The organism is Sphingomonas sp. 3P27F8, assembly GCF_005502745.1.
In the GTDB taxonomy this organism is placed as follows: Bacteria; Pseudomonadota; Alphaproteobacteria; order Sphingomonadales; family Sphingomonadaceae; genus Sphingomonas.
The window spans coordinates 1-57,671 of the sequence record NZ_SCNL01000004.1 but is presented as its reverse complement, the minus strand read 5'-3'; the positions used below and the strand labels follow the sequence as shown (position 1 = coordinate 57,671).

Genomic DNA, 57,671 nt, shown 5'->3' with positions numbered 1-57,671 from the left:
ATCAGGTCCGCGGGGGCACAATCCGATCTCGCCGCGGCGGATCGTCGCCGCTACGCTGCGCTTGTCGCCACCGGCGCGGTCGCGCGGCGCGAGGCGGACTCCTACGGCGCCGCAGCGGTGACCGCAGAGCAGGATGCGGCGCGGGCGGGAGCGTTGCTGGCGGTATCGCGCGAGACGGCTGGCGTCACCGCCGCGAAGCGACCCGGCCTCCTCGCTGCGCTTGCCACCGCACGCGCGAAGGTGGGACAGGCGAAGGCCGTGCTCGATCTTGCGCGACAGGACCGTCGCCACGCGACCATCCTCGCGCCGATCGACGGCGTGGTCGGCAATCGTCAGGTCCGCGTCGGCGAATATGTCCAGCCGGGCAGCCGTCTTCTCATGATCGTGCCGCTCCACGCGCTCTACGTCACCGCGAACTTCAAGGAGACGCAGACCGCCCGAATGCTGCCTGGCCAGCCTGCCACGATCGAGGCGGATGCGCTGCCGGGTACCAAGTTGCGCGGTACGGTCGACAGCGTTGCGCCGGGATCCGGATCCAGCTTCTCGCTGCTGCCGTTCGAGCCGGGCACCGGCAATTTCACCAAGATCGTCCAGCGTGTCGGCGTGCGCATCCGCTTCGACACCGGCCAGCCGGGCATCGATCGGCTCCGGCCCGGGCTCTCGGTCACGGCGCGGGTGCAGCTTGCAAGCAATGAGGATCGCAATCCATGACCACTGCGATCCCGCCACGCTCGACGGCCTCGGCCAGATCGCCGCAATGGTGACGACCAGCCAAAGACCGCCGATCGGCGAGACGATGCGCTTCTCGCTCGTCGCGTTCGACCGCGGCCATGCGGTGTTCGAGGGTGCGCCCGATCGCAGCGTCTAAAATCCGATGGCTCGGTGCATGGCGGTTATGCCGCGACCCTTGCTCGACAGTGCGTGCGAGATCGCTGTGCACACGCAACTCGCGGCCGGCCTGGGGAAGCCAGGGGAGCATGATGTGGTCGATCGGGATTGCCTGATCCGGCTCGCCCCCGCTGTCGGTCATGGCGTGGAACAACGCATAGCTCCACGCGGGCAGCCCGTGCGCGAGTCCGCGAGCGTGAAGCAGATCGATTGCGGCCGCGTGTTGTTGAGCGTCATGTAGCCCGATCGCTCGCCTAGTAACGCTGCATGCGCGCCCGCGTCACGATCGCTTCGCCCCAGTCGCCGCCCGGCGCGAACCAGCGCTCCCCATATGTCGCGGCGATCGACGGTCCGGGCGCTCGTGATCCGGGCACCGAGGCCGAGGTTGTTCGCAGCGTGCAGCGTGCAGCGTGAGGCGCCCGGACGACGCTGCCGCCATCTCGCGAAAGAGCGGCTGGCACAACGTCCTGTTCAGGAGCCCATCGCGCTACGTCGCTGATATCTTGCTTGCGGAGGAATGCTCCAGTGTTCGCGATCACGCCCTGCGACGCCATACTTAAGTGCTGCCAAGAGCGCACGCCGCTGCTCTTCACCCGATGAGGCGCCGTGCCCGTTCCAGGGTGAGTCGCGCGCGGGCATCGACCGCATACTGCTCGACGAAAGCCGCCATGCCGGTGCTCTGAGACAGGGCAAAGGGCGCCAGAAATCCCGGACGGGTGGTTTGTCGATCGAGGTCGGACCGCCTTGACCACAGTCCCGGGTGTCAGGTCTTCGGCAATCCCGGCGGATTCGTTTCGGAACGCTTGATGCCTTCCGACGCGAGGTTCCAGCGTGACAGAAGGCGCCCGTAGGTTCCGCTGTCGATCTGCGCGTTCAACGCGGCGGTGATCGCGGGGGCGAGGCCCGAGCCCTTGCGCGTTGCGACCGCGATATAGGCGGTGAGCGGCCAGCCGCCGGGCACGCTGCCGACGCGGCGGGTGCGGCCGTCGCGCGCTTCGTAGGCGGCGGTGGCATTGGGGCCGAACGACACGTCGACGCGCCCGGAAAGCACTGCCAGCCGCGCGATGCCGGCATCGTCGTAATATTGCGGCTCCGCGGGCTTGCGGCCGGCGGCGATGTTCTGGGCGTTCCAGCGATCGAGGATTTGCGACTGGTTGGTGCTCGCGCCGACCGCGACCTTCAGCCCCGCGATGTCGGCCGATTTCTTGATGGCGCGGATCGGGCCGTCCGCGCGAGTGTAGATGCCGAGCTGATCGTCGCGATAGGTCGAGAAGTCGAACTTCGCCTTGCGCTCCTCGGTGACGGTCACGTTGGACATGACGGCGTCATACTTGCCCGAGGTGAGGCCGAGCGGCCAGTCCGCCCAGGCGACGGGCGTGATCTTGAGCTTGAGGCCGAGGCTGTCCGCTACGAGCTGCGCGATGTTGGGCTCGACCCCGACCACCCCACCTTTCTCGCCGCGCGCATAGTCGGCGAGTGGCAGCGCGCCGACGACCATCGCGACCGAGAGCGTGCCCGGCGTCGCGAGCGTCAGGTTGCGCGGCAGCAACGCGATGGCACCGGGCACCTTCTGCGCGTGGATCATCGGCAGCGCTTCGGGACCCGCGGGCTCGACCGGCGGCTTGCAGGCGATGAGCGCGGCGACGCCGAGCAGCGTGAGTGTTGACCTTCCGCGCATCACAGCACCTTCGACAGGAATTCGGCGGTTCGCGCCTCGCGCGGGTGGGCGAAGAGCTGCGCCGGGGCGCCGGTCTCGACGATACGGCCCTGATCCATGAAGACGACGGTATCCGCGACCTCGCGCGCGAAGCCCATCTCGTGTGTCACGATGAGCAGGGTCGTGCCCGAGCGCGCGAGCTCGCGGATGACGTCGAGCACTTCGTTCACGAGTTCGGGGTCGAGCGCAGAGGTCGGCTCGTCGAAGAGGAGCACCTTGGGGCGTAGCGCCAGCGCGCGCGCGATCGCGACGCGCTGCTGCTGCCCGCCGGAGAGCTGGCGCGGATAGCTGTCCGCCTTCTCGGGAAGGCCGACACGCGCGAGGAGATCGCGCGCGGTCGCCTCGGCCTGCGCGCGCGCGATGCCGCGGCTCCACACCGGCGCGACGACGAGGTTCTCCAATACGGTCAGGTGCTGGAAGAGGTTGAAGCTCTGGAAGACCATGCCGACCTCGGTGCGGCGGCGCAGGATCTCGGGCTCCTTCAGCTCGTAGAGCGCGTCACCCTCGGCGCGATAGCCGATATGACCGCCGTCGATCGTGATCTCGCCGTCGTCGACCCGCTCGAGATGGTTGATCGTGCGCAGCAGCGTCGATTTGCCCGATCCCGACTTGCCGATGATGACGGTGACGCTGCCCGACGGCGCACGAAGCGTCACATCGTCGAGGACCCGCAGATCGCCGAACGATTTCGAGACATGCTCGATCGCGACGGTGCCGCCGCGCGCAAAAGGCAGCGGCGCGCGGGCGACGCCGGTCGGCGCGCTCTCACGCGATCGGGTGACGGAACGCGCGTCGCGGGTCGCGCCGCGCGCGAAGCGCCGCTCGATCCGTCGCTGCGCCGCGGACAGGACGGTGAGGATGATGAGATACCAGACCGTCGCCACCATCAGCAGCGGAATGACGTCCAGGTTGCGGCGATAGATGACCTGGACGGTATAGAATAGCTCGGGCAGCGCGAGGACGTAGACGACCGAGGTGCCCTTCGCGAGATTGATGATCTCGTTGAACCCGGCGGGCAGAATGCTGCGCATCGCCTGCGGCAGGACGATGCCGAACGCCTGGCGGTGCCGTGGCAGTCCCAGCGCCGCCGCGGCCTCGCGCTGCCCGTGGTCGACCGACAGGATGCCGCCACGGATGATCTCGGACGAGAAGGCCGCCTGGTTGAGCGTTAGCCCGATCACCGCGGCCGCGAACGGGCTGATGAGCGCGGTCGTCGACCATTGCGCGAAGGTGATCCCCGTCAGCGGCACCCCGAGCGAGATCGTCGCGTAGAGATAGCCGAGATTGTTCAGGAGCAGCAGCAGGACGATGAGCGGGATCGAGCGGAACAGCCAGACGTAGCTCCACGCCACACCGCCGAGCAGGCGCGATCCCGAGACGCGCGCGAGTGCCAGCGCCATGCCGAGAAGCGACCCGAACAACGTGCCCATAACGGTCAGCAGCAGGGTGCGGCCAAGGCCCACGATCACCGGCTCGGCCAGGAACCATTGCGCGAACACGGGCCAGCCCCAGCGCGGGTTGCCGAGGACGGACGCTGCAACGCTGGCGATGATGACGAGCCCCGCCGCCGACGCTGCGGTGCGCAGCGGATAGCGCGCGGGAACGATGCGGCGCGCGGCGCGCGGCGCGGGCGCGCGCGCCGCGTCGGCCACTTTTACGTCGGCGTAGGCGGTACTCACGCGCGCCGCTCCGCCGCGAGCGGCGCGCCGATATATTTCTCGAACGGCAAGGTGAAGCGTGCCGCGAGATCGGCGGCGGGATCGTACAGGCCGGTATAGCCCGACCGATGGTAGAGCGCCGCGGCTTCGGGCTGGCGGAAGCCGGTGGTGAGATAGATGCGCGTGTAACCCAGCGCTCGGGCGCGGTCCTCCAGCGCGGTCAGCACGCGTCGCGCGAGGCCCTGCCGGCGGTGCGTGTCCGCGGTCCACATGCGCTTCACCTCCGCGGTGCCTTCGTCCGCGTGGCGCATGAAGCCGCCGCCGGCGATCGGCACGCCACCGCGCAGGATCAGGATGAAGCTACCGTGCGGCGACTCGAACGCCTCGGCGGCGTAGCGGTGGTACACCTCCTGCGCGGCGGCATCGACGGGGCGACCCTCCAGGTCGTGGTAGCGCCGGCTGTATTCGCCCACCAGTGCGTCCAGCAGCGGACGCGCTCGCGGATCGCGCGGGGAGGAGGTGACGATCTCGTCGTCGTCATGCTCCACGATGCTGATAGGCGCGAGCGCCATGCGATGCTCTCCTTGGCGTGAGGTCAGGTGAGGAAAGTTTCGGCAAGTCGCGCCCACAGGGCGGCACCGGGCGCGATCACGTCGTCGTTGAAGCGGTAGCGCGGGCTGTGCAGCGGCTCGCCCGGTCCCGTTCCCAGAAACAGGAACGCGCCGGGGCGCGCCTCCAGCATGAAGGCGAAGTCCTCGCTCGCGGTGCGTGGCGCAATGTCGGGGATCAACGCGTCCTCGCCCAACAGGTCGCGGGCGACGCCGCGCGCGATCTCGGCCTCGCGCGGGTGATTGACCACGCTGGGGAAGCCGCGGCGCAGCTCGACCTCCGCGGTCGCGCCGAAGCTCGCCGCGACGCCGCGCGCGATCTCCGGGATGCGCCGCTGCAACGCCTCGCGCACCTCGGCGCGGAACGAGCGTGCGGTGAGCGTCAGATCGACATGATCGGGGATGACGTTCGCCGCATCGCCGCCATGGATCGACCCGACGGTGACGACCGCGGCATCGAGAGGGGCGACGTTGCGCGCGACGATCGATTGCAGCGCGGTGATAACGTGCGCCGCGGCGACCACGGGATCGACCGTTTCGTGCGGCGCGGCGCCGTGGCCGCCCTTGCCGACCACCCGGATGCCGATCCAGTCCACCGACGCCATGGCCGGGCCGTCGAGGATGCCGAACCGTCCCACGGGCAGGCCCGGCCAGTTATGCAGCCCGTACACCGCATCGCAGGGGAAGCGGTCGAATAGACCGTCCGCGATCATCGCGCGCGCGCCCTGGCCGATCTCCTCTGCCGGCTGGAAGAAGAGGTGGAGCGTGCCCGAGAGATCGCCCGCCTCGGCGAGATAGCGCGCCGCGGCAAGGAGGATCGTCGTGTGCCCGTCGTGACCGCATGCGTGCATGACGCCGGCTGTCTCGCTAGCGAACGGCAGGCCGCTCGCCTCCGCGATCGGCAGCGCATCCATGTCGGCGCGCAGCCCCAGCGATTTCGTGCCGGTGCCGCGACGGAGGGTGCCCACGACCCCGTTGCCGCCGACGCCAGTGGTCACGCGATAGCCCCATTCCTCCAGCAACTCCGCCACGCGCGCCGCGGTGCGGTGCTCGTTCCACGACAGCTCGGGGTGGCGGTGGAAATCATGCCGCAGCGCGATCGCATCGTCGAGGAACGCCTCGATGCCGGCGAGCGCGGGCGCGACATTGGCCCGGACGGGCGTGGCGAGCGTCATGCCGAGCGGCGTTCCGGTGCGCTCGCGGGCGCCGCGCCGGCGGCGTAGCGGCTTTCCTTGAACGGCAGCCCGAGGTGATCGCGCAGCGTCGCGCCGTGGAGCACGCGGTCGTAGCGGCCGCGCCGCTCCAGTTCCGGGACGATGTAGGTGACGAAGTCGTCGAGCCCCTGCGCTGCCACCGGGAAGCCGAGGATGAACCCGTCCGCCGCGCCGCCGTCGATCCAGCGGACCAGTTCGTCCGCCACTTTCTCGGGGTTGCCGAGGAAGTGCGGCTTGGGCGTGGCCGCCTTCAGCGCGACCTGGCGAAGGGTGAGGCCGTGCTCGCGAGCGTCCGCCTTGATCCGATCTGTGGTGGAGCGGAAACTGTTCGCACCGATGTCACCAAGCTCGGGAAAGGGCGCATCGACGTCATACTGCCCGAAATCGTGATGATCGAAGAAGCGACCAAGGAAGTCGAGCGCATCTTCGATCGTCAGTAGGTTCCTGATCTCCTCGAACTTCGCCTCCGCCTCGGCATCGGTCGCGCCGGTGACGATGCCGATGCCGGGAAAGATCTTCACATGGTCCGCCGCGCGGCCGTGCACCACCGCGCTGTTGCGCACCTGCGCGCGGAAGCGAACCGCCTCATCGAAGGTCGCGGGGCCGGTGAACACCGCATCCGCGAACTTGCCCGCGAGGCCTATCCCCGGGTCGGACGAACCCGCCTGGAAGACCACCGGCTGTCCCTGCGGCGAACGGCCGATGTTGATCGGTCCTTCGACCTGGAAGAAACGCCCCTTGTGGTCGAGCCGGCGGAAGCGTGACTTGTCGACATAGGTGCCGGTCGTGCGATCGCGCGGGAACGCGTCCTCGTCCCACGAATCCCACAATCCCTGCGTGACGGTAAGATACTCGTCCGCGATCTCGTAGCGGAGCGCATGATCGGGGTGCGAGCGCCCGTAGTTGCGCCCCGAACCCTCGAGCGGCGAGGTGACGACGTTCCAGCCCGCACGCCCGCCGCTGATGAGATCGAGCGAGGCGAACTGGCGCGCGACGGTGAAGGGGTCGCTGTACGAGGTGGACAAGGTGCCTGCGAGGCCGATCTTGCTCGTCGCGGTCGCCAGCGCGGAAAGGATCGTGATCGGCTCGAACCGGTTGAGGAAATGGGGGATCGACTTCTCGTTGATGTAGAGCCCGTCGGCGACGAAGGCGAAGGCGATGCCCGCCGCCTCCGCCTTCAGGGTTTGGCTGGTCAGGAACGGCAGGTTGACGCTCGCATCGGCCGGGTTGCTGGGGTGTTTCCAGGCATGCATGTGGCCGCCTGGGCCATGGAGCAACAGGCCGAACGGGATCGATTGACTGCTCATCGCCTACCTCGCTTTCAGATCGTTTCGGGTCACGCCGCGGCGCGGGCGACGCCGCCCACGTGCGGAAGGATGGCGCGCGCCAGTTCCTCGAGCGAGGCACGGCGCGCGTCGTGCGCGGCGACGGGGGCGTCCATGACGAACTCCTCCACGCCGAGCCGACCGTGGATCTCGTCCAGCGCGGCGCGCACCTGCGCCCCCGTGCCCGAGATGACATTGGGGACGATCTCCTCGACCGAATAGTCGGCCACGCCGGACTGGCGCGCGAACTCCGCCGCGGCCTCGGGCGTGCCGACGTTGACCTTCTGCCCGGTCGCGAGCCGCACACGGTAAAGCCTCAGGGGGCCGACCAGCCGCTGCGCCTCCGCCTCGCTCGGCGCGGCGAAGGCGACGAGCGCGAGGAGCGGCGTGCGCCCGGTCGCCTCGCGATAGACGCGGAAGGCGTGCGCCATGCGATCGGGGTCGCCGTCGAAATGGCCGGCATAGCAGAAGCCCCAGTCGAGCTCGGCGGCGAGCGCCGCGCTCTCCGCGCTGGCGCCCAGCAGGATGGGTGCGGGCGGCACGGCGGGGGCAGGGCCGGCAAGCGCGCCGGCCAGCGGATGCTCGTCGCCAAGCCGTCCGAATACGAAGGCGTCGAGCTCGCGGAGCTTGTCCGCAAAGTCGGGCTGCGCGTCGGCAAGGCCGCTGCGCAGCGCGCGGGTCGCGCGCGGTAGGCCGCCGGGGGCCTTGCCGATGCCGAGGTCGACCCGCCCCGGCGCCAGCGCGGCGAGGAGGTTGAACGTCTCCGCCACCTTGAAGGGCGCGTAATGCTGCAGCATCACCCCGCCCGAGCCGACCCGGATGCGCTGGGTGCTGGCGAGGACATAGGCCGCGAGCGCCTCTGGCGCCGTGCTGCCGAGCGCGGGCATGCCGTGATGCTCGGCGAACCAATAGCGATGGAAGCCGAGCCGATCAGCCAGCTGCGCCGACGCGACCGTCTCCGCCAGCGATTGCTGCGGCGTTGTTCCCTCGGGCACGAGCGCCTTGTCGAGGATGCTGAGACGGTAAGGCATGGCGGCGTCGGCTCCCGCTTCTGGTCGATGGAGCCGAGGCTAAACTCCTACTTACTTCGTAGGGAATCAACTTTGCCGTTCCGGCGGGAAAGATTTTCTGTCTCGCCCGGAGCCGCTTCCCGATCGCAGCCTTATGACGACGGCGCAACAAAGCGTCGCATCGATAAACAACATGGAGATCATCTGCGGAGACTGTGTCAGTGCGGTCGGTGTAATCACGCCTCTTCGACTTATTATAGCGCGTCATGTTTCAAGACGGGTGAGAGAGTTGAGGCGTTCGACTGTTTCAGACGCTTCTGAATTGTCGATTAGACTTGGCGCCGTGTCGGCTGACACGAATATAGCGCTCGGCACTTCTGTCTCCGCGCTTCTCCGATCAACAGGGGTGACGCGATGAAGCATGCTTCCTTTTTCCTGTCAGGGGCCGGAATGTTGACGCTCGTGGCCGGGGCCGCGGCTGCCGATCCGGCACCGGCCGCACCGGCCGCGGAGGATGCCGCAGCATCCGATCCGAGCGGCGACATCGTCGTCACGGGCACGCGCCGAGCCGGCGTCCGTGCGGCAGACAGCGCCGCCCCGATCCAAGTGCTCGATGCCGAAGCGCTGACGCATGTCGGCCAGCCGAACCTCAATCAGGTGCTGAGCCAGTTGACGCCCTCGTTCACAGCGCAGCCGTTCGGCGGCGACGCTTCCAACCTCACGCTCACCGCGCGGTTGCGCGGGCTCAGCCCCAATCACGTCCTCATCCTCATCAACGGCAAGCGCCGCCACGGCACCGCCAACGTCCATGTCACGACGGGACCGTTCCAGGGCGGCGCCGCGCCCGACCTCGACCTGATCCCGCCCGAGGCGATCGAGCGGATCGAGGTGCTTCAGGACGGCGCGGCCGCGCAATATGGCTCGGACGCGATCGCCGGCGTCATCAACATCATCCTGAAGTCGGATCGCAGCGGCGGCAGCGCGTCGGCGACCGTGGGACAATATTACAAGGGCGACGGCGACACCGCCGCGGGAAGCGTGCGGCTGGCGCTCCCGATCGGAGACAGCGGCTTCCTCGATGTCACCGGCTTCCATCGCTTCCACGATTTCAGCCAGCGCGGCGGCGCGGAACGGCGCGTCGCCGCCCCCGACGGATCGATCCTCACCGGCGTGCCCGCCGCCTGGGCGAACATCCCCGGCTTTCCCTATCTCAATCCGATCATCGGCGATGCCCGCTCGTCGCTCACCGCCGGCACGTACAACGCCGGCTACGATTTCGGCGGTATCCAGGCGTACAGTTTCGGAAGCTACGGGCGCCGCGTCGCGCGCGCCAACGAGCAATACCGCCTGCCCAATCGCGTCAGCCGGACCGTGAACGGCGTCACCACCTTTCCCTTTCCGAACGGCTTCGTGCCGCAACTCGGGCTGGAGGAGGACGATTACGCCTTCACCGGCGGCGTGCGCGGCACGGCCGGGGGATGGTCGTGGGATCTCTCCTCGACCTACGGCCGGGACACCGCGCGGATCAGCACGCTGAACTCCGCCAACGCATCGCTCTACGCGGACACGGGCTTCACCCCGCGCGATTTCTATGACGGCACCTTTGTCGCGACGCAATTCACCGCGAACCTCGACGTGAAGCGCGACCTGTCGCTCGGCCTCGCCGCGCCCGCGACGCTGGCACTCGGCGCGGAATATCGTCGCGATACCTATGCGATCCGCGCGGGCGACGCCGCCTCGGTCTACAAGGAGGGCGGGCAATCCTATCCGGGCTTCCAGGCGAGCGACGCCGGCGAGCATCGCCGTAACGCGTGGAGCATCTACGGCGACATTGCGGTACAGCCCACCAGTGCCTGGACGGTGGATGTCGCGGGCCGCTTCGAGCATTACAGCGACACCGGTGATACCGGCATCGGCAAGCTTACCACGCGCTACGATGTCTCGCCCGCGTTTGCGGTGCGCGGCACCGTCAGTACCGGCTTTCGAGCGCCGACGCTCGCCGAATCCTTTTACTCCGCGACGAACGTCTCGCCGACCACCGCGATCATCCAGTTGCCCGCGAACTCCGCCGCCGCGGCGCTCGTCGGCTATGCGCCGCTCAAACCCGAGAAGTCGACCAACTATTCCGCCGGCATCGTGCTGCGCCCGATCGATCGACTGACGATCACGCTCGATGCCTATCAGATCACGGTGCGCAACCGCATCACCGGCACCGGGCTGCAACTCGGCAAGAGCGGAACGACGGTCGTCAGCCAGCGCGTGCTCGATGCGATCGCCGCGCACGGCAACGTCGTCGATCCGACCGCGAGCTTCGTCGGAGTCAGCGCGTTCGCCAACGGCACCGACACGCGCACCCGCGGCGTGGAATTCGCCGCGACCTACCCGACCGAGTTATCGTTCGCGCACGTCGACTGGTCGCTCAGTGCCAATTACAACAAGACCGACGTGACGCGGAACCGCTTGGGCGCGCTCCTCAACCCCATCGCGATCAGCAATCTCGAAACCGCCTCGCCGCGCGTGAAGGTGATCGCGGGTCTGAGCGCGAAGCGCGGCGCCGTCTCGGTCACCCTGCGCGAGACGGTCTATGGTGCGACGCGCGCGCTCGTCTCGCCGTCGGGTGCGGCCCCCTTCTACGAGGCGAGGATGGCGGCGGCGGCGATCACCGATCTGGAACTCACGCTCGCGACCAAGCTCGGCGCCGACCTCAGCATCGGCGCGAACAACCTCTTCGACAAGCGTCCCGAGACGTTCGGCATCGTCCCCGGCTCCACGACGACGCCAACCGGGGGCCCGGTCACGATCGCTGGCGCGCAGGTCTACGACGCGCCGTTCACCTTCTCGCCCTACGGCATCAACGGCGGCTATTACTACGCGCGCGTGGCGATCCGCTTCTGATGCGATCGCGCGCTCAGAGCGCCGCGTTCACCCATTCCGCATGGGTGAGGCGGCGCGCAAGCGCCCCGTTCTGTCGCCTGAGATCGGGCACGGCAACGACCTCCCAGAAGGCGCCGCGCGTCATCGGACCGATGCAATAGAGCCGGTCATTTGCGCAGCCCGAGGCGTCGATCACGCGTGATTGCTGATCGACATGGATACCGATCCGCAGCGGATCTGGCTGAATCGCGCCGGCGGCGAGCAGGCTCGCGATCAGCGGCTCGGGCGATCGCATAAGGTCGCCCTGTGGCCCCGTGCAGTTCACCACGCGCGCCGCCGTCATAGTTTCGATCGCGCTCTCGCTACGCCGTCGCCAAGTAAGCTCGATGCCTTCGGGCACGAGCCGTGACGTGGCAAGTTTGCCCGCCGCGATCCGCAATCTGCCCGCGCCGACCAGGGCACCGATGCGCGTTGCGACGGCCGGTGCCAGCCGGTGGCGGTGCACATCCCAGAACGGACGCAGGTGCCGCAGGAACCGCGCACGCGTGATCTCGTCCGCGCCGCCCCACAGAAGCTGGGTCACCGGGCGCAGCTCGTCCACCGCGCCGCGCCAGCCGATCTCGTCGGCGCGGCGGCGGACATGGCGAACGAGATCGGAGAGGCGATCTGCCGGTTTCTCGCGCAGCCCCACAGCCGGAGGCATCGCGGCATGGACGTGCGGTCGGAGACCGCGGCGCGATACCGCGATGACCGTGCCCGCGAACCCCTCGGCATCCAGCGACAGCGCCACATCGACCGCGGTCAGCCCGCTGCCGATCAGGACGACGGTGTCGATTGCCTTCAGCCCTTCGACGAGGTTGTGCGCCCATGGGTCACCGAAATACCGCTCGCTGCACTCAACCTCGGCGGTGATCCCTGGCGGTGTGTGCGGCGGAAGGTTGCCGGGCGCGAGGACCACTACATCCGCATCGAGCGACGCACCGTCGGCAAGCGTCAGGCGGCACCCCGCGTCCCGGCGACTAAGTGCGACCGCCTCGGCGTGCACGATCCGAAGCTCGGCACCGCTTCCGCGTAGGCTTTCTTCCAGCAGCTCGCGAAGATAGGCGCCATAGAGGCGCCGCGGCGCGAACATGGTGGCATCGCCCAACTCGTTCCGCTCGAGCCAGCGCACAAAGTGGGTGGCGTCGTCGTCGAACGCGCTCATGTTGCCGGCGCGCACGTTCAACAGGTGCTCCGCTCCCGCCGCGGCGTAGGCGACGCCCCGTGCGATCCGCTCGGGCTGGCGCTCGATAAGCGTGACGCGCGTACCGCCATGCCGCAGCAGGTTGATCGCGAGCAGCGTGCCCGCGAACCCTGCCCCGACGATCGCGACATGCTCAGTACGCAGCGGCACGCCGGCTAGGCCACCTTCTCGCGCAGTGTCGTGAACGGAAACGGCGTCGGCGCCTCGGCGACCTTGGGGGCGTGCACCAGGTTGAGATGCGGGAAGAGCAGCTCGGCAACGCGATAGGCCTCCTCCAGATGGGGGTAGCCCGAGCCGATCACGGTATCGATCCCGATCGCGGCATATTCCTCCAGCCGCTCGGCGACCGTCGCGGGATCGCCGACCAAGGCGGTGCCCGCGCCGGTCCGCACGAGGCCGATCCCCGCCCAGAGATTCGGGCTGACCTCCAGCGACGCGCGGCTGCCGCCGTGGAGCGAGCGCATCCGCTGCTGCCCGACCGATTCGCTGTGCTGGAGTGACGCCTGGAAGCGCGCGATGTCTTCGTCGGTGACGTAGCGGATGAGATCGTTGGCGGCGTCCCAGGCCTCGCCCTCGGTCTCGCGTACGATGAAGTGGAGGCGGATGCCGAAGCGGATCGTGCGCCCGCGCGCTGCGGCACGCGCGCGAACGTCATCGATCACCTCCTTCAGCTGGCTCGGCGGCTCGCCCCAGGCGAGGTACACGTCGACATGCTGCGCCGCGATCTCACGCGCGATCTCGGACGATCCGCCGAACCAGATCGGCGCATGCGGCGTCTGGACGAACGGGAACTCGAGCCGCCCCTTCCTGATCGACAGGTAGCGCCCCTCTCGCGTCACCTTCTCGCCGCGCGCGAGCGCACGGAAGATGTCGAGGAACTCGGCAGTCTGCTCGTATCGCTCGCGATGGCCGAGGAACATGCCGTCCTTCTCGAGGATCTCTGTGCTGCCGCCCGTCACCACGTTCAAGAGGACGCGACCGTTGCTGATCCGGTCGAGCGCCACCGCCTGCCGCACCGACTCTGCCGGTAACGTGAGCCCGGGCCGCAACGCCACCAGCAGCCGCAGCCGCTCGGTCACGGGCGCGATGCTGGCGGCGGTGATCCACGCGTCCTGGCAATGCGCGCCCGTCGGCAGTAGCGCGCCCGAGAAACCGAGCTGATCCGCCGCCATCGCGACCTGCCGCAGATACGCCGGCGTCGCCGCCCGCGCGCCGAGCGTCGTCCCGAGATAGCGCTGGTCGCCCGCCGACGGCAGGAACCAGAGGAAATCCAACGGTGCCTTGCCGCTCATCCCGACGTTCCTCTTCCCATCGACCGCGCTGCTCGTGGCGCTTCAGCGATTATCCACGTTCTCGATGGGAGATCAATGCGGAAGCGGCGGCCGCCTATCAGTTCAGTCCGGCCCGCACGCAAAGGTAGCGGCCGTTGAAGCCGAACGGGGAATAATGAGGCAAGCCGACGACGCCGGTCGTGTTGTTCGCGGGGATCGTGCGCTCGGGATACCCAGCATTCCCGTACGAATCTTACAGCGCGCTCACCGACGAAGACTTGAGGGCGATCAAGGCCTAGCTCTTCAGCCTGCCCGCGCTCAGTCCGTCGTCGAACGAGCGTCGTCGCCCGATAGCCCAAAGTGTTGCCATGTCGATCGAGCGCAGCACCCTTTCCATGGTGTGTCGATTTGCGTTTCTGACGATACTCAGCCGTCACAAAGAGGTTGGGGTGAAGGTACGGAGCTGAAGAGTTTCGAAGATCGGTGAGGACAATGACGTCCTCTCCTACGCGTCCGACAGACCGGCCTTTGACGCTCCGCACCGAAACGGCAGCATGTTTACTCCGTCAGAGCGGGTCACCATTCCCGCTCTGAAGGAGAAACGTCCAGTTCACACTGAATTACGCCTGTTCTCGAACCTCAGAACTCGACGTGGCGGGCCGAGAGGTTTGGTCAGCAAGAGGCAATGTTTACGGTTGCAAGGAGTGTCCGTTTACTGACAGGCGAGACACTCGTCATAATCGGTCGTCTCGCCCAGATCGAACTTGGGCTTCTCCAGCGTGTTATCCGCCTCCACGCCGCCCGCGAAACCGGCGCGTTGCACCGATTTGGAGCGCAGATAGTAGAGTGACTTGATCCCCAGCTCCCACGCGCGGAAGTGGAGCATCAGCAGATCCCACTTCTCCACATCTGCAGGGATGAACAGGTTCAGCGACTGCGCCTGATCGATATAGGCTGAACGATCGCCCGCCAGCTCCAGCAGCCAGCGCTGGTCGATCTCGAACGACGTCTTGAAACAGTCTTTCTCCTCCTGCGTCAGGAAGTCGAGATGCTGGACCGATCCGCCTTGTTCTAGGATCGAGTTCCACACCGCATCGGCATTCTTAGCCTTATCGATCAGCAGCTTTTCGAGATATGGATTCTTGACCACAAACGACCCGGACAGCGTCTTGTGCGTGTAGATGTTCGCCGGAATCGGTTCGATGCAGGCACTGGTGCCGCCGCAGATGATGCTGATCGATGCGGTCGGCGCGATCGCCATTTTACACGAGAAACGTTCCATCACGCCCATGTCGGCGGCATCGGGGCAGGGGCCCCGCTCCACCGCGAGTTGCATCGATGCCTCGTCCACCTGCGCCTTGATATGTTTGAAGATGCGCATGTTCCACGACTTGGCCATCGCGCCCTCGAACGGCAGCCCACGCGCCTGCAGGAAGGAGTGGAAGCCCATGACGCCGAGCCCGACCGAACGTTCGCGCCCGGCGGAATAGGCCGCCCGCTCCATGCCCGGCTCGTGGCGCTCGATGTAATCCTGCAGCACGTTGTCGAGGAAGCGCATCACGTCCTCGATGAAAGTCTTGTCTTCCTTCCACTCGTCCCAGGTTTCGAGGTTGAGCGACGACAGGCAGCAGACCGCCGTGCGATCGTTGCCGAGATGGTCGCGCCCCGTCGGCAGCGTGATCTCGCTACACAGGTTGGAGGTAGAAACCTTCAGGCCCAGATCGCGATGATGCTTGGGCATGTTCTTGTTCACGTGATCGGCGAAGACGATATATGGCTCGCCTGTCGCCAGCCGGGTTTCCACCAGCTTCTGGAACAGCGCGCGCGCATCGACTTTCGCCCGGACGCTATTATCCTTGGGCGATTTCAGCTCCCACTCGTCACCGTCGCGCACTGCCTCCATGAAGGCGTCCGGGATCAGCACGCCGTGGTGGAGGTTCAGCGCCTTGCGGTTGAAATCGCCGGAAGGTTTGCGAATTTCGAGGAACTCCTCGATCTCCGGGTGTGAGATGTCGAGGTAGCAGGCCGCCGAGCCGCGCCGTAGCGAGCCCTGGCTGATGGCCAGCGTCAAACTGTCCATCACGCGGACGAACGGGATGATGCCGCTGGTTTTGCCGTTGAGCCCGACCGGCTCGCCAATCCCGCGCACGTTGCCCCAATAGGTGCCTATCCCACCGCCGCGTGAAGCGAGCCATACATTCTCGTTCCAGGTATCGACGATGCCGTTCAGGCTGTCGGGCACCGAATTGAGATAGCAGGAGATCGGCAGCCCGCGGCCAGTGCCGCCGTTCGACAGCACCGGCGTGGCCGGCATGAACCACAGCTTCGAAATATAGTCATACAGCCGCTGCGCGTGCGCAGCATCGTCGGCATAAGCAGAGGCGACGCGGACGAACAGATCCTGATAGGTTTCACCGGGCAGCAGATAACGATCGGTCAACGTATCCTTGCCGAATTCGGTAAGAAGCGCGTTGCGGCCATGATCGACTTCCAGGGCATAAGGCTGGCGGCGGACGGCACCGTCGCTCGCATCGCCGGTGCCGGTCGTCGCTTCCAGTGTCTCGCTCGCCATGCTCGCCTCGCTCGAGTCTCTGAAATCCATCGCCGCCATTCCCTTATCCGGGGTCCGCTCGCGCCAGCGATCAAGGACCCTATATTACGCCGGGCGCCTCGCCCGCCGGGAGAAAAAATACGGCCGTGCGCATCTTCGCAGCGCGCGACAGGCCATGCCACAATATAGGGTTGTGGCGCAGTTCCTACCAGCGATTGGGTTCGCCCCCGAACTCAACCCCAACAGATTGTGGGAATCGCGCGCTCGCTGCAAGAGTGTAAATCGCCCGTAAATCGCAAGTGCGACGAACGGTTCGTCGCGCGGCGGGTAACGCTACACGCGACGCGCGGACTTAAGCCGCTTTCGCGGAAGGCAAGCGAAAAGGGGAGATACAAAAATATTCTCGGTGCCCGGCATGCCGGTCATGCTGTGCCGACGAGGAACCAATTCAAGCATCGCGTCGCCGTTGAGATAGCGGAAACACCAACTGATTTCATCTTATTGGAGAACGGCTAACATCGATGTCCGTGAAACGGATATCGCATTCGAGTCGCGAAGGCTCGCCCGAAAGAAGCCGGTCGCGTCGGCATGGCAGTGGGCCCGGCCGCAAAAATATTTAGTGATGATCGACGGAAGGATGTGACCTTCGACGCGACGACGACCATCGAACATCTGAAGCGCGTTTTTCGCTGATGGTGCGTCGCTACTGCCGGCCGATCCGTTCGCTAACACCGATTTGCGCGTGCGTGATCGAGCATTCGAGAATCACATGAAATAAACATCGGAACGCATTGATATAGATAATCTTTCCCAAGCCGATGGATTCGGCGCTTCCAAACATCGTGACTGAGCCGACGGCGTTAGGCGACCTTGCGCGGCCGGACGCTGATAGCCGGGCTCGCGTGGGCGAACCGATCGACATCGAATGCCTCCGCGAATTGCAGTCCAGCGCGGCCATCGTTCGTCCAGCGGATCGTCGCGGGGAAAAGCTGATTCTCGATCAGTTCGATCAGCACGTCCGCCCCAACCGCTTCCTCCGGGAAATCGACGCCGTCGATCAGTGCGCCGCCCGCTGAGATGTTGCGGATGCGGATATCGCCCGTTTCGTCGCCCACCTCCAGCCGCGCGGTGCGGAGAACCGATGCGCGCGGAGCGCGGCTGATCCGGTGGCCGATCGGCGTGGCATTGCCGGCATCGGCGCGTAACTGTTCGATTACGTCGGCGGCGCGCGCCGGCCGGCCATAGACGAAGCCCTGAATGTGGCTGCACCCGAGATCGCGGATCATGCCGATCTCGTCCTGCTGCTCCACGCCTTCTGCGGTGGTTTCCATCCCAAGCGTATCGGCCAGAGACACGATCGCCTTGATGATCGCCGCATTGCGGTTGCCCGGCTGGATCGCCCCGCGCACGAAGCTCTGGTCGATCTTGATCTTGTCGAACGGCGCCTTCTTCAGATAGCCGAGGCTCGAATAGCCGGTTCCGAAATCATCGAGCGCAAGCCGGACGCCGATACCCTTCAGCGCGCGGAACATCAGTTCAGAAGATGCATCCTCGTTGAGGAACACTCCCTCGGTGATTTCCAGTTCCAGCCGCTGCGGCGCGATGCCCGATCCGGCGATGGCGTTGGTGACGATCGCGGGCAGCACCGGATTGGCGAATTGCAGCGGCGATACGTTGACCGCGACTCGCACATGATCCGGCCAGTTCGCGGCTTCGGCGCAGGCGGTGCGCAACACCCATTCACCTATCTGCTCGATCAACCCGCATTCCTCGGCGACCGGCACGAATTCCGCCGGGCTGATCGGCCCGCGCGAGGGGTGATCCCAGCGCAGCAGCGCCTCATAGCCGACGATGCGTTCGTTGGCGGTGGAAACCACCGGCTGATAGGTGAGGTGGAACTCGTCTCCCGCGAGCGCGAGGCGCAGGTCGTCTTCCAGTCGCCGCCGGTTCTGCGCGCCCGCCAGCAATTCCGGGCGATAGAAACGATGCACGCCGCGCCCGTCGGCTTTGGCGGCATAGAGCGCGAGATCGGCGTTGCGAACGAGCGTTTCCGCATCCTCGCCATGCTCGGGCGCGATCGCGATTCCGACGGAGCAGCCGATCGAGAGCGTCGTGCCGCCGATGATGTACGGCGCCGAAAGCGCAGTGATGATGTCCTGCGCGATCTCGCCGAGGCGTGTCCGATCGGCATCGCGCGGCAACACGACCTCAAACTCATCGCCGCCGAGACGGCCGACCAGCCCGGAATCCCCCACGGTGCGTTGCAATCGCTGCGCCACCTGCTTGAGCAATTCGTCGCCGACCTGATGCCCGAGCGTATCGTTCACCGCCTTGAAACGATCGAGATCGAGCAGGAACAGACCGGTGAGCGACGACGCATTACGTCGTGAAATCAGCGTCTTTTCGAGCGAAAGCCGCATGCGTTGCCGGTTCGCAAGCCCGGTCAGGCTGTCGAACAGCGCGAGCCGGGTAATCTCCGCTTCGGCGCGACGCTTCTCCGTCAGGTCAGAGCCGGAGCCGATGAAACCCTGAAAGCAGCCCAGATCGTCCAGGATCGGCCTTCCGGAGATAGACCACCAGCGATCTACCGTCCCGTCGAACGCGGGGCGCACCGAATAGTCCGAGAAACTGGTGCGTGAAGAGAGATGGAAGGTAAGCGTGCGCTCGGTGTCAATCAGTTCCGAATCGACCCGGAAAATATTCACGAGCCGTGTCCCGATTGGCGAGACACCCATGCGGTTCAGTTCGGTCGCCACCTTGCCGGTGATGTAGGTGACGTTTCCGGCGCGATCGGTCTGCCAGAACCAGCCCGTGCCCTGCGCCTCGAACTCGTCGACCAGCCGCACGGCGAGCCGGCTCGCTTCATGTTCGCTCGCGCGATCCGCCTGCATCGTGATGTCTCGCCAGGCGACGCGGATCAGGCCCGTTGCGAAGATGCTGGCCAGCAGCGCGGCTATCGCGAAATCGAAGCCGGGGCCAGCTGTAACCAGAACCATTGCCGCAAGCGCGGTGGCGAAGGCGATGCTGGCAGCGCGGATCGCGTGAAGCGACACGGCCGCGGCGATGATGCCGCCGAACACCGCGACAAACCCGGAAACCCGCAATTCCGGTGCCGGAAGTGCCGATGCGCCATCAAGCAAGAGCGAGAGCATCACGGCGAGCGCGGCGGACAATATCGATACCGCGGCAATCCGCCGATGGGGCGGCTGCGAGTCGATTCGCGGGAATGCGAGAACCAGCCAGATCAGTGCGCCAAACAGCGCTGCTAGACCGCCGTAATCGATGAAGAAGCTTTCGTTGCCACGCTCGAAGACGCCGCGCCCGAGCACGGCGAGTGGCCCGAACACGAGCACCGCGATCGTTACGGGCCAGATTGCGCGCGTTTCCTCCAGGCTGGCGGTGCGGGCGCCATCGATCAACGGATCTGGCGTGGCCGCGAGGCCAAGGGCATCGGCCAGCGAGGGCGAGGCGGGGGAGTTATTCTGTATGGCGGCTCTGCGATGTTTACCCATAAGGTGCGAATAGGCCGCCCGGAGTTCTAATCCGGTTAGAGATCAAGCTTAAAATTTGATGGACGGTCAGCGCTAATATAAGCAAAAACAACGATATATTGCCTTAAGCCGGGTGCGTGGCAATATTTTCGGAGTAGCAGGGCGCAATTCCTCGCCAGTCTTCCAGCGGTTTCGGGACATGCCGATCGCCAACGCGGGGCGTCTTGGTGCGTGACGCTGGCGCGCGTAGCCCCTATCTCCGCGTGATGCGTAAATCAAAAGCCGGCCTGCCGACGCGCCAGCAGATCATGGATTTCATCACTTCGAGCGAAACTCCTGCCGGCAAGCGGGAGATCGCGCGCGCTTTCGGCCTGACGGCGCAGGAAAAGATCGCGCTCAAAGCGCTGCTGAAGGATATGGCCGACGAAGGGTTGATCGACTCCGCCCCCGGCCGGGCCTTCCACAAGATGGGCGGGGTGCCCAAGGTGACGGTGCTCCGCATCGCTGACGTAGATGATGGCGGCAACGTATGGGCAGTGCCGGAGCGGTGGGAGTCTGAAAGCCCGCCGCCACGCCTGCGCGTGCGGGAGCGCAAGCGTGGCGCGCTGGCAGTGGGCGCGCGTATCCTTGCGCGGACGGAGGAGGCCGGAAGCGGCTGGATCGCCCATCCGATGAAATCCCTCGGCGCGTCTTCGGAGCAGATGATCGGCGTGTTGCGCGGGCAGGGCGATCGGCTTTGGCTTCAGGGCGTGGAGAAGAAGGAGCGCCGCGAGTTCCCCGTATCCGACGCCGGCGGCGCGGAGGCGGGCGATCTGGTGCTGGCGGAACGCGCTGGCCGGCCGCCGCGGATTACCGCGCGGGTGGTGCAGCGTCTCGGTGATCCGTTCGCGCCGCGCAGTTTCTCGCTGATCGCGATCCACCAGTTCGGGATCCCGGATCGTTTCGCCGAGGAGGCCTTGGCCGAGGCCGGCCAGGTCGCCCGGCAACCTTTGGGCGAGGCGCGGGAAGATCTGACGCATCTGCCGATCGTGGCGATCGATCCCGCCGATGCGCGCGACCATGACGATGCCGTATGGGCCGCGCCGGATGACGACCCCGCGAATGCCGGCGGATGGAAGGCGATCGTCGCGATCGCTGACGTCAGTTTCTATGTCCGCCTCGGCTCGGCGCTCGATCGCGAGGCGCGCAGCCGGGGGAATTCGGTCTATTTCCCCGATCGCGTTGTGCCGATGCTGCCGGAGGTGCTTTCCGCCGACGTCTGCTCGTTAAAGGAGGGGGAAGATCGCGCCGCGCTGGCCTGCCATCTCCAGATCACGAAGAGCGGGGGCCTGAAATCATGGCGCTTCACGCGTGCCGCGGTGCGGATCGCGGCGAACATCGCCTATGAGGATGCGCAGGAGACAATCGATGCCGGGGCGGGGCCGATGCTCGATACGCTGCGCCCGTTATGGGGGTGCTGGGAAGCGCTTTCGGCCGCACGTGACAAGCGCGAGCCGCTCGCGCTCGATCTGCCGGAACGCCGCGTGGTGCTGGACGAGAAGGGGCGCATCATGTCCGTCGCGCCGCGAGAGCGGCTCGATGCGCATCGGTTGATTGAGGATTACATGATCGCCGCCAACGTCGCCGCCGCCAAGGCGCTGGAAGCGAAGAAGGCGCCGGTGATGTATCGCGTCCATGAGCCACCGGCGCGCGAGAAGCTGGTGGCGCTGAAGGAGTATCTCGATACGTTCGGGGTTTCGTTCGCGCTGGGGCAGGTCATCAAACCGGCGACCTTCAACCGCATCCTCGATAAAGTCGCCGACGCTGACTTCCGTCCGCAGATCATGGAGCAGGTGCTGCGCACGCAGACGCAGGCTTATTATGCCCCCGCGAATCATGGCCATTTCGGGCTGGCGCTTGGCAGTTATGGCCACTTTACCTCCCCGATCCGCCGATATGCCGATCTGCTGGTGCATCGGGCGCTCGTTTCCGCCTACGAACTGGGACCAGGCGGACTTGGCGGGGACGAGGATTTCGAACGCATCGGCGAGGCGATCAGCAAACTCGAGCGCCGCGCGATGGAAGCGGAGCGCGACACGATCGATCGCTATGTAGCCGCATATCTCGCCGAGCGCGTCGGCGAGACGGTGGAGGCGCGCATCACCGGAGTGGCGAACTTCGGCTTCTTCGCAACCGTGGAGGGCATCGGCGGCGACGGACTGATGCCCGTGCGCGATCTGGGCGGCGAATATTTCCGCTTCGATGAAGGTGCGCGGATGCTGGTGGGCGAAACGAGTGGCGAGGAATATGCGCTGGGTCGACGTCTTCGCCTGCGGCTTGCCGAGGCGAATCCGGTGTCGGGCGCGCTGCGCTTCGAATTGCCGGAGGGAAAGGGTGCGTTGCCGCCATCACGGCGAGACGGGCCCCGGCGCGAGATCAAGCGGCGCGGCCGACCTTCGAACATCCGTCATCAAGGGCGCAGGAAGTGAAACTCAACATCGTCGATCGCATCGCCACCGGGATTGTCATTCGCGCGGAAACGGCGATCGTGAAGCGCTTCGTGGATGCTAAGGCCACAGACGCCGCAAGCGCGATATCGTTCGAGCCGGAAGGGCGCGCGCAGCGCCGAATTTTCCGTCGCATGACACGTTTTGGCGCGGTGTTGCCGGCGGAGGATGGTCGCTGGTTCCTCGACGACGTCGTTCTCGCCAATTTCCGCAAGGAGGAACTGGCGCGATTGCTGGGCGTGATCGCGCTGACCGGCTTCGCGGCGGCGGGCGCGATCGCGCTGGGGCGGTAGGGCCATGCGAGCGATTGCCTGACAAGATCACTGATCGATCAGTGCCTGGGCTTGCCGCCACCCGAGAAGGACGACCACCGATTTTGGCGGGCAAGACAATCGCCGATGAAAATGGGCTGCCGAGTCTCCCCGACAGCCCGGCGTCTTAACTAACTAAGTTGGCTAATCATGCTTGTGCGTGCGCCGCGATCCGTTTGATCTTGGCGTCGAAGCGGACGTCCGAGCGGGCCTGAGCACGCCGCATCGCAAAGCCGATCGTGCCGAAGCCGAGGATCATGAGAGCCCAGATCGCCGGCTCGGGAACACCTGCGACGGCATAAGTGATCGCACCGTTGAAATCCCGCGGCGAGAAATTTTCCGCGAAGGGATAGCTCTTCCCGTAACCGCTCAGGATCGACAGCGCACTATTGGACGCGACGATGTCTCCAACCGCGTTGCCGTTGGTGTAACGTACGATACCCGTGTACGGCACGGTTCCCGTAAAATAGAAACCTATCGTCGAGCCGGCCGTGACGCCGAAGTCCGCGATGTCGAAATTGGTCAGATTATCGGTGCCCGCGCTTGTCACGCCGCTGAAGGAATCGCGCAGCGTCCATGCTGCGGCGTTGTTCTGGTTCGAGCCGATGCCGCCATCGATCGTGTAGAATTTGAAGTCGTAGGTGCCACCGGTAATGTTCACGCCTAGCGACTGCAGCACAAGCGATTGGCTGCCAACCACAACATCGAACATGATGCCGCTCTGATTGTTGTTGCTGTTAAGTGGCGTCGCCAGCGTATCCGCGAGCGCCGGGGCGGCAAGCGATGACGCAAGGAATAGCGAAGCAGCGACCGTAGCAATGCGACTTTTCATCAATCATCCCCCTACGCACCGAGCGGCGTTCCAGTACGTAAAGATTACCGAGAGATTAACGAGCAATGCAATCGTTCTAATTTCGCAGGTGTGCGTTTTTGGGACGGCTCTCAAAGACTTGTGCTCGCGCCGTTAAGCCTGGGGCGCAACTGCGCCGCCTGATTCCGCATTCAGGCGATAACGGGGCGGTTGCCGACGCCATAACAATAGGTTGTTAATCGCGTCTGGGTGTCGATCACGGCCCTCCACCAAAGCGAGCCCTTTTTCACCCCGCCGTGAAGGTCATGCCGGCCTTCGCTATTAGCCGCTTGCGCAGCGCATCGCCCATCAGCGCACCCGGGGTCCAGATGCCGCCGGCGCCTGCCACGTCTTGCACCAAGCAAAGCGCGCTTTCGGCAAGCATCTTGCTGGTCGAACCATAGCCGGGATCGCGGTCTCCGGTAACCACCGCATCGATGCGCGCGCCATCCGGCATCAGGCCGATGAAGAGAATATCGTAATGGCCGTTGTCGCGCTCCTCCTTCGACGGGCCTTCGCCCGGCTTCGGGCCTTTGTCGCCGGCGAGCGGATTGATCTTCGCCAGCGCCTCTGCCGCTGCCTTGCCGATATCGCCAAGCCCGGCGACGATCATCTCGTCGTAAACGAAATCGCCGCCATATTTCTGGCCAAGCAGCAAGTTCGTGCGGTGGACGTTCTTGGTATTGATCGGCGCCATGATGAACGGTGCGACCCAGGCGGCGATCGTCGTATCATATTCCGGGATCAGGCCGGTCGGCTGATGTGGCCCGCTATGCCCCGGCGTCAGCGCGAACGGGCTGGCAAGGAGCGTGAGGAGCGACGGATCGCGCGCCGCCGCCGCCAGCGTCGCCTTGAGGCTGGCGGCAGTGCCGCCGGAGAAGCCGCCTTTCATGGTGCGCACCCGGCACTTCACGCGTGGCGCTGGCTTGCCGAAGCGGTTGATCGCGCCTTCCTGCAGAGTGAGCACGCCGAGATCGAACGGGATCGAATCAAAGCCGCAGGAAAAGACGATTCGCGCGCCGGTTTCCTTCGCGCGTGCGTCGTGCGCATCGATCATCCTGCGCATCCACCCCGGCTCGCCGCACAGATCGACATAGGCGGTGCCGGTCTCCACGCAAGCGGCGACCAGATCGCTGCCATAGAGCTGATATGGCCCCACGGTGGAGATCACCACGGTCGCGCGCGCGGCCATCGCGCGCAGGCTGGCGGGGTCATCGGAATTGGCGGCGAGCAGCGGCACGTCCGCCGCCACGCCCATCTCGGTCCGCACGTCCTCCAGCTTTGTCAGCGACCGGCCGGCCATTGCCCATTTCGGACCATCCGCACCATAGGTCTGCTGCAGATACTCCGCCACCAGCCGCCCGGTGAATCCGGTCGCGCCGTAGACGATCACATCGAATTCGCGGGCCATATCTGCGTTCCTCTTACCTTTTCCGACGATTAGAGCAGAAAGGGCAGGCGATTGCTACGCCGCTTCGCTGAACTGGAGGCTGGCGAGACGCGCATAGAGCCCGCTGCGCGCGATCAGCGCGCCATGGCTGCCCTCTTCGACGATCCGGCCATTATCCATCACGACGATGCGATTGGCGGCGCGGACGGTGGCGAGGCGATGTGCGATGATAAGCGTGCTGCGCTCGGTCATCAGCCGCTCCAGCGCCTGCTGCACGAGCAACTCGCTTTCCGCGTCGAGCGCGCTGGTGGCTTCGTCAAGCAGCAGGATCGGGGCGTCACGCAACAGCGCGCGGGCGATCGCCACGCGCTGGCGCTGTCCACCTGACAGGCGCGCGCCGCCCTCGCCGAGATAGGTGCCGAGCCCTTCCGGCAGCGAGTGCAGGAAATCGGCGGCATTGGCTGCCTCGGCGGCGGCCCACAACTCTTCGTCGCTTGCATCCCAGCGGCCGTAGCGCAGATTGTCGCGCGCGGAGGCGGCGAAGATCACCGTTTCCTGCGGCACCATCGCGATGTGAGATCGGATGGCGGCGGGATCGGCATCGCGCAGGTCGATGCCGTCGATCGTCAGCCGGCCGGCCTGCGGATCATAGAAGCGCTGAAGCAGCTGGAATAGTGTCGTTTTGCCCGCGCCGGACGGGCCGACCACCGCGACCGTTTCACCCGGGGCGATAGTCAGGCTGAAATCATGCAGCGCCGGGGCGTCGGGTCGTGTCGGATAGCGAAACTCGACATGTTCGAACGTCACGGCGCCGCGCGGCGGCAGCGGCAGCAAAAGTGGTGCGCGCGGCGCGGCGATCTCCGGCTTTTCGGCGAGCAGTTCCGAAAGACGCCCGGCCGCACCCGCCCCGCGCAGCAACTCGCCATACACCTCGGTCAGCGCGCCGAAAGCACCCGCCACAATACCGCCGGTGAGAACGAAGGCCGCGATGGCGCCGCCTGAGAGGCGCCCCGCGGCCACATCGATCGCGCCCTCCCACAATACCAGCGTGATCGACCCGAAGATCAGCCCGATCACGATCGCCGTCATCACCGCGCGCACAAGGATGCGGCGGCGGGCGGCGGCCATCGTCGCCTCGACTGCGTCGGCAAAGCGCTGTGCCTCGCGTTCCTCCTGCCCAAACGCCTGGACGATCCTCATCGCGCCCAACGTCTCGGTCGCCATCGCGCCGACGTCGGCGATGCGATCCTGCGAAGTCCGCGAATAGGCGCGCACGCGCCGACCGAGCAGCGCGATCGGCAGGATCACCATCGGTATGCCGAGCAGCAGCATCCCCGCCAGCTTTGGCGATATCGCGAACAGATAGACCATGCCGCCGATGCCGGTAAACATGTTGCGCAGCGCCACCGACATGGTGGAGCCGACGACGCTCTCGATCTGCGCAGTGTCCGCCGTCAGCCGCGAGGCGATTTCCGACGGGCGGTTCTCTTCGAAGAAGCGTGGGGTGAGCGTGAGCAGGTGGCGCTGCACGCGGGCGCGAATATCCGCCACCACCCGCTCGCCCAGCCATGATACGAAGTAAAAGCGGATCGCCGTCGCCACTGCCAGAACGGCTACGATCATCAACAGATAGTGAAAGGCGCTCGCCACATCGCCATGCGCGCCGGGGCCGAAACCGCGGTCGATGACACGCTTGAAGCTGTAAGGGATCGCGATCGTGGCCAGCGAGGTGATCGTAAGCGCGGCGCCGGCGGCGGCGATGCGCCCCGGATAGCGCCGTGCGTGATCCCACACTAGGGCAAGGCTGCCCAAGCGGCGGCGGGGGGCTTCTGCGGGCGCTTCTGTCGACATGCGAAAGCGCCTAGCAGCCCGGCTCTGTTGGCTCAACGGCGCGGGCGGCGGGCCGGGTGTCGCCAGCGGCGGTTCGCGATTGCAGCAATTTGATTTGTCATTAATCTGAAACGGGCTACCAGTTCGCGATCAAAGCTTCGCCGATCAGGATACCCGATGCTCTACGACGCCTATGAATTCCAGCGCTCGATGCTCGCAGGTGCTAGCGCCTGGGCCAATTTTGGCGCGGGCATGCTGAACAATCCGGCAAACCCGTTCTCCTATTTCGGCGGCGGCGCAGTGATGGCTTCGGCGCTCGAGGTGTTCGCACATGCGGCCGCGCCGCGCGGCAAACCGGTTTTCGGGCTCGATCGCACGATGGTGAACGGCGAAGCCGTCGAGGTGGTCGAGGAAGTGGTGCTGCAGAAGCCATTCGGCCAGCTAAAGCGCTTTGCGCGCGTCGGCGTGAGCGGAGGCCCGAAACTGCTGATCGTTGCCCCGATGTCCGGCCATTTCGCCACGCTGCTGCGAGGCACTGTTGAGCGGATGCTGCCGACCTGTGATGTTTACATCACTGACTGGCGCGATGCGAAGCTGGTGCCGGTTACCGACGGCGCGTTCGACCTTGATGATTATGTTGATTATCTCATCGAGTTCATGGAGGCGATCGGGCCGGGCGGACATATGCTGGCGGTCTGCCAGCCTTCGGTCCCGACCTATGCTGCCGCGGCGTTGATGAGCGCCGACAAGCATCCGTGCCGCCCCAGGACGCTGACGATGATGGGCGGGCCGATCGACACGCGTGAGGCGCCGACGGCGGTGAATACGCTGGCAACCGAGCGGCCGCACGCCTGGTTCAGCCAGAATGTCATCGCGACCGTGCCGCGCATGTATCCGGGCGCGGGGCGACGTGTTTATCCCGGCTTCCTGCAGCTTACCGGCTTCATGTCGATGAACCTTGGCAATCACATGATGAGCCATTGGGAGATGTTCAAGCATCTCGTCCGCGGCGATGGCGAGAGCGCCGAGGCGACCAAGGAGTTCTACGACGAATATCGCTCGGTCTGCGACATGACCGAAGAATTCTACCTTCAGACGATCGATGTGGTGTTTCAGGAGCACAAGCTGCCGCGTGGGCTGATGACGCATCGCGGGCGCCCGATCGATCCGGGCGCGATCACCGATATCGCGCTGCTGGCGATCGAGGGCGAGCGCGATGATATCTCCGGCATCGGCCAGACCAAGGCGGCGTTGACGCTCGCGACCAACCTGCCCGAGGCGAAGAAACATTATCTGCTCGCCGAAGGGGTCGGCCATTATGGCATCTTCAACGGCTCCAAATGGCGCAACCGCATTGCGCCGCTGGTGGAGAAGCTGATCGCGGAGAACGGCTGAACGATCAGTTCTTCAGCCGCCATCCGGTCCTGAAGACCACGCCGATGGTCACCAGGCACACGGTCAACAGCGTAAGCGTCACCGTCAGGCTAACCGCGACCGCCACGTCGCTGGTTCCGAAGAAGGTCCAGCGGAATCCGTTGATGAGATAGACGACCGGGTTGAACAAGGTCACCGTTCGCCACGGTTCCGGCAGGATCATCACGGAATAGAAGGCGCCACCCAGGAAGGTAAGTGGCGTGACGATCAGCAGCGGGATCACCTGCAACTGCTCGAATCCCTTTGCGAAGATGCCGATGACAAAGCCAAACAGGCAGAACGTGATGCAGATCAGCGCGAGATAGGCGATCATCGCCAATGGATGCAGGATGCGCAGGTCGACGAAGATGTGCGCCGTTGCGAAGATGATAAGGGCGATCGTCAACGATTTGGTCGCCGCCGCGCCGACATAACCCAGTACGATTTCGAATGCCGATACGGGCGCGGACAACAACTCGTAGATCGTGCCGGTGAACTTGGGCATGTAAATGCCGAAACTGCCGTTCAGAATGCTTTCGGAAAAGATCGCAAGCAGCATCATCCCCGGCACGATGAACGCCCCATAGGGTACACCGGAGACTTCGCGCATCTGCGATCCGATCGCCGAGCCGAACACCACGAAGTAAAGCGACGTAGTGATGACCGGCACCATCAGACTGGTCCAGATCGTGCGGCCGAACCGCGCCATCTCGAAGCGATAGATCGCCCAGACGCTGTTTATGTTCATGGTTTGGCCCCCACCAGATCGACGAAGATATCCTCCAGGCTAGATCGCGACGTTTCCAGGTCGGTAAAGCCGATGCCCCGATCGGACAGCGCACGGAGCAGGGAGGGAATGCCGGCCTTTTCCGCCTGTGCATCGAATACGTAGCGCAGCGTGCGGCCGTCGTTCTCCAGTGCGAGCTGCCATTTCTCCAGCCCGTCCGGCAGCGCCGGGAGCGGTTCGGCTAGCGTCAGCGCCAGTTCGCGCCTGCCGAGCTTCTGCATCAGCGCGTCCTTCCGCTCGACCAGTAGCAGCTTGCCGCTGTTGATGACGCCGACACGGTCGGCCATCTCCTCCGCCTCCTCGATATAATGGGTGGTGAGGATGATCGTCGCGCCATTATCTCGCAGGCGGTGCACGAGTTTCCACATGTCTCGACGCAGGTTCACGTCCACGCCGGCGGTTGGCTCGTCGAGAAAGAGGATTTGCGGCTCGTGCGCCAGCGCCTTGGCGATCAGCACGCGGCGCTTCATCCCGCCGGAAAGCTCCATGATCCGTGCCTTGCGCTTGTCCCATAAGGACAGCTCGCGGAGGATTTGCTCGATATAGGCCGGGTTCGGGCCGTAGCCGAACAGGCGGCGCGAGAAGGTAACTGTCGCGAGCACGCTCTCGAACGAATCCGTCGATAGCTCCTGCGGCACCAGCCCGATCGTGCGACGGGCGGCCTTATAGTCGCGGATCGCATCATGCCCCGCCACCGTGATCGTGCCGGCGGACGGGGTGACGATGCCGCAGATGATGCTGATCAGTGACGTTTTGCCGGCGCCATTGGGGCCGAGCAGCGCGAAAATCTCGCCTCGGCGGATCGTCAGATCCACCGGCTCAAGCGCGGTGACACCGCCGGCATAGGTCTTTGATACGCCCTCCAGCCTCAGAATCGCGTCATCGTTCATGAGCGTGCGGCGCGCGCGGCAGCGATCGCTTCCTGCAGACGGTCTATCGGCAGCGCGCCCGAAAGCACGCGATCGCCTACGACCCAGCTCGGCGTGCCCCGCATGCCGAGCTTCGCCGTGGTGGCGAGATTGGTGCGTATTTCCTCGTCGGCATCGGGCGGCCGCTTGGATAGATCCACGCCCGCTGCGCGTGCGGCCGACGCAATCGTCTGATCGCTCACCGGACCGGCGGCGTAGAGCGCATCGTGAAACGGCTTGAACTTGTTCTGCGACGCGGCGGTGAGTGCTGCGCGAGCTGCGACGAGGCTGCTTTCCGCCAACACCGGCATTTCGCGGAAAACGACGCGCAGCTTCGGGTCGGCCTTCACCAACTTATCCAGCGTGGGCAGACTAGCGCGGCAGTAACCGCAATTGTAATCGTAATATTCCACCAGTGTAACGTCCCCGTTGGGATTGCCCATATAGGCGTTGCCATAGGGCGTCTCGATCGCGGAGCGCATGGTTGCGATAACTTTGGCGTTTTCGCGATCGTTCAGCCGCTGCATCGCCTCGGGGATGATATCGGGGTTGGCGAGGATATAGTCGCGCACGGTCCGCTCGATGCGCGCGCGATCCCCGTCGGAAAGCGCGCCCGGCGCGACCCTTTCGGCAAGCCAGGTGCCCATTGCGCCAAACGCGGCGCCGATCACCACCAGCGCCACCAGCATCATGCGATTCATTTGCGTTTATACTTTTTCGGATTGTCGTTCATGTCGTTCTGCGCCGTCATCGCGATATCCTGCGCGCGAATCCAGTCCGGCGTGTTCTGCGGTATACCAGCCATCGCGATTTTCGCGCTGTATGCGGCGGTACGACTGTCGCCGTTCATGCTCGCGGTCTCGGCGGTGGCGAGCGCGGCGCGCGCCTGATCGCCAGACTGCTCATAGGCGGTGCCAAGCTGATACCAGGCGAAGGGATTCTCGTCGTCACGCGCGATGGCGGTGCGCAATACCTTGATAGCCTCGGGCAGATTCGCCTTGTCTTCGGTCGCGATCAGCGCGTGGCCGAAGGTAGTCGCGATCAGCGCGTTGTTGCGCGAAAGCTCGGTCGCTTCGCGCAGGGGCCGCAGTGCTTCGCCGGGCTTGCCGGCTTCGAGCAGTATCTGCCCCTTAATCTCGAGGAAATAAGGGTCATGCGGATCGGCTTTCACCAATGCATTCGCCTCGGCATCCGCTTTGTCGGGATAGCCGGCCTTATGATAGGCATAGGCGCGCGCATAATGCGCATACACCGTCTGGCTGCTCTCCGGATACGCTGTCAGCGTGCGCTGCGGCGTGTTCACATATCCGGCGAGCTTGGCCTTCACACGCAGAAAGCGCTCCTGCAGCGTGGCGTCGGGCGGCTTGCTGTACGCCGGGGATGCCGTGATATCGGCGGTCATCGTCTGGATGCGCTCGCCCGAAAGCGGGTGCGTTTGCATGAACGGGTCGATATTGTTGAGCCCGTAGCGATATTCCTGCTGCTGCAACGTCTTGAAGAAAGACAGCATTCCCTTGCCGGTGATCCCGGCGGCATTCAGATATTTAACTGCGCTCGCATCGGCGGTGGATTCCTGTGTGCGTGTGAAAGCGAGGAATTTCCCCATGGCGGCTTGTTGTCCGGCCGCCATGACGCCCATTCCGGCTTCGCCTGCGCCAGCGGCGGCGGCGGCGATGCCGAGCACCATGCTGAGTAGGTAGATGGCCATCGCGGGTTTCGTCCCCGCGCCTGCGTTTACGATATGCCCGTCCGCGATGTGGCCCAGTTCGTGCGCGATGACGCCCTGCACCTGATTGGCGTTGTCGGCGGCCTGGATCAGGCCGGAATGGATATAGACGGTCTGCCCGCCGATCACGAAAGCGTTGATCGAATCGTCATTGACCAGCGCGAACTTCACGTCCCTCGGATTGAGCCCGGCGGCCTTAACCAGCGGCTCGGACATGTCATGAAACAGCGATTCCGTTTCCGCGTCGCGCAGCAGGGACTGTGCGTGCGCGGGTTGCGCGCAGATCAGGATCGCGGTGGCGAAGGCGGCCAGCGTCCGCTTCATCAGACAAGATTTTCCCTGCGCTTGGCCCGCTGGCGGGCGGTGACGACCGGGTTTCTGCGATGGTACCGATGAACCCCCGCTGAAACCCGGCCGCGCATCGTTCAGGCGCCGAACGTCCGCTGCCACCAGCCACGGCGTGGGCTGCCGGATACATCGCCTGCGCTATCATCGCCTGGCTCGGCCACGGCTTCCTCAGCGGGGGCCTCCTGCACCGTCTCTGCAGGTGCCTCGTCAGCCTTCTTGCGGCGCGTCCGCTTTGGCTTGACCGGCGCCTCGGTCGGTTCGGAGACAGTTGGCGGCGCGGACGGAACGGGTGTTTCCGCCTCCACGTCCGCCTTTTTCCGACGCGTGCGCTTGGGCTTTGGTGCGGGCGCTTCGTTCACGTCCGCAGAAGCCGGCGTTTCGATCGCGGGCGCCTCGACAACGGTTTCGGTCTTGGCAGCGCGCGCGCGCGGGCGGCGGCGCGTCTTCGGAGCCGCTTCGGGTTCGGCGGTTGCGTCGGGTGCCGCCGGCTCGGCAGCGACTACGACAGGCGCGTCCTCGGTCGCGGTATCCTGCGCTACGCCCGCCTCGTCGCGGCTGCGACCGCGGCCGCGACGGCCACGACGGCTCCGGCGACGTCCGCCCTCGCGTTCGCCGTCAGCGGATGCCTCGGCGGCTTCGGGCTGATCGGTGTCTTCCGACACGGTGTCGCCGTCGCCCTCGGCTTCCTCGTCTGACGATCCTTCGGTAGCCCCGTCCTCAGGACGTGCCCGGCCGCGACGGCCGCGGCGACGGCGACGACGACGGCCGTTGCTGTCGCGTTCGCCTTCCTCGCGCGGGCGATCGGCGCGGCGCTCCTCGCCGTCGGCCTCTTCCTCCTCCTCGGCGATCTCGTCCTCGATATCCTCGGGATAGTCGTCCTCGATTTCCTCGACCGGTGCGGCAAACTTGGGCGCATAGGCCGGCGGCGGGCCGGATGCCTCGACTGACATGCGCGCGCCTTCCTGCTCGCCATCGGGCAGGATTTCGACGCGCACGCCATAGCGGTCCTCGATTTCGGCGATATCGGCGCGCTTGCGATTGAGCACGTAAACCGCCGCTTCCACGCTGGCGCGAAGCGTGAGCAGCGAACCGCGGCCGCGCGCGGCCTCGTCCTCGATCAGCCGCAGCGCGGACAGGCCGGCCGAGGATGCCGTGCGGACCAGCCCGGTGCCTTCGCAATGCGGGCAGGTGCGTGTCGATGCCTCGAGCACGCCGGTGCGCAGCCGTTGACGGCTCATCTCCATAAGGCCGAAGGAAGAGATGCGGCCCACCTGGATGCGGGCACGATCGTTCTTCAGCGCCTCCTTCATGGCTTTCTCGACCTTGCGGACATTGGAATTGTTATCCATGTCGATGAAGTCGATGACGACGAGGCCGGCCATGTCGCGCAGGCGGAGCTGGCGTGCGATCTCGTGCGCCGCCTCAAGGTTGGTCGCTGTCGCGGTCTGCTCGATATTGTGTTCGCGCGTCGAGCGGCCGGAATTGATGTCGATCGAGACCAGCGCCTCGGTCGGGTTGATGACCAGATAGCCGCCCGACTTGAGCTGCACCACCGGATGATACATCGCGGCGAGCTGATCCTCGACGCCGGCGCGCTGATAGAGCGGCAAGGGATCGCTGTAATGCTTCACCTTCTTGGCGTGGCTCGGCATCAGGAGCTTCATGAACTCCTTTGCCTGACGATAGCCGTCCTCGCCCTCGACGATTACCTCGTCGATATCCTTGTTGTAGATGTCGCGGATCGCACGCTTCAGCAGATCGCTGTCACCATAGACCAGCGCCGGCGCCGTGGAAGACAGGGTCTGTTCGCGAATACCGTCCCACAATCGCGCAAGATAATCGAAGTCTCGCTTGATCTCGACCTTGGTGCGCTGCAGCCCGGCGGTGCGGACGATGCAGCCCATCGACGCCGGCAGCTTCAGCTCCGCCATGATCGATTTGAGGCGCTTGCGATCACTCGCATTCGAGATTTTCCGCGAGATGCCGCCGCCGTGCGAGGTGTTGGGCATCAGCACGCAGTAACGCCCGGCGAGGCTGAGGTAGGTGGTCAGCGCCGCGCCCTTGTTGCCGCGCTCTTCCTTCACGACCTGAACCAGCAACACCTGACGGCGGTGAATCACGTCCTGTATCTTGTAGCGGCGGCGCAGGTTCATGCGGCGCTGACGCAGCGCCTCGACCTGATCGTCGTTTACAGTCGAGCGGCGTGGGCGCGTCTCGCCTTCCATTTCCTCTGCAACTTCGGGATCCATCCCTCCGTCATCGTCGAAACGCTCCAGATCGTCGTCTGAGGGCTCTTCGTCTTCCTCGGCCGCCTCCTGCTCGGCGCGCAGCGCCGCCTCCTCGGCGGCGTGCTCAGCCTCCTCGCGCAGCAGCGCCTCGCGATCCTCCTTGGGGATCTGGTAATAATCCGGATGGATCTCCGAAAAGGCGAGGAAGCCGTGCCGGTTCCCGCCGTAATCGATGAACGCCGCCTGGAGCGACGGTTCGACGCGGGTTACCTTGGCGAGATAGATATTGCCCTTGAGCTGCTTGCGCTCGGCACTTTCGAAGTCAAATTCCTCGATCCGGTTTCCCTTGACGACAGCCACGCGGGTTTCCTCCCGGTGGCGTGCGTCGATCAGCATGCGCATTGTCATTTAATGGTCTCCACGCACGGTCGCCGGTTGGCGGCGCTGCCGTGCGATAATCTGGTGCCGGCCGGGCGACGCGCCTGGCCGTGCGAATTGTTGGTGAAATCGCCTTCGTTCGCGCCGCACGCCGGGGCGCGTCGCCCCGGAACAAGCCCAAGCCCGCGCCGCCGGCTTCTGCCGGGCGGTTCAGCGGTGGGGAAAGATGCGGCATGCAAACGTCAACCTGTATGCCCGGCCCCGTGAACGACGGGCGAGCGGTGGGCCGGAAGTTAACGCGCGGATATTTACGCGCCTCTCCGGTCGAGATGGTGCCTAGCACCGGACTTGTCACGCATCAACCAGCACGTCCCGCCGCAAAATACTCGCGAGAGTGTCAAGCAACTGTTAACTCTATTTACGCAAACCTCGATAGCGAATTGCCCCTCACCGGGCTTCGGCAAGGGGTGGCTAGGGCGGAGCGAATGGCGGGGCGGTGGAGCAGAGCGCTCGAAAAGCGGTTGCGTCGCGCCATGGCGCGCGTGGCGCTGGTGCTCGCGTTTGCGATTGCTCTTGTTGCGGCGCCCGCCGGGGCTGCAACCGTTCAGCGCGTCGACGTGGATGGCGCGCGGATACTCATCCATTTCGACGATCCCGTCGGCCCGGCGTCCAGCTTCGTGCTCGATGCGCCGCGCCGTATTGCGATCGATATCGATGGCGCGCGCCCCGGCCGCTCGCTGGCTGGTGACGGGGCGGTCAGCGCGATCCGGCAGGGATGGCGTGGCGCTGACGGCGCGCGGATCGTCTTCGATCTTGATCGGCCGATGATCGTGGCCGGTGGAGAGTTTCGTGATGATGGCCGCACGCTTGCGCTCACGCTGGAACGCGCCAGTTCGCGCCGGTTCGCGGATGCCAGCAGCGCGCGCCCGCTGAGCTTCCTTCCGTTTCACTTTGGCGGCAGCCGGCCGAAATATAAGATTTCGGTGCCGGTGCCGCCGGCCAGGCGCTCGCCGCTGCCGCGTGTGACCGGGGATGAGGATCGCCCGCTGGTAGTGATCGATGCGGGGCACGGCGGAGTCGATCCAGGCGCGATCAATGCCGGCACGGGGCTGCGTGAGAAGGATGTCACGTTGAAGATCGCCCGCGCGATCCGCGACGCGCTGGTCGCATCAGGCAGGGTCCGCGTCGCGCTTACCCGGGATGACGATCGCTATCTGGTGCTGCGCGAACGTTTCGGGATAGCGCGGCGGCTGCGGGCCGATCTGTTCATTTCGATCCACTGCGATAGCGTTGGCGCTGGCGACGCATCGGGCGCAACCGCGTACACGCTGTCGGAGGTCGCTTCTGACAAGGAGGCCGCGCGGCTCGCTGCGCGCGAGAACAAGGCTGATATTATCGCTGGCGTCGATCTCGATCAGAACCCGGATGTCTCCTCGATCCTCATCGATCTCACCCAGCGCGAGACGATGAACGCCTCCGCCGGCTTCGCGCGGCTGCTGGGGCGTGAAGCGGCGCCGCTGATGCCGACGAAACCGAACTTTCACCGAATGGCCTCGCTGATGGTGCTGAAGGCGCCGGACATGCCCTCGATCCTGTTTGAGACGGGCTATATTTCCAATCCGCAGGATGCCGGCTTCCTGGATAGCCGCGCGGGCCGGGAGCGGATCGCGGAGAGCGTGAAGCGCGCGGTGGAAATCCATTTCGCGCGGCGGCTGGCGACGAAATAGCAACGGGCAGGGAGGCGCGGGCTTCCCCCGCCCGGCAATCCTGCTAAACCGGCGCCCGCGTATGGCGTCCTCTCCCCCCGAACCCGCAACCATCAGATTGCATCGTGAGACAGGCCGTGTGCGGCGGACGCTTGCGACGGCCTGGGCGAAGCGCTGGGTGAAGATTGTCGCGATGCTTGCCGCGGGTTTCGTAATCGCGGTCGGCGCGTTCTGGCTCATCTTCGCGCGCGATCTTCCGTCGGTCGATCAGCTTCGCACCTATGAGCCGCCGCTGCCGACCAACGTGCGCGGGATCGATGGCGCGCCAATCTATTCCTATGCCCGCGAGCGGCGGGTCGAGCTGTCGTTCGCGGAATATCCGCCGTTGCTGGTGAAGGCTTTTCTGGCGGCGGAGGACAAGACCTTCTTCGAACATCACGGCGTTGATTACACCGGGGTTGCCGGTGCGGTGGTCGATTACGTTTCCAAGCTTGGCACCGGGCGGCGCGCGCGCGGCGGCTCCACGATCACGCAGCAGGTCGCCAAGAACCTGCTGATCGGGAACGCCTATTCGCCCACCCGCAAGGCGAAGGAAGCGATCCTCGCCTGGAAGATCGAGAATGCGCTCAGCAAGCAGCAGATCCTCGAACTCTATCTGAACCAGATATTCCTCGGCCGTAACGCTTATGGCGTCGAGGCGGCGAGCCACGCCTATTTCGATAAGGAACTGAACGAGCTGACGCTGCCGCAGATGGCGTATCTCGCGATCCTGCCCAAGGGCCCGTCGAACTACGATCCGTTCCGCGATACCGATCGCGCGCTCGAACGGCGTAACTGGGCGCTCGGCGAAATGGCGAAAGCGGGCTTTATCACCGCCGCGCAGCGCGATGAGGCAAGGGCGCAGCCGATCGGCGCGATCTCGCACCGCATGCCGAAGTTCGAGAGCGTCGGCGGATATTTCGTCGAGGAAGTGCGCCGCCAGCTCATCGGCAAATATGGCGAGACGGCGCGCGATGGGCCGTACAGCGTCTATTCCGGCGGACTTTGGGTGCGCACCTCGCTCGATCCGAAAGTGCAGAGCTACGCCGCACAAGCGCTGCGTGACGGGCTGCTGCGCTACGATCGCGGGCGTGGCTGGGCCGGGCCGTTGCGGCATGTCAGTTTCGAAGGGGATGGCTGGCTCGGCGCGCTTATCACCTCCAATGTCGCGGTGAATTACAACGATTGGCGCGCCGCGATCGCGATCGCGCGTGACGGCGACGCATGGCGGATCGGCTTCGCCAACGGCCAGACCGGAGAATTGCCGCGCGACCTTGCGCAGATGCCAGTGCGCGGAAAGGGCGGCACCGCCTTTGCGGCGATCAAGCCGGGCGATATCCTCGCGGTCGCCTCGGAGGGAAGCCGCTTCGCGTTGCGCGCCGTGCCAAAGGTATCGGGCGGGTTCGTCGTGCAGGAGCCGGCAACCGGGCGCATCCTTGCGATGCAGGGCGGCTTCGACAGCTCGATCCAGTCCTTCAATCGCGCCACGCAGGCGCTGCGTCAGCCTGGCTCCACGATCAAGCCGATCGTCTATTCGGCCGCGCTGGAACATGGCATGACCCCGGCGTCGATCATCGTTGACGGCCCGTTCTGCGTTTATCAGGGCGCCCGCCTTGGCCAGAAGTGCTTCCGCAATTTCGGCAACAGCCGCGGTGCAGGGCCGCATACGATGCGCTGGGGCATCGAGCAGTCGCGCAACCTGATGACGGTCCGCGCGGCCGCGCAGACCGGGATGACCAACGTCGTCGGCCTGATGAAGACGATGAACATCGGCGATTACCAGCCGTACCTCTCCTATGCGCTGGGTGCGGGCGAGACGACGGTGATGCGGATGGTCAATGCCTATGGCGTGCTCGCCAATCAGGGCCGCTGGCATGCGCCCACATTGGTTGATTTCGTGCAGGATCGTCACGGCAAGGTGATCTGGCCGGAAAACTGGCGCGCGTGCGATCGTTGCAACATGCCCGACTGGGATGGGAAGCCGATGCCGCGCCCCGGCATACGCGGCCGGCAGGTGATCGATGCGATGACCGCTTATCAGATGGTGCATATCACGGAGGGCGTGATCCAGCGTGGCACCGCAACTGTGCTGCGTGATCTCAATCGCCCGATGTTCGGCAAGACGGGCACCAATTCAGGGCCGACCGACGTGTGGTTCATCGGCGGCACGCCGCAAATGGTGGGCGGGCTCTATATGGGTTACGACACCCCGACGAGCCTGGGCGGCTATGCGCAGGGCGGCACGATGGCCGCGCCGATCTTCAAGGAATTCGCCGCAAAGGCGTATGACGGGCTGGAGAAGCTGCCGTTCCGCGCCCCCGAGGGCATTCGCATGGTGCGGATCGATCGTGGCTCCGGCCGCCCGGTATTCGGCGCATGGCCATCGATGGGAGATCCCAAGGCGAGCGTGATCTGGGAGGCGTTCAAGCCGCAGAGCGAGGCGCGCCGCGCGCCGCGTCGCCCGGAAGCGGAGCCATCCGCCGCCGCATCAGCCGCGGCCGGCCCGCGCAATCAGCCGAACGACAGTGAGTTCCTGCAACGCCAGGGCGGGATTTACTGACGCTGTCTGCAACGATCAGGGCCATTGCCGTTTTCCGGCCCGGCGCTTAAGTCCGCCGCCACACTTTCGTCACCCCGGCATGGTCCAGAGAAAGCAGCGATCGTCTTGCCGGGATGACGTGACTTTTGGAGAATTGAGATGCGCGCCGAGGCGCAGGCCCATGTCGATACGATCAAAGAGGCGCTGGCGCTGCTGCGCCGATTCCTCGACTGGGATCGCGCGCTCCGCCGGCTCGACGAGCTGAACGCGCGTGTGGAGGATCCGGCGCTCTGGGGAAATCCCAAGCAGGCGCAGGAAGTGATGCGCGAGCGCCGTCGGCTTGACGAGGCGATCGGCGCGACCAAGACGATCGAGCGCGAGCTGGCCGATACCAGCGAACTGATCGAGATGGCGGAGGCCGAAGGCGACGAGGAAATGGCGCGCGACGGCACCGAGGCGCTCGCCCAGCTCGCCGAGCGCGCGCAGCAGGACAAGGTCAAGGCGCTGCTCGCCGGAGAGGCCGACGCCAACGACAGCTATATCGAGATCAACGCCGGCGCCGGCGGCACCGAGAGCCAGGACTGGGCCGAGATGCTCCAGCGCATGTACACGCGCTGGGCGGAACGTCGCGGCTACAAGGTGGAACTGGTCGACTATCACTCGGGTGAACAGGCGGGCATCAAATCCGCCACGCTGCTGGTGAAGGGCGAGAACGCCTACGGCTACGCGAAGGTCGAGAGCGGCGTGCACCGGCTGGTGCGTATCTCGCCCTATGACAGCTCGGCGCGGCGGCATACCAGCTTCTCTTCGGTATGGGTCTATCCCGTTATCGACGATTCGATCGATATCGAGATCAACGACAGCGAACTGCGCATCGATACGTATCGCGCGTCGGGCGCGGGCGGGCAGCACATCAACACCACCGACTCGGCGGTGCGCATCACGCATTTGCCCACCGGCATCGTCGTGTCGTGCCAGAACCAGCGCAGCCAGCACAAGAATCGCGCCGAGGCCTATAACCAGCTCCGCGCGCGGCTGTACGAGCACGAGTTGCGCAAGCGGGAGGAAGAGGCGAACGCCGTCAACGCCACCAAGACCGATATCGGCTGGGGGCATCAGATCCGTTCGTATGTGCTTCAGCCCTATCAGCTCGTGAAGGATCTGCGCACCGGCACGACATCCACCTCGCCGGGCGATGTGCTCGACGGCGATCTCGACGATTTCATGGCTGCCGCCCTGTCGCAGCGCGTGACGGGCGAGACGGTGGAGGTGGAGGACGTCGATTGAGGCTGGCGCTCGCTTCCGCCGCTTTGGTGCTTCTGCTGGCCGGCTGCGATGGGTCTCAGCCGCTGATCCGGCACGACGAGCGTGAGCCCGGCCCTTTTCCCGCCGCCGACCGGCCGGTCGCGCACATCGTCTCCGCCCGCTGGTCGACCGAGGAGGCGCGCGACCGGCTGAACGAAGCCGTCGCAGTCATGAACCGCGCGCAGATCGCGCCGGGGATGACGGTGGCGGATATCGGCGCCGGCGAGGGCTATTACACCGTCCGCCTCGCCCAGCGCGTCGGCAAGGACGGGCGGGTGCTGGCGGAGGATATCATGCCGGCGGTACGCGATGCGCTTGCAGAGCGCGCCGCACGTGAGCGGCTCGACAATGTCAGCGTGCGGCTTGGCGCGCCCGCCGATCCGAAGCTGCCGGAGGCGAGCTTCGACCGCGTGTTCATGGTGCATATGTACCATGAGATCGAGCAGCCTTACGAGTTCCTCTGGCGGATGCGGCCGTCGCTACGTTCCGGAGGACTTGTGGTCGTGGTCGATGCCGACCGCCCGACCGCGGATCATGGAACGCCGCCCGATCTGTTGCGCTGCGAGTTCGCGGCGGTCGGCTATCAGCTCGTGAAGATAGAGGACATGCCGTCTGCCGGCGGTTATCTGGCGACCTTCCGGGCGACGGGCGGGAGACCCGATCCCACCGCGATCAGGCCCTGCCGCCAGAAATCGCTACAGCAGCCCGCGGGCGCGAAGGCTGATGGCGCGATCCCCGGCCAGCACAAGATGATCGACGAGCCGGATTCCTAAGGCGTTGAGCGCGGTGGCGATCCGCCGGGTCACGGCCAGGTCGTCGCGGCTGGGCTCGGGATCGCCGGACGGGTGATTGTGCGCCATCACCACCTGATCGGCCCCGAACGCAAGCGCATCCCCGGCAATCGCGCGAATCGGCACATCCACCTCGGCGACCGTGGACGAGTGGACATGGCGAACCCCCAAAACTCGGCCACGCGAATCGAGATAGGCGAAGATCGCGATCTCGGTTGCGGTGCAGGCGATCGGCGCGAACAGGCGCATCAAATGCGGATCGATCATCGCGCGAAGGTGCACCCGTCGCGGCTTCCGAGTATCGTCTTTGATCCGAAATGGCTCAATTACCGAGACAATTCTCCGCCTCTTGCCGTTGGTTCGTGCGCCTGCCACTGCTGCTTGCATGATCGACGAGCGGCATTTCGAGAACCAGTATCTGCGGCTGCTGCGAGATGTGTGGGAAAATGGTGACGAGCGGCGCGACCGCACTGGCGTTGGCACCCGATCGCTGTTCGGTCCGACGCTCAGGTTCGATCTTTCGGACGATCAGGTGCCGCTGCTGACCACCAAGCGTGTCGCGTGGAAAACGGCGGCGCGTGAGATGCTGTGGTTTCTCACGGGCGATACGAATATTCGCGAACTGGTGCGTCAGAAGGTTCACATCTGGACCGATTGGCCGCTCGATCGCTATCGCCGCGAAACCGGCGAGGAGATCGATCGCGACACTTTCGAGGCACGCGTGCTGGCGGACGATGCGTTCGCGGCGCAATGGGGCGATCTGGGGCCGGTCTATGGCAAGCAATGGGTAAATTGGGACACGTATGAGCCGGCCGGGGAGGGGCTGTTTCGGCGCGCCGCGCCGGTCAACCAGATTGCCGAGCTGGTAGAGGCGATCCGGAGAAACCCCGCATCGCGCCGCTTGCTGTTCACTGGCTGGAACGTCGCGGAACTCGGCGGAATGGCGCTGCCGCCATGCCATATGACGTACCAATATCACGTCGCGGGGGGGCGGCTGTCCGGGATGTTGTGGCAGCGTTCGTGCGATCTCGGGCTTGGCTTCGCCTTCAACGCGTTCTCCGCGGCGATGCTGCTGCGGATGCTGGCGCAGCAATGCGATCTGGAACCCGGCGAACTGGTGTGGAGCGCCGGCGACGCGCATATCTATCTCAATCACGCGCATCTGGTGGAGGAAACGCTGGCGCGCGCGCCGCGCAGCCATCCGCGCCTGCATATCGCGCGGCGGCCGGAATCGATCTTTGACTATCGGATCGAGGATTTCGCGGTGGCGGATTACGATCCGCATCCGCATATCGCTGCCCCGGTCGCCGTCTAGAAAGCAGCGCCCGCCAGCGTTTCGCGCAGGAAGGCGACGAACGCGGTTACCGCCGGCAATATCGTTGGCGCGCTCGGATGCACCGCATAGATGCCCACGTCTGCCGATCCCTCCCAGTCTGGCAGAATGCGCGCCAATTCGCCGCGATCAAGCGCTTCTCCCACATCCCATAACGAGCGCAGTGCCACGCCGACGCCGCTGATCGCCAGCTCGCGGACGATCTCGCTGGAGTTCGTGGTCACCACGCTGGGCCGGTCGATCGTCGCGCGCCGTGCGCCATTTACCAGGCGCCACGGCATCTGGCCCTTTGCAGCGAGCAATTGGTGATCGGCGAGCATCGCGATCGTGGTCGGTGCGCCATGGGTTGCGAGATAGGATGGCGCGGCGCACAGAATACGACGGCTGGTCCCAATCCGATGCGCGATCAGCCCGGGCGCGATCTCAGGCGCTATGCGGACGGCGAGGTCGATGCGCTCTGCAAGCAGATCGTCGAACACGTCAGACAGATTGAATTCCAGCGCCACACCCGGATGGCGGTCCAGGAAACGGTGGATATACGGCGCGATATGCAGCCGGCCGAAAGAGGTGGGCGCGGATACGCGCACCGGTCCGCTAGGCCCGACGCTGACGCCGGTGACCCGGGCTTCGGCGGCCCGCACTTCCGCGAGGATCGTGATGAGATCGGCATGGAAACGCGCGCCAGCCTCCGTAAGGGCGAGGCGCCGGGTCGTGCGGTGCACAAGTCGGACGCCGAGCCGATGCTCCAGGCGCGCCAGCCGCTTGGATGCCATCGCGGGAGTGATAGCGAGCGCGCGGCCCGCGGCAGAGAGGCTGCCGGCATCCACTATTTCGGCGAAAAGCTCGTAATCGGGATCAAGCATTATTCGTTCTTATGGAGAATAACTGTTTCAACTTCTTATAGCCTATCGAACAGGTTTCGCCCGGTCTATTCTGTGTGTGAAGGAGTTCGGGATGGCGATGATCGATAAGGCGGGTCTGCAGGTCGCGGAGGAACTGGCGCGTTTCATCGATGAGCGCGCCTTGCCCGGCACCGGGCTCGCCGCGGCCGATTTCTGGGCCGGGGCAGCGGCGATCTTCGCTGATCTCGCGCCAGACAATCGCGCGTTGCTGATCGAGCGTGAGCGGCTGCAACAGGCGATTGACGCGCGCTACATCGCGCGCGAGCCGGTGGACGAGGCGTTCCTGCGCGACATAGGCTATCTAGTCGATGAGCCCGCGCAGTTCGCCGTTGGCACCGCCAACGTGGATGAGGAGATCGCCCGGCTCGCAGGGCCGCAGCTCGTCGTGCCGATTCTCAACGCGCGCTTTCTGCTCAACGCGGCGAATGCGCGCTGGGGCAGCCTTTACGATGCACTGTACGGCACGGATGCGATCCCCGGTGCGGCTGCGCCGGGCGGCTATGATGCCGCGCGCGGGGCGCAGGTAATCGCCTGGGCCAAGGCATTTCTCGACGATGCGGTCCCGCTCGCGAGCGGCTCATGGGCGGACCTTTCTGCTGAGCCGGTGTTGCGCGATCCGGCGCAGTTGGTGGGGCAAAGCGAGACGGCGCGCCTCTATCGCCATAACGGCCTCCATATCGAGGTGACGTTCGATCGGGATCATCCGATTGGTCGCAGCGATCCGGCAGGGGTCGCCGATGTCGTGCTCGAATCAGCGCTGACCGCAATCTGCGATCTTGAGGATTCGGTCGCGGCTGTCGATGCCGAGGACAAGGTTGCCGCTTATGCCAATTGGCTCGGGCTGATGCGCGGGGATCTGGAAGACACGTTCGAGAAGAACGGCCGCCCCATGACGCGCCGGCTCAACGCCGACCGGCACTATGCCGGCGTCGATGGCGCGACGGTCACGCTGCCGGGGCGCAGCCTGCTGCTTGTCCGCAACGTCGGCCATCTGATGACCACGCCGGCGGTGCGGCTCGCGGATGGTGGCGACGCGCCGGAGGGTATTCTCGATGCGATCGTCACCAGCCTCATCGCGCTTCACGATCTCCGGCGGGAAGGCGATCTTGCCAACAGTCGCGCCGGTTCGATCTACATCGTAAAGCCCAAGATGCACGGGCCGGTCGAATGTGCTTTCGCAAATCGGCTGTTTGATCGGGTAGAGGATCTGCTGGGCCTGACCCGAAATACGATCAAGGTCGGGGTGATGGATGAGGAGCGCCGCACCTCTGCCAATCTCGCCGCGTGCATCCATGCGGTGCGGGACCGGATCATGTTCATCAACACCGGCTTTCTCGATCGCACCGGCGACGAGATGCACACCGCGATGCGGGCCGGCCCGATGATCCGCAAGGGGGAGATGAAGGCGGCACCGTGGATCGCCGCCTACGAGGATCGCAATGTCCAGATCGGCCTGGCCTGCGGGCTATCTGGCCGGGCGCAGATAGGCAAAGGCATGTGGGCCGCGCCCGACAGGATGGCGGACATGCTGGAGCAGAAGATCGGTCACCCGCTTTCAGGGGCGAATACAGCGTGGGTGCCGTCGCCGACCGCCGCGACGCTGCACGCGACTCACTACCACCGCGTCGACGTTTTCGCTCGGCAGCATGAGCGCTCTGCCGAGCCGGTGGCGCCGCTGGAGAAATTGCTGACGGTGCCTGTCGCAAACGGCCGCAATTGGCGCCCGGAGGAAGTACGCGAGGAACTCGATAACAATGCGCAGGGCATTCTGGGCTATGTCGTGCGCTGGATCGATCAGGGCATCGGCTGTTCCAAGGTGCCGGATATCCATGACGTCGGGCTGATGGAGGATCGCGCGACGTTGCGTATCTCGTCGCAGCATATCGCCAACTGGCTGCTGCACGGCGTTGCCACGAAGGAGGCGGTGGACGAGGCGTTTGCACGGATGGCGGCAACGGTCGATGCGCAGAACGCCGGTGACGCAGCCTATCGCCCGATGGACGGGCAGGGGGATAGCAATCTCGCCTATCGCGCGGCCAGGGCGCTGGTGTTTGAGGGCGTAGAGCAACCGAGCGGCTACACTGAGCCACTGCTTCATAAATTTCGCGCAGAGGCGAAAGCGCGGGGCTAGTCTCTTCCGTCAGATGCGCTTCTCGCCTACCCTCAATCATGATCGCCGCCGTTCACCAGCCATTCAGCCGCATTGACTACAAGCGTAATCAATGGTCACGGAGACGGTACGATGCGGGAATATCTGGTCACGATCATCACCGCCACGGCTGCAGCCTGGCTACTCCAGCAGAGTGCCCCGCCGCCAGCCCAGGCGCTGCCGGCGGGACGACCGGCAGGCGCCGCAACGCGCTGAGCGCGGAATTCGGGGCGTGACGCAGGTTTCTCTCCATCTGGCTCGCGCGGACAATGGCGTGATCGGGCGGGACGGGGGCCTCCCTTGGCGGTTGCCGGCGGACCTCAAGCGCTTCAAATCCCAGACGATGGGCCGTCCGATGATAATGGGCCGAAAGACGTTTGATAGCTTTCCCGCGCTGCTTCCCGGCCGTCGCCATATCGTGCTGACTCGCGATGCCAGTTGGTCAGCCGATGGCGCTGAGATCGCACGGGATGTTGCCGGAGCGCTGGCATTGGCGGGCGAGGATGCCGCGGTTATCGGTGGCGCGGAGATATTCGCTCTCTTCCTGCCGCTCGCCGAGCGCGTCGAGCTGACCGAAGTGCATCTGGCGGCGGATGGTGAAACGATCGTGCCGCCATTCGCGGGCTGGCGAGAAATCGCACGCGAGGATCACCCTGCGGAGGGCGAGCGGCCAGCGTACAGCTTTGTCACGCTGGCGCGATAACGCGCCGCGCGGCTAAGTCGTGTTGAGCCGCCGATCGATTCTGGTCGTCAATCCACCCAAGCGATCATATTCTTCGCGCTGACCGTTGTGATCAGTGGCGACATGGATTGCGGAGCGCGCTGCGTCGCCGCCGAGATCCCGCCGCGTTGCCCTTCAGGCTACGCCGCAAGCGCCAGTGCAGCGCATTCATTTGTGAAATCGGGGCGCATTGCCAGACGTTCGATTCATCCACTGCGGGTTTTTCGCTTAGGCGTGGGGTAAGGCGAGATGCGCGGCGAGCCCGCCCCCGATTGCTTCGTCGAGCGCGAGCGATCCACCATAGAGGCTCGTCAGTTCCGCAACGATCGACAGCCCGAAACCATGCCCGTCGCCTGTCTCGTCCAGCCTGAGCCCCGGCTTCTGCACGCGGGCGCGAAGGTCGGCCGGGACACCTGGGCCATCATCGGCAACGGTGATCCCGATCTGGCGGTGATCCGCGGGATCGATTCTGCCGGTTATCCGCACGCGCGACCGTGCGTAGCGGCACGCATTGTCGATGAGGTTGCCGATCATCTCATCGAAGTCGTGCGGATCGACCGCGACCGCCAGATGGGGTGCTAATTCGACATCAATGGAGATCGCCCGCTCCGCGTGAATCCGGCGGACCGCCGTGACAACGCCGTCAACCGCCGGCGCGACAAGCGTGGTCGCGCGATTATTGGCCGCTGCCGCGCGGGCACGACCAAGATGGTGGCGGATGGTGGCATCGATCCGCGCGACCTGCGCCGCTCGCGCTGGCTCGTCACGAACGTCGAGCGCCAGCGCCGCAACGGGCGTCTTCAGTGCGTGGGCGAGATTCGCGGCGGACTGGCGGGCGGCGCCAAGCGCGGCTTCGTTGTCGCGCGCCAGCGCGTTCAGCTCGGCGGCAAGCGGGCGAAGCTCTGACGGCTGGTTTTCATCGATCGTCGCCTGCCTGCCATCGCGCAACGCCGCGACCTGATCCCGCATCCGTCTTATCGGCCGCAATCCCACGCGAAGCTGCACGATCGTCGCCGCTGCGAGAAGCGCCGCGAGCATGGCCAGGGCCGCTAGTAACGGCAGCAACGCGGCGCGGATCGGACGGGCCAGGATTTCCCGCGGAGCCGCAGCGGTCAATTCCACGTCGCCGTTATCGCTGTGGATCGTCAAACGGCGCGCGTGAATATGCGAGCCGTCCGCCTCGTGGCCTTCCAGCGCGCCGATCCGCGCGCCGTCTTCGTCGGGTCGCTTGCCTTCCGGCATGCGCGGCGGCCTTGGGGGCCCCGGATCCAGTGTCGGGAAGTCGGTCGAGCCGATTGTGCCAGCTGGCCCGACGATCTGCCAGCGCCAGCCCGGCCCCCGCTCGAAGGCGGCAATCCGTCGCCGAAGTCGGTCGCGATCGATGGCCCCATTGTCATCCACACTGCTTGCCAACAGTGACAGTTCGGCATCCAGGCGCCGGTCCAGGCCTTCGATGACGAGCCGTTCGAGAACTCCAGCGATCGCCCAGCCCGCCAACAGCAGTGCGACCAGCGTGGCGACGCCGGAGAGCAACAGCATGCGACCCTGTAACGACCGGGGGAATGTGCGCATCGCGTCAGGCCGGGCAGGTGAGGCTGTAACCTCGACCTCGCACCGTCTCGATGATCTCGGCGCCGACCTTCTTGCGCAGCCGGCCGACGATCACTTCCAGGCTATTGGAATCCACGTCTGCGTCGCCTTCGTAAACGCGCTCAAGAAGCTCCAGCCGCTCGACGACGGCACCGCGGCGTAGCATCAGCTGAGACAGCACGCGCCATTCGAATGCGGTGAGCTTCAGTGGAAGGCCGTCGAGTTCGAATTGCCCTGTCTGGCTGTCGAACGATAGCGGGCCGCAATCGATCCGCGCATTTGCATGTCCTGCGGCGCGGCGCACGATGGCCCTCAGGCGCATGACGAGCTCTTCGACGCGAAACGGCTTGACCAGATAATCGTCGGCACCGGCCTTGAAGCCCGCCACCTTGTCAGACCAGCCATCGCGCGCGGTTAGTATCAGCACAGGCAGGGTCTTGCCGGTCTTGCGCCATGCCTTGAGCACCGACACGCCGTCGAGCCCGGGAAGTCCAAGATCAAGCACCGCGGCGTCATACAATTCGGTGTCGCCCAGATGCGCGGCGTCGATCCCGTCGGCAACGAGGTCGACCGCAAAATTCTCGTCACGCAGTGCTCGTGCGACGCGTGGCCCCAGATCCCTGTCGTCCTCTACCAACAATATGCGCATGCCCGATCCCTATGCCGCCAGCTTAAACTCGAACTGAACGGCATGGTTCAGCGGGGATGGTGGAAGTGCCGTCTAGACATCGGTCATCGATCAACCGCGAAAGGAAATGCGATCGTGACCAACATTGGAAAACTGCGTTTGTCGGCCAAGCAACGGCTTGGTCTGGGCGCCGCCGCTCTGCTTGTCCTTGGCGCCGCCGGCGGGGCGGGTGCAATGTCGATGACGCGACCAACCGTCGAGATGGCGCCCACCGTGCAGACCCCGATTGCGAAGCTCGGCTCGGCGCGGAGCATCGTAAGCGTGCGCGGCCGCGTGGCGGAAGTCTATGGCGACCGCTTCATCGTGCAGGATCCGACGGGGCGCGTGATGGTCGATGCGGGGCGCGGCGACCACGCGGGGCTGGCGACGGGCAACTCTGTGCTGGTCCAGGGCCGTTATGATGACGGTCAGTTGAAGGCGCGCTTCCTGGTCGACAGGTTCGGCAGTGTCGAGGAGGTCGGTCCGCCGCCACCGCCGGGGGGAGCGCGCCATCGTCCGGGCCACGACGGGGCGCCGCCGCCCCCGCCTGGCCGCGACGGCCCACCTGCGCCCCCGCCGGGCGGTGTGTCGCCACCTCCCGGGGCTGGCGCGCCGCCGCCCGCACTGGACGCCAACGGTATCGCCGCCGGCGCGCCTCAACCAGGCGTGACACCGCCCCCGCCGCCGACGCAGCCCGGCGCGTCTCCGGCGGCGCCGCGCCGCTGACCGGATTGGAAGGCGGGCACCTGCCCGCCTTCCGTTTTTGTTGCGCCAGGGGGGCACGAAAACCGCAACCACGCCGGATATTTCCGGTCTGCGCTGGGTTCCGCCATAACAACAGGCAAGGATCTGCATGACCACGATCGCCAAGCCGATCTCGACTGTGGCGGCGAGCGACAGCAGCGACACGCGCCGCGCCAGAAGCGCGCTGCAATCGCTCAACTTCTCCATGGCCGACATGCAGGCCGGGATCGGCCCATTGCGCCCGGCCTGCGCCGGGGCGCAGGACCCGGGCGGCGATGGCCGCCGTGCCGGAAACAAGTGATGCGACGACCATCGCGCCTCGGTCCTGACGTCCGCACGGTCGGCTCGTCAAAATTGGTAGCGAGCGCGGGCGATAGTGCCGTTACGAACAAGAACGGTCGCGCTTGGTGACGATCGCAACGGGCGTCACCTGGGCGATCGCCGGACTGTCGACCGCCGGCGTTATCATCCGCCCGATGCGCTGGCCCGAGTGGGTGTGGGCGATCGCCGGCGCGGCTTTGATCGTGGCGTTCGGGCTGCTGCCCCCGGCGTCCGCGATCGCTGCCATCTGCAAGGGGCGCGACGTCTATCTGTTCCTGATCGGCATGATGCTGCTGAGCGAGACCGCGCGCGAGCACGGCGTGTTCGACTGGGTCGCGGCGATCGCGGTCAATCTCGCGAACGGGTCGGGTGCCCGGCTGTTCCTTCTGGTCTATACGACTGGCGTTCTCGTCACCACCTTATTGTCCAACGATGCCACCGCGGTGGTCCTGACCCCGGCGGTGTTCGCGGTCGCACGAAGGGCACGGGCCGAACCATTGCCGCTGCTGCTCGCCTGCGCGCTCGTCGCAAACGCGGCCAGCTTCGTCCTGCCGATATCCAACCCTGCCAACCTTGTCCTTTATGGTGGGCACATGCCGCCGCTCGGGCAGTGGCTTGGATCATTCGCCTTGCCGTCGCTGGCATCTATCGTCGCGACTTTCGTCATTCTGCGGCTGATGGAACGTAAGCTGATCGTGGGCGAATGCGCGCGTGATGTCGAGCGGCCCGTGCTTGCGGGCGGGGGCAAACTCGCGTTGGCCGGGATCTTGCTCACGGCGCTGCTGCTGGTGGTGATGTCATCGCTCGACCTGCAGTTGGGGCTGCCGACTGCGATCGCCGGGATCGCGACGGCGCTGATCGTGTCATTGCTTGCGGGTCGATCGCCGGTGGCTCTCGCGCGCCGCGTTTCCTGGGGCGTGCTGTTGCTGGTCGCCGGTATGTTCGTGCTGGTCGAGGCGTTGGATGGCACGGGGGTCATCGCGATGGTCGCAGCGGCGATGCGCGCCGTGGCGCTTGATCCGGTTCCCGGCGCAGCGGCGGCTGGCGCGACGCTGGCGGTCGCGTCCAACCTGATGAACAACTTGCCCGCCGGATTGGTCGCCAGCCTGGCGGTGGCGGAGGCGGCGCCAACCCGTATCGTGACCGACGCGCTGCTGATCGGTGTAGATCTCGGACCGAATCTGTCAGTGACCGGATCGCTCGCGACCATCCTATGGCTCCAGGCGATAAGGCGGGAGGGCGAGGATGTCGGCTTTTGGCGCTTCTTCCGCGTTGGTGCAGTGGCCATGCCGGTTGCCTTGCTGGCTGCGATCGCTGCCAGGCTGCTCAACGCCTAGTATCTCGATCGTCGGGTCCGCGATGGCGATGTGCCGGCAGCTCTGCGGAAGCGATATGCACTATGACACCGGTGGCCACCCGCAATCTTAGCCGAGATAGGGACGCCGGTAATCCCCGCCGGGAATTGAGACGTTCGGAACCGGGCGGCCGGCTGCCTCGGCCAGCCAAGCGGCGCCGCCATTCCGTGAGCGGGTCGAGCCATCGCCGCGCGTCGCAACCCGGCCGTAGATTGCGCGCTCCTCGCTTCCAGGCGCGCCGTCGAACATCGCGGCGATGTTACCATATGTCGATGGATCACGCCCATCGAGGCTAAGTCGATCGTTCAGGTAGCACGCGGTCGACCAGGCGGTTTCGGGATCGGGCGTCATGGCGATGATGCGCTTGGCCCAATACATTCTCAGATTGTTGTGCATCCAGCCAAGTGCGAGGAACTGGCGCTGGCAGGCGTTCCAGGTTTCGTCGCGCGTCTCGCCACGCAGCATCGCGGCCAGCGTTTCCGCCGCGGGGCGCGGATCGCTGGCATGCGCGGCAAGTGATGCCCTAGCCCAGCCTGCGACCCGATCATAGCGTTCGGGTGCGTCCAGCTGGCTTGCCTGATAACGAAACCATTCCCGCCACCCAAGCAGTTCGTCGGCGAATTTGCGCTTGTGCTGCGACCCCGCCTTCGCACTCATCACCGCCGCCATGATCTCGCGCGGCCCGAGCACGCCGAAGTGCAAATCGGGTGACAGGCCGCTGGCGCCCTCCGGCCGTGTCGCATCGTTGCGAACCGCGGCGTAGACCGGCAGCACTTCTTCTACCAGGCGCTTCAGCCGCTGTTCGGCGGCGGCCCGGCCGGCCGCGAATGCGGTACTGGCGGGCAGGCTGTGATCGATCGCGAGCCGCGCGATTACCGCTTGGAGGTCGATCTCGTCTAGCCGGTCGGGGAGGAACGGCAAAGGGCCGGCGTATGGGCCGACAGCCGGCGTCTGCTCGCTCCAGTCCAGCCAAGCGGCGCGCGCAGGCTCGTGTTGCCGCAAGAACGCGGCACGACCGCCGATTCCCTTGTCAAGCACCGCGGGCGGCACGACGCAGGCCGCGTTGATCGCGTAGCACGGAACCGGCACGCCGGAAGCGACCCGCGCCGCCTGCCACCGCGCGACGAATGCCGGCTGATCCTCGACCATGACCGCTGCCGCCTCTGCGGCGAGCCGGTAAACGAGCCCTTTCTCGCGACGATCGGCCCGATCGACATGTTGAACACAGGCGATACCGCGCTCGCGACATCCAATTCCCAGATCGCGACTGGCGGCCAGGATGAAATGGTGCAGACGATCGGAAGCGTAGGGATAGTCCTCACGTACCCCGTGATACACGAGCACCGGCAATCCCAGCATGTTGCCGAGTGTCAGCGCCGCGTCGATCACCGGATTGTCGCAAGCCCGCAGAGCCTGCTGAAGCCAGCAAAGAACGTAGCGGCCGGCTTGTCGCGGCTCGGCGGCGTTGAGCGGCCGCACGCGCGGTGACTCCACCCAGTCATCAAAGTTAGACATTCGTCTGCTCAAAAGTTGTGGAGCGGTGCATCGAAGCCGGCACGAACCCGTCTGGCGACAGTTGCCGACTTTTCGTCACGGGCGGTACACCCGCTCGATATTGCCTTTGAGCTCGCTCGGATAGAACCAGACAGGTTTCAATCGGTGCTGAACGAACAACCGGGCCTGATCGGCATAGTGCGGCGAGGCGGGTCGGGTGGTGGCGGCACCATAAGGCTGGATCGACTGCGATGCGACGCGGCCGTTCAACCAGCTGACGAACATAACGAAACTGTCGCCATGGTTGACCGCCAGCCGGCCGTCCGGCGCGATGTCCCAGGTCGATGCCGCACGCAGGATCTCCGGCCCGCCGTCGAGCGGCAGGTCGACCGTGCCGTGGCGCAATCGCAGCACCGTGCCGAGCGGAACGTCGATCCGCCCGAAATGCTGCTGAAGATAGGTCGCCGCGGCCAGCAGCTCGCTTCGTGGGTCGGGCTCGGGTTGCCGCTGGTAGTGCCAGCGCTGGCCCACGCGCATCAGCATCACCGCAAGTGAGTCTGCCGGCCCTTTGCCGTCCGCATTCCAATCCCACTGGCGCAGGATCTCCAGCGCAGACACGAGGGTCCGGTCACCTTTCGGATCCACCGCCAGCAGGTCGCCGAACCACTTCCCCGTCCAGCCGTGGCGCGCGACGCCGGTATCGAACTTGATGCGATGGAGATCGTCGTCGCTGATCGTCGGCTGCGCGGTCATCAGGTCCAGCGCGCGGTTGTCGCGGTTGGTGGTGTCGGTCTCGATCCCGAGCAGCGGTGAGTAATCGGCGGGATTCAACTCGCTGCCGCGCCCGGCCGACAGGAAGGGCGTGCTGTTGGCGTTGACCAGAAAGCCGGATGCGGGGTTCACGTTGCGCGGCACCATGTTCCACGCGACTGTTCCGGGCGTGAAAGCGCGCGACGTGTCGCCTGGCAAAACCTTCCGATAGTCGAAGCCCGGCTTTCTGTTCGGGAAGCTGGCATTGTAAAAATAGGCAATATTGCCGACAGCATCGGCAAACAGGAAATTGGTGGCGGGGACGCCCTGCATCGCCAGTGCGCGCTGCCATTCCGCAAAGGTGCGCGCGCGCGACAGACGGTAATATTCCTCCACCATCTTCAGTTGGTCGGCGCCGGCATAGCGCACCGCATAGGCGCCGGACCGGTTTTCGATCACCGGGCCCTGGACCGCGCGATACACCGTTTTCGGCACCGGCAGGACAAACGGCCCCCACAGCTTCACGCCGAGCCAGATCGTACGCTTTTCCAGCGGGCGCCACTGCCCGTCGTAACGATACGCATCCCCGGCGTCGTTCAGCACCAGTTTGTAGACGTCGATCAGATCGGGCCGATTGACCGTGTTGGTCCATCCGAGCGTTTCGTTGTGGCCGAGCAGGGGATAGGGGGCACCGGGGAATGTCGCGCCGGAAAAATGCCAGCCCTGTTTCGACTGAACGGACAGTTCATACCACGTTGCCTGCCCGGCCCAGGGTTGATGCGAGTTTGACACCATCCGCGTCGCGCCGTCACTCGACTTGGCCGGCCCGACAACGAACGCGTTCGAGCCGTTGGGCCTCTCGCCCGATCCGCTCGGTGCCGCGCCGATCGCCGTCGCTTCTGCTGGCGCCTGTTCGGCCGGCAGCGGCTTGCCCTCGATGAGCGCGCCCAGGGTCGCATCCAGGCCAAAAAAGAACGGCGAACGCAGGACGAACCCTGTAGCGATGTCTCGTCCGTTGACCGGAAACAGTCGCGACAATCGCACTTCGGCGGGATGCCGCGCGGCATAAAGGTTCAGCCCTGATGCATAGCCGTCAAGCAGCGCGCGGACGTCTGCCGGCTGCTTCATATAGTCGCGATCGACGGTGGCACGGGCATTCACGAACGCGAGCGCATAGTCGAGCTTCGCGCCCTCCGCGCCCAGCATGGCACCGGCGCGCCCACGGGTCACTGCCAACACTTCCTGCAGTGTCGCGAAATCGTCCTCGGCGTGCGCAAACGCGATGCCGTATGCAACATCGGCGTCGGTGTTGCCGAACAGATGCGGCACGCCCCAGCGGTCGCGGGCGATCGTCACGTTATAGGCGCGTTTCGGCGGCGCTTCGGCGGGCGCGGCGATCAGCGGCTCCCACACGGCTAGGCCGATCGCCGACAGAACAATGACCACCAGCGCGCCCAGCGCCACCTTTCTCGGCAAATCCAGCTCCCACCGTTCGATCGGGTCGCCGCCCGTCGTATATGTGTTTACATGTCAGGCGGGGGCGATCACGTCGAGGGTGATCTCGCGGCTCGCTTCGCCCGGCACCGGTCCGAGCAGAATTTCACACTGTCCCAGTCGCGTGCCCATTTCTTGCGCCAGGCGAACGGTCGTCCGCAACAAAGGCACACCTTGGTTGGCAGGGTCAGCTTCTTGTGTGGCATGCCGGCCAAACGTTTCAGGTGCACGATCGTGCCAGCATCGTGGCGAGCACGTCCGAAACGGGCCTCGAACGTCTCGCGTTCGCGGAGCGCCAACGTCCGATTGCAATACGTTAACCTGATGAAGCTACGGCGGCGTATCCGCAGTGCCGAGCGCCAATATCTGATGCTTCACGAGATCTCACTATCGCAACTCCGTGTGGGAATGTTTGTCGCGAGCTTCAACTGTTCATGGTTCAGCGTGCCGTTCTGGCGGAAAAGCCTTCTGATAAATGATCAGGCGACGATCGAACGGATCGCTTTGAGCGGTATCGAAACACTGACGATTGACGACAGCCGCGGCGTCGGGCCAACGGCTTTTGTCGAAAGCACGGACGCGCCGTCGGCTGCGCATCAGGCGGAAATCGTTCAGGCCGGGCATCGCGAGCCGGCGCTCGAACGTCGGAAGCGGCCGCGGACCCCCGGCAAGATCACCGAACTCGATCGCGCGCGCCAGACGGTGCAGCGCAGCAAGGCGGCGGTGATCGACATGTTCATGCATGCCCGCCTCGGCCGGGCGGTCGAGGTTGCCGCGCTGGAGCCGCTGGTCGATGAGATCGCGGCATCGGTCGCGCGGGACAGTACGGCGATCATCAGCGTGACGAGGCTTAAGAGCAAGAACGAATACACTTATCTGCATTCGGTGGCGGTCTGCGCGCTGATGATGAACCTTGCGCGGCAGATCGGGATGACGACCGAGGAAATCCGGCAGGCGGGGCTGGCGGGCATGCTCCATGATATCGGGAAGACCGGTATCTCCGAGGCGCTGCTGGAAAAGCCCGGCGCGCTGAGCGACGATGAGCGCCGCGCCGTCCAGTCGCATCCCGAAATCGGCCATGCGCTATTGTGTCGCAGCGAAAACGTTGGTGCCGTCGCGCTGGATGTGTGCCTGCATCATCATGAGCGGATCGATGGGCGCGGCTATCCCTATGGCTTCTCCGGAGACCAACTGAGCATTTTTGCGCGGATGGGGGCGATCTGCGACGTCTATGACGCGGTAACCTCTGTCCGACCGTACAAGATGCCGTGGTCGCCCAGTGATGCGCTGGCGCGAATGATCGCGTGGGAAGGGCATTTCGATCCGCGACTGCTCCGCGCGTTCATCACGAGTCTCGGCATTTTCCCGATCGGTGGGCTGGTGCGGCTGCGTTCGAACCAGCTGGCGATCGTGACGCGCGAAGACCCCGACAATCCCACCACGCCCCTCGTCCGCGCGTTCTACGATGTCGAACGCGGCTGCACGGTGACGATCGCGGATGTGGCGACCGGCCGGGGCGGTGACCCGATCGTGCAGGGCGAGAACGGCGAACACTGGTTCGGCGATGAATGGCCGGCTGTTGCAGCGCGCGTGCGGGAGGCGGAGGCGCCGATCATCCCGCGGCTCGCCAGCGCGACCGGTCCCAGCCGCTCGTTCGGTGCAAGCCGTCGGCTCTGGTGATGCTGCGTCCGGCGAAGTTTCGCAGCGCGTACGCCAGCGCCGATCGTCGCGCGTGATTTGTGGTTTCGGCCCGATCGCCGAAGGCCGGGCTGACTATCGCTGAACCGGCCTCACGCCGTGGCATTCTAACCTCGTCACAATTCGATCGCATCTAGCTGAACTACGCTTGAGGGTGACGGGTCGCATTCCGCGATCGGCAACTGCGTCGAAACTTTTCCAACCCGAATGAAGTACGCCAGCGTCTGTGGGCGGATGGCGGCGTCTCTCGCAATCGCGGCGCGAGTGCGCTCACCCGCCACGATCTCGTTGGTAAGAAAGGCGAAAAGCTCTTCCTGAGTAGGAAAGCGCCCAGAGAATCCGTTGAAAGTCTCTCGACGATGCCGCTTCTGGTCGGCGTTCCAAAGGCGGACCCGCTCTTTCCGATCAAGTGAGGTCGTAGGAGCAAGCGTGCAGGGCTCGCCGAGACTACGCCCGATTTTCGCCTTAAGTGCCTCAAGCTTCATACTCACTCCGCTCCTTCGCCCAAGCAGCCTGTAGCTCAATTGCTGAGAATTCGATCAGGGCGAGATCCTCAAGTGGGTGATAGCGTTCAAAACTGCTTTCGGTCGCTGACAGCTCGATGACATCAACATTTTTGCTATGCTCAAGATGGAACATGGCCGACGCGAGATCATCGTGATTTACTTCGTAAGCCTCCACCTCACCGTCAACATGATGGATAACGGTGTTCCTGAGCAGTTCGCCGAGGGTGTAAGGATCGTTTGTGAAACCTGCTTGCTCAATGACCTCCAAGGCCGATTCCTGGAGAGCTTTTGGGTGATCTGAAAAGACGTCCTCACCACCCTCTTCCTGATCGACCCAGTCTGCTAATGCTCTGTAGATTTCGATGGGCCGCCCTGCCGTGTCGAGTGCGTCCGAGAAGTGGAAGTCCTCAGGAAACTCATCGGCTTCGTCCACCAACCAGATACGCCGCATTTGCTTAGGACGAAACGCGAGGATTCGGTTGTTCATCGCCTCAAACGTGACCCAATCGGGAAGCCGCTCGCCGCTCGCAATCCGTGCTCTTAGGCGCTCCGCTTGCTCAGCCGTTACGGGAAATCCGATCGTCTTCGTACCGCCGCGGGGACGCAAGCCTACATCGCCCCAATATCGCATCGTGTCTCTTCCAGACGGCCGCTGACGCATGTTTCCTGCGGGCAATTCACGTGCGAGGATATAATCGAATGTTGCCCCAAATAGCTCGGCCATCTTCCCAAGCATCGCATGTGGCGGGTTGCTCTTCCCATTTTCCCAACGAGCATAAGTTTGTTGATTTGTACCCAATTCTGCAGCGACATCCGCTTGGGTACGCCCGGTCTTGAGCCGTAATTCTTTCAAACGAATCATGAAGCCTCCTCTCAAAGGCTTCAATAAATACTCATATTGTGAGTTGCAATACTCATATTTTGTGACATCGCATTTTGATGGTTAACGCTAGGACGGATCGACATTCATCGTAGCCATATCATGGCGGCGGCGAGGTGTATGAAGCCTGCGAAGTGGGCGGTGCGTCGGTCATAGCGCGTGGCGAAGCGCCGGAAGTGCTT

General features: G+C 65.1%; 47 protein-coding genes and 2 pseudogenes (1 of these 49 running past the window's edge). 20 read left to right on the top strand and 29 right to left on the bottom strand.

Annotation, left to right across the window (positions count from 1 at the left end):
- The 4 genes in view from FFS35_RS06325 to FFS35_RS19925 are tightly spaced (at most 26 nt apart) and all read left to right on the top strand, a layout consistent with a single transcriptional unit that may run on beyond the window.
- Positions 1-711, top strand: partial view of an HlyD family secretion protein gene (locus FFS35_RS06325; RefSeq protein WP_137786292.1) — the 3' portion only. The gene continues 429 nt to the left of window position 1, outside the view; the window shows 711 of its 1,140 coding nt (coding positions 430-1,140); the start codon falls outside the window, past its left edge; it ends in the stop codon at positions 709-711.
- Positions 692-868: a hypothetical protein gene (locus tag FFS35_RS19930; protein WP_171007539.1), complete on the top strand. Its 177-nt coding sequence runs from the start codon at positions 692-694 to the stop codon at positions 866-868. Before FFS35_RS06325 ends, FFS35_RS19930 begins: the two co-directional genes overlap by 20 nt.
- Positions 869-886: 18 nt before the next feature.
- Positions 887-1,129 (top strand): hypothetical protein, encoded by a 243-nt coding sequence (locus FFS35_RS06320; RefSeq protein ID WP_137786291.1) that lies wholly within the window; start codon positions 887-889, stop codon positions 1,127-1,129.
- Between the two features lie 26 nt (positions 1,130-1,155).
- Positions 1,156-1,302: a hypothetical protein gene (locus tag FFS35_RS19925; protein ID WP_171007538.1), complete on the top strand. Its 147-nt coding sequence runs from the start codon at positions 1,156-1,158 to the stop codon at positions 1,300-1,302.
- A gap of 349 nt (positions 1,303-1,651) precedes the next feature.
- Here FFS35_RS19925 and FFS35_RS06315 read toward each other — a convergent pair whose 3' ends face one another.
- From FFS35_RS06315 to FFS35_RS06290, 7 genes and pseudogenes are all read right to left on the bottom strand, one after another.
- A complete protein-coding gene (locus tag FFS35_RS06315) occupies positions 1,652-2,566 on the bottom strand; it encodes an ABC transporter substrate-binding protein (RefSeq protein ID WP_137786290.1) in 915 nt (304 codons plus the stop codon).
- Positions 2,566-3,339 carry an amino acid ABC transporter ATP-binding protein gene (locus tag FFS35_RS20560; RefSeq protein ID WP_349290319.1) on the bottom strand — a complete coding sequence of 258 codons (774 nt, stop codon included), beginning with the start codon at positions 3,337-3,339 and terminating at the stop codon, positions 2,566-2,568. The genes FFS35_RS06315 and FFS35_RS20560 overlap by 1 nt, the downstream gene beginning before the upstream one ends.
- An 87-nt stretch (positions 3,340-3,426) precedes the next feature.
- Positions 3,427-4,068 (bottom strand): annotated as a pseudogene (locus tag FFS35_RS20555) (amino acid ABC transporter permease); the annotation flags it as partial.
- A gap of 212 nt (positions 4,069-4,280) precedes the next feature.
- A complete protein-coding gene (locus FFS35_RS06305; RefSeq protein WP_137786288.1) occupies positions 4,281-4,835 on the bottom strand; it encodes a GNAT family N-acetyltransferase in 555 nt (184 codons plus the stop codon).
- Positions 4,836-4,858: 23 nt separating this feature from the next.
- The gene (locus FFS35_RS06300; protein ID WP_137786287.1) at positions 4,859-6,046 is read right to left on the bottom strand and encodes a M20 aminoacylase family protein; all 1,188 of its coding nucleotides are present in this window, start codon (positions 6,044-6,046) and stop codon (positions 4,859-4,861) included.
- On the bottom strand, positions 6,043-7,392 hold the full coding sequence (locus tag FFS35_RS06295) for an LLM class flavin-dependent oxidoreductase (RefSeq protein WP_137786286.1): 1,350 nt from the start codon (positions 7,390-7,392) through the stop codon (positions 6,043-6,045). The genes FFS35_RS06300 and FFS35_RS06295 overlap by 4 nt, the downstream gene beginning before the upstream one ends.
- A gap of 29 nt (positions 7,393-7,421) precedes the next feature.
- On the bottom strand, positions 7,422-8,441 hold the full coding sequence (locus FFS35_RS06290; protein WP_137786285.1) for an MsnO8 family LLM class oxidoreductase: 1,020 nt from the start codon (positions 8,439-8,441) through the stop codon (positions 7,422-7,424).
- A 393-nt stretch (positions 8,442-8,834) separates the two neighbouring features.
- Between FFS35_RS06290 and FFS35_RS06285 the strand changes: the two genes are divergently transcribed.
- Positions 8,835-11,315 (top strand): TonB-dependent receptor, encoded by a 2,481-nt coding sequence (locus tag FFS35_RS06285; protein WP_137786284.1) that lies wholly within the window; start codon positions 8,835-8,837, stop codon positions 11,313-11,315.
- A gap of 13 nt (positions 11,316-11,328) precedes the next feature.
- Here FFS35_RS06285 and FFS35_RS06280 read toward each other — a convergent pair whose 3' ends face one another.
- The 4 genes from FFS35_RS06280 to FFS35_RS06265 all read right to left on the bottom strand — a co-directional run bounded on the left by FFS35_RS06280 (position 11,329) and on the right by FFS35_RS06265 (position 19,871).
- Complete coding sequence (locus FFS35_RS06280) at positions 11,329-12,687, bottom strand: FAD-dependent oxidoreductase (protein WP_137786283.1); 1,359 nt, start codon at positions 12,685-12,687, stop codon at positions 11,329-11,331.
- A 5-nt stretch (positions 12,688-12,692) separates the two neighbouring features.
- The gene (ssuD, locus tag FFS35_RS06275) at positions 12,693-13,829 is read right to left on the bottom strand and encodes an FMNH2-dependent alkanesulfonate monooxygenase (RefSeq protein ID WP_137786282.1); all 1,137 of its coding nucleotides are present in this window, start codon (positions 13,827-13,829) and stop codon (positions 12,693-12,695) included.
- Positions 13,830-14,520: 691 nt separating this feature from the next.
- Positions 14,521-16,410, bottom strand: coding sequence for a ribonucleoside-diphosphate reductase subunit alpha (locus FFS35_RS06270; RefSeq protein WP_137786281.1), 1,890 nt, complete (start codon positions 16,408-16,410; stop codon positions 14,521-14,523).
- A gap of 809 nt (positions 16,411-17,219) precedes the next feature.
- Positions 17,220-19,871, bottom strand: coding sequence for an EAL domain-containing protein (locus tag FFS35_RS06265; RefSeq protein ID WP_137786280.1), 2,652 nt, complete (start codon positions 19,869-19,871; stop codon positions 17,220-17,222).
- Positions 19,872-20,116: 245 nt separating this feature from the next.
- Here FFS35_RS06265 and FFS35_RS06260 point away from each other — a divergent pair, with 245 nt between their 5' ends.
- Together FFS35_RS06260 and FFS35_RS06255 are read left to right on the top strand one after the other, a co-directional pair.
- Positions 20,117-22,318 carry a VacB/RNase II family 3'-5' exoribonuclease gene (locus FFS35_RS06260; protein ID WP_171007546.1) on the top strand — a complete coding sequence of 734 codons (2,202 nt, stop codon included), beginning with the start codon at positions 20,117-20,119 and terminating at the stop codon, positions 22,316-22,318.
- Positions 22,315-22,629: a hypothetical protein gene (locus tag FFS35_RS06255; RefSeq protein ID WP_137786279.1), complete on the top strand. Its 315-nt coding sequence runs from the start codon at positions 22,315-22,317 to the stop codon at positions 22,627-22,629. The genes FFS35_RS06260 and FFS35_RS06255 overlap by 4 nt, the downstream gene beginning before the upstream one ends.
- A gap of 166 nt (positions 22,630-22,795) precedes the next feature.
- Here FFS35_RS06255 and FFS35_RS06250 read toward each other — a convergent pair whose 3' ends face one another.
- The 3 genes from FFS35_RS06250 to FFS35_RS06240 form a co-directional block, all read right to left on the bottom strand.
- Entirely contained in the window at positions 22,796-23,479 is a 684-nt protein-coding gene (locus FFS35_RS06250; RefSeq protein WP_137786278.1) for a PEPxxWA-CTERM sorting domain-containing protein, read from the bottom strand.
- A 265-nt stretch (positions 23,480-23,744) separates the two neighbouring features.
- Entirely contained in the window at positions 23,745-24,908 is a 1,164-nt protein-coding gene (locus tag FFS35_RS06245) for a saccharopine dehydrogenase NADP-binding domain-containing protein (protein ID WP_137786277.1), read from the bottom strand.
- A 54-nt stretch (positions 24,909-24,962) separates the two neighbouring features.
- Positions 24,963-26,738 carry an ABC transporter transmembrane domain-containing protein gene (locus tag FFS35_RS06240; RefSeq protein ID WP_137786276.1) on the bottom strand — a complete coding sequence of 592 codons (1,776 nt, stop codon included), beginning with the start codon at positions 26,736-26,738 and terminating at the stop codon, positions 24,963-24,965.
- Between the two features lie 156 nt (positions 26,739-26,894).
- Here FFS35_RS06240 and phaZ point away from each other — a divergent pair, with 156 nt between their 5' ends.
- On the top strand, positions 26,895-28,112 hold the full coding sequence (phaZ, locus tag FFS35_RS06235) for a polyhydroxyalkanoate depolymerase (RefSeq protein WP_137786275.1): 1,218 nt from the start codon (positions 26,895-26,897) through the stop codon (positions 28,110-28,112).
- 4 nt (positions 28,113-28,116) lie between these two features.
- Here the strand turns inward: phaZ and FFS35_RS06230 are convergent, their stop codons facing one another.
- The 5 genes from FFS35_RS06230 to FFS35_RS06210 form a co-directional block, all read right to left on the bottom strand.
- Positions 28,117-28,878: an ABC transporter permease gene (locus FFS35_RS06230; RefSeq protein WP_137786274.1), complete on the bottom strand. Its 762-nt coding sequence runs from the start codon at positions 28,876-28,878 to the stop codon at positions 28,117-28,119.
- Positions 28,875-29,807: an ABC transporter ATP-binding protein gene (locus FFS35_RS06225; RefSeq protein ID WP_137786273.1), complete on the bottom strand. Its 933-nt coding sequence runs from the start codon at positions 29,805-29,807 to the stop codon at positions 28,875-28,877. Before FFS35_RS06225 ends, FFS35_RS06230 begins: the two co-directional genes overlap by 4 nt.
- A complete protein-coding gene (locus tag FFS35_RS06220; protein ID WP_137786272.1) occupies positions 29,804-30,526 on the bottom strand; it encodes a DsbA family protein in 723 nt (240 codons plus the stop codon). Before FFS35_RS06220 ends, FFS35_RS06225 begins: the two co-directional genes overlap by 4 nt.
- The gene (locus FFS35_RS06215) at positions 30,523-31,875 is read right to left on the bottom strand and encodes a M48 family metalloprotease (RefSeq protein ID WP_137786271.1); all 1,353 of its coding nucleotides are present in this window, start codon (positions 31,873-31,875) and stop codon (positions 30,523-30,525) included. Before FFS35_RS06215 ends, FFS35_RS06220 begins: the two co-directional genes overlap by 4 nt.
- A gap of 101 nt (positions 31,876-31,976) precedes the next feature.
- Complete coding sequence (locus FFS35_RS06210; protein WP_137786482.1) at positions 31,977-34,523, bottom strand: Rne/Rng family ribonuclease; 2,547 nt, start codon at positions 34,521-34,523, stop codon at positions 31,977-31,979.
- A gap of 467 nt (positions 34,524-34,990) precedes the next feature.
- Here FFS35_RS06210 and FFS35_RS06205 point away from each other — a divergent pair, with 467 nt between their 5' ends.
- The 4 genes from FFS35_RS06205 (at position 34,991) to FFS35_RS06190 (ending at position 40,867) form a co-directional block, all read left to right on the top strand.
- Positions 34,991-36,232, top strand: a complete 1,242-nt coding sequence (locus tag FFS35_RS06205; RefSeq protein WP_137786270.1) for an N-acetylmuramoyl-L-alanine amidase — start codon at positions 34,991-34,993, stop codon at positions 36,230-36,232.
- A gap of 172 nt (positions 36,233-36,404) precedes the next feature.
- Positions 36,405-38,810, top strand: a complete 2,406-nt coding sequence (locus FFS35_RS06200; RefSeq protein ID WP_249341511.1) for a transglycosylase domain-containing protein — start codon at positions 36,405-36,407, stop codon at positions 38,808-38,810.
- Positions 38,811-38,948: 138 nt separating this feature from the next.
- Positions 38,949-40,076 carry a peptide chain release factor 2 gene (gene prfB, locus FFS35_RS06195; protein WP_137786268.1) on the top strand — a complete coding sequence of 376 codons (1,128 nt, stop codon included), beginning with the start codon at positions 38,949-38,951 and terminating at the stop codon, positions 40,074-40,076.
- Between the two features lie 2 nt (positions 40,077-40,078).
- Positions 40,079-40,867: a methyltransferase domain-containing protein gene (locus FFS35_RS06190; protein ID WP_137786481.1), complete on the top strand. Its 789-nt coding sequence runs from the start codon at positions 40,079-40,081 to the stop codon at positions 40,865-40,867.
- Here the strand turns inward: FFS35_RS06190 and FFS35_RS06185 are convergent.
- The gene (locus tag FFS35_RS06185) at positions 40,790-41,167 is read right to left on the bottom strand and encodes a JAB domain-containing protein (protein WP_249341489.1); all 378 of its coding nucleotides are present in this window, start codon (positions 41,165-41,167) and stop codon (positions 40,790-40,792) included. The genes FFS35_RS06190 and FFS35_RS06185 overlap by 78 nt on opposite strands.
- Before the next feature lie 103 nt (positions 41,168-41,270).
- On the opposite strand from FFS35_RS06185, the gene thyA reads away from it, so the two are divergent.
- Positions 41,271-42,200, top strand: coding sequence for a thymidylate synthase (gene thyA, locus FFS35_RS06180; protein WP_137786267.1), 930 nt, complete (start codon positions 41,271-41,273; stop codon positions 42,198-42,200).
- On the opposite strand, the gene FFS35_RS06175 is transcribed toward thyA, so the two are convergent.
- Positions 42,197-43,081 (bottom strand): LysR family transcriptional regulator, encoded by an 885-nt coding sequence (locus FFS35_RS06175; RefSeq protein WP_137786266.1) that lies wholly within the window; start codon positions 43,079-43,081, stop codon positions 42,197-42,199. The two genes, thyA and FFS35_RS06175, sit on opposite strands and share 4 nt — an antisense overlap.
- A gap of 97 nt (positions 43,082-43,178) precedes the next feature.
- On the opposite strand from FFS35_RS06175, the gene FFS35_RS06170 reads away from it, so the two are divergent.
- The 3 genes from FFS35_RS06170 to FFS35_RS06165 all read left to right on the top strand — a co-directional run bounded on the left by FFS35_RS06170 (position 43,179) and on the right by FFS35_RS06165 (position 45,972).
- Entirely contained in the window at positions 43,179-45,251 is a 2,073-nt protein-coding gene (locus FFS35_RS06170; protein WP_137786479.1) for a malate synthase G, read from the top strand.
- 111 nt (positions 45,252-45,362) lie between these two features.
- Positions 45,363-45,485 carry a hypothetical protein gene (locus FFS35_RS20465; protein ID WP_283214531.1) on the top strand — a complete coding sequence of 41 codons (123 nt, stop codon included), beginning with the start codon at positions 45,363-45,365 and terminating at the stop codon, positions 45,483-45,485.
- A gap of 16 nt (positions 45,486-45,501) precedes the next feature.
- Positions 45,502-45,972 carry a dihydrofolate reductase gene (locus FFS35_RS06165; protein ID WP_249341488.1) on the top strand — a complete coding sequence of 157 codons (471 nt, stop codon included), beginning with the start codon at positions 45,502-45,504 and terminating at the stop codon, positions 45,970-45,972.
- Positions 45,973-46,218: 246 nt separating this feature from the next.
- On the opposite strand, the gene FFS35_RS06160 is transcribed toward FFS35_RS06165, so the two are convergent.
- Both FFS35_RS06160 and FFS35_RS06155 read right to left on the bottom strand, forming a co-directional pair.
- Positions 46,219-47,529, bottom strand: coding sequence for a sensor histidine kinase (locus FFS35_RS06160; RefSeq protein ID WP_137786264.1), 1,311 nt, complete (start codon positions 47,527-47,529; stop codon positions 46,219-46,221).
- 37 nt (positions 47,530-47,566) lie between these two features.
- Positions 47,567-48,229: a response regulator transcription factor gene (locus tag FFS35_RS06155; RefSeq protein WP_137786263.1), complete on the bottom strand. Its 663-nt coding sequence runs from the start codon at positions 48,227-48,229 to the stop codon at positions 47,567-47,569.
- A gap of 114 nt (positions 48,230-48,343) precedes the next feature.
- Between FFS35_RS06155 and FFS35_RS19920 the strand changes: the two genes are divergently transcribed.
- From FFS35_RS19920 to FFS35_RS06140, 3 genes are all read left to right on the top strand, one after another.
- Positions 48,344-48,973, top strand: coding sequence for a hypothetical protein (locus FFS35_RS19920; protein ID WP_171007537.1), 630 nt, complete (start codon positions 48,344-48,346; stop codon positions 48,971-48,973).
- Positions 48,974-49,100: 127 nt separating this feature from the next.
- Positions 49,101-49,292, top strand: coding sequence for a hypothetical protein (locus FFS35_RS06145; RefSeq protein ID WP_137786261.1), 192 nt, complete (start codon positions 49,101-49,103; stop codon positions 49,290-49,292).
- Between the two features lie 106 nt (positions 49,293-49,398).
- Entirely contained in the window at positions 49,399-50,649 is a 1,251-nt protein-coding gene (locus FFS35_RS06140) for an arsenic transporter (RefSeq protein ID WP_212742176.1), read from the top strand.
- An 87-nt stretch (positions 50,650-50,736) separates the two neighbouring features.
- On the opposite strand, the gene FFS35_RS06135 is transcribed toward FFS35_RS06140, so the two are convergent.
- From FFS35_RS06135 to FFS35_RS06125, 3 genes are all read right to left on the bottom strand, one after another.
- A complete protein-coding gene (locus FFS35_RS06135) occupies positions 50,737-52,182 on the bottom strand; it encodes a deoxyribodipyrimidine photo-lyase (protein WP_137786260.1) in 1,446 nt (481 codons plus the stop codon).
- Positions 52,183-52,257: 75 nt separating this feature from the next.
- Positions 52,258-54,393 (bottom strand): penicillin acylase family protein, encoded by a 2,136-nt coding sequence (locus FFS35_RS06130; protein ID WP_249341510.1) that lies wholly within the window; start codon positions 54,391-54,393, stop codon positions 52,258-52,260.
- A 62-nt stretch (positions 54,394-54,455) separates the two neighbouring features.
- Positions 54,456-54,611 (bottom strand): DUF2256 domain-containing protein, encoded by a 156-nt coding sequence (locus FFS35_RS06125; protein ID WP_137786476.1) that lies wholly within the window; start codon positions 54,609-54,611, stop codon positions 54,456-54,458.
- A gap of 118 nt (positions 54,612-54,729) precedes the next feature.
- Between FFS35_RS06125 and FFS35_RS06120 the strand changes: the two genes are divergently transcribed.
- On the top strand, positions 54,730-56,085 hold the full coding sequence (locus tag FFS35_RS06120) for an HD-GYP domain-containing protein (RefSeq protein WP_249341487.1): 1,356 nt from the start codon (positions 54,730-54,732) through the stop codon (positions 56,083-56,085).
- Positions 56,086-56,219: 134 nt separating this feature from the next.
- Here FFS35_RS06120 and FFS35_RS06115 read toward each other — a convergent pair whose 3' ends face one another.
- From FFS35_RS06115 to FFS35_RS20280, 3 genes and pseudogenes are all read right to left on the bottom strand, one after another.
- The gene (locus tag FFS35_RS06115; RefSeq protein WP_137786259.1) at positions 56,220-56,588 is read right to left on the bottom strand and encodes a hypothetical protein; all 369 of its coding nucleotides are present in this window, start codon (positions 56,586-56,588) and stop codon (positions 56,220-56,222) included.
- The gene (locus FFS35_RS06110; protein WP_137786258.1) at positions 56,578-57,471 is read right to left on the bottom strand and encodes a helix-turn-helix transcriptional regulator; all 894 of its coding nucleotides are present in this window, start codon (positions 57,469-57,471) and stop codon (positions 56,578-56,580) included. The genes FFS35_RS06115 and FFS35_RS06110 overlap by 11 nt, the downstream gene beginning before the upstream one ends.
- A gap of 104 nt (positions 57,472-57,575) precedes the next feature.
- Positions 57,576-57,671, bottom strand: a pseudogene (locus FFS35_RS20280) (IS5/IS1182 family transposase); the annotation flags it as partial.

Excerpts from the sequence above, each read along its gene's own strand:
- FFS35_RS06240 (WP_137786276.1), bottom strand. The coding sequence starts at position 26,738 with ATGTCGACAGAAGCGCCCGCAGAAGCCCCCCGCCGCCGCTTGGGCAGC.
- FFS35_RS06250 (WP_137786278.1), bottom strand. The coding sequence starts at position 23,479 with ATGAAAAGTCGCATTGCTACGGTCGCTGCTTCGCTATTCCTTGCGTCA.
- FFS35_RS06295 (WP_137786286.1), bottom strand. The coding sequence starts at position 7,392 with ATGAGCAGTCAATCGATCCCGTTCGGCCTGTTGCTCCATGGCCCAGGC.
- FFS35_RS06135 (WP_137786260.1), bottom strand. The coding sequence starts at position 52,182 with ATGTCTAACTTTGATGACTGGGTGGAGTCACCGCGCGTGCGGCCGCTC.
- FFS35_RS06200 (WP_249341511.1), top strand. The coding sequence starts at position 36,405 with ATGCTTGCCGCGGGTTTCGTAATCGCGGTCGGCGCGTTCTGGCTCATC.
- FFS35_RS06245 (WP_137786277.1), bottom strand. The coding sequence starts at position 24,908 with ATGGCCCGCGAATTCGATGTGATCGTCTACGGCGCGACCGGATTCACC.
- FFS35_RS06170 (WP_137786479.1), top strand. The coding sequence starts at position 43,179 with ATGATCGATAAGGCGGGTCTGCAGGTCGCGGAGGAACTGGCGCGTTTC.
- FFS35_RS06160 (WP_137786264.1), bottom strand. The coding sequence starts at position 47,529 with ATGCTGTTGCTCTCCGGCGTCGCCACGCTGGTCGCACTGCTGTTGGCG.
- FFS35_RS19930 (WP_171007539.1), top strand. The coding sequence starts at position 692 with ATGAGGATCGCAATCCATGACCACTGCGATCCCGCCACGCTCGACGGC.
- FFS35_RS06175 (WP_137786266.1), bottom strand. The coding sequence starts at position 43,081 with ATGCTTGATCCCGATTACGAGCTTTTCGCCGAAATAGTGGATGCCGGC.
- FFS35_RS06315 (WP_137786290.1), bottom strand. The coding sequence starts at position 2,566 with ATGCGCGGAAGGTCAACACTCACGCTGCTCGGCGTCGCCGCGCTCATC.
- FFS35_RS06285 (WP_137786284.1), top strand. The coding sequence starts at position 8,835 with ATGAAGCATGCTTCCTTTTTCCTGTCAGGGGCCGGAATGTTGACGCTC.
- FFS35_RS06155 (WP_137786263.1), bottom strand. The coding sequence starts at position 48,229 with ATGCGCATATTGTTGGTAGAGGACGACAGGGATCTGGGGCCACGCGTC.
- FFS35_RS06265 (WP_137786280.1), bottom strand. The coding sequence starts at position 19,871 with ATGGGTAAACATCGCAGAGCCGCCATACAGAATAACTCCCCCGCCTCG.
- FFS35_RS06125 (WP_137786476.1), bottom strand. The coding sequence starts at position 54,611 with ATGCCACACAAGAAGCTGACCCTGCCAACCAAGGTGTGCCTTTGTTGC.
- FFS35_RS06145 (WP_137786261.1), top strand. The coding sequence starts at position 49,101 with ATGACCACGATCGCCAAGCCGATCTCGACTGTGGCGGCGAGCGACAGC.
- FFS35_RS19925 (WP_171007538.1), top strand. The coding sequence starts at position 1,156 with ATGCGCGCCCGCGTCACGATCGCTTCGCCCCAGTCGCCGCCCGGCGCG.
- phaZ (WP_137786275.1), top strand. The coding sequence starts at position 26,895 with ATGCTCTACGACGCCTATGAATTCCAGCGCTCGATGCTCGCAGGTGCT.
- ssuD (WP_137786282.1), bottom strand. The coding sequence starts at position 13,829 with ATGAGCGGCAAGGCACCGTTGGATTTCCTCTGGTTCCTGCCGTCGGCG.
- FFS35_RS06115 (WP_137786259.1), bottom strand. The coding sequence starts at position 56,588 with ATGAAGCTTGAGGCACTTAAGGCGAAAATCGGGCGTAGTCTCGGCGAG.
- FFS35_RS06300 (WP_137786287.1), bottom strand. The coding sequence starts at position 6,046 with ATGACGCTCGCCACGCCCGTCCGGGCCAATGTCGCGCCCGCGCTCGCC.
- FFS35_RS06215 (WP_137786271.1), bottom strand. The coding sequence starts at position 31,875 with ATGAAGCGGACGCTGGCCGCCTTCGCCACCGCGATCCTGATCTGCGCG.
- prfB (WP_137786268.1), top strand. The coding sequence starts at position 38,949 with ATGCGCGCCGAGGCGCAGGCCCATGTCGATACGATCAAAGAGGCGCTG.
- FFS35_RS06220 (WP_137786272.1), bottom strand. The coding sequence starts at position 30,526 with ATGAATCGCATGATGCTGGTGGCGCTGGTGGTGATCGGCGCCGCGTTT.
- FFS35_RS06260 (WP_171007546.1), top strand. The coding sequence starts at position 20,117 with ATGCGTAAATCAAAAGCCGGCCTGCCGACGCGCCAGCAGATCATGGAT.
- thyA (WP_137786267.1), top strand. The coding sequence starts at position 41,271 with ATGATCGACGAGCGGCATTTCGAGAACCAGTATCTGCGGCTGCTGCGA.
- FFS35_RS06320 (WP_137786291.1), top strand. The coding sequence starts at position 887 with ATGGCGGTTATGCCGCGACCCTTGCTCGACAGTGCGTGCGAGATCGCT.
- FFS35_RS20465 (WP_283214531.1), top strand. The coding sequence starts at position 45,363 with ATGCGGGAATATCTGGTCACGATCATCACCGCCACGGCTGCAGCCTGG.
- FFS35_RS06225 (WP_137786273.1), bottom strand. The coding sequence starts at position 29,807 with ATGAACGATGACGCGATTCTGAGGCTGGAGGGCGTATCAAAGACCTAT.
- FFS35_RS06270 (WP_137786281.1), bottom strand. The coding sequence starts at position 16,410 with ATGGATTTCAGAGACTCGAGCGAGGCGAGCATGGCGAGCGAGACACTG.
- FFS35_RS06305 (WP_137786288.1), bottom strand. The coding sequence starts at position 4,835 with ATGGCGCTCGCGCCTATCAGCATCGTGGAGCATGACGACGACGAGATC.
- FFS35_RS06205 (WP_137786270.1), top strand. The coding sequence starts at position 34,991 with ATGGCGGGGCGGTGGAGCAGAGCGCTCGAAAAGCGGTTGCGTCGCGCC.
- FFS35_RS06290 (WP_137786285.1), bottom strand. The coding sequence starts at position 8,441 with ATGCCTTACCGTCTCAGCATCCTCGACAAGGCGCTCGTGCCCGAGGGA.
- FFS35_RS06210 (WP_137786482.1), bottom strand. The coding sequence starts at position 34,523 with ATGCTGATCGACGCACGCCACCGGGAGGAAACCCGCGTGGCTGTCGTC.
- FFS35_RS06110 (WP_137786258.1), bottom strand. The coding sequence starts at position 57,471 with ATGATTCGTTTGAAAGAATTACGGCTCAAGACCGGGCGTACCCAAGCG.
- FFS35_RS06230 (WP_137786274.1), bottom strand. The coding sequence starts at position 28,878 with ATGAACATAAACAGCGTCTGGGCGATCTATCGCTTCGAGATGGCGCGG.
- FFS35_RS06120 (WP_249341487.1), top strand. The coding sequence starts at position 54,730 with ATGAAGCTACGGCGGCGTATCCGCAGTGCCGAGCGCCAATATCTGATG.